This window comes from Streptomyces sp. NPDC059851, from assembly GCF_042732005.1.
Lineage (GTDB): Bacteria > Actinomycetota > Actinomycetes > Streptomycetales > Streptomycetaceae > Streptomyces.
On the sequence record NZ_JBHWJJ010000017.1, the window covers coordinates 1 to 56,299 of the forward strand.

The 56,299-nt window shown below is 72.6% G+C and carries 52 protein-coding genes (1 of these 52 cut by a window edge); 20 read left to right on the forward strand and 32 right to left on the reverse strand.

Translation table 11 applies throughout. The features are described 5' to 3' along the window. Window positions 1-96: 96 nt before the first annotated feature. The 14 genes from ACFV7Q_RS08315 to ACFV7Q_RS08380 form a co-directional block, all read right to left on the reverse strand. A complete protein-coding gene (locus ACFV7Q_RS08315) occupies window positions 97-1,404 on the reverse strand; it encodes a S8 family serine peptidase (protein WP_385425201.1) in 1,308 nt (435 codons plus the stop codon). Between the two features lie 553 nt (window positions 1,405-1,957). Then, entirely contained in the window at window positions 1,958-2,596 is a 639-nt protein-coding gene (locus tag ACFV7Q_RS08320; RefSeq protein ID WP_385425203.1) for an OmpA family protein, read from the reverse strand. Between the two features lie 4 nt (window positions 2,597-2,600). After that, complete coding sequence (locus ACFV7Q_RS08325) at window positions 2,601-2,993, reverse strand: hypothetical protein (protein WP_385425206.1); 393 nt, start codon at window positions 2,991-2,993, stop codon at window positions 2,601-2,603. A gap of 225 nt (window positions 2,994-3,218) precedes the next feature. Further along, window positions 3,219-3,866: a pilus assembly protein TadG-related protein gene (locus tag ACFV7Q_RS08330; protein WP_385425209.1), complete on the reverse strand. Its 648-nt coding sequence runs from the start codon at window positions 3,864-3,866 to the stop codon at window positions 3,219-3,221. A gap of 367 nt (window positions 3,867-4,233) precedes the next feature. Then, a complete protein-coding gene (locus ACFV7Q_RS08335) occupies window positions 4,234-4,920 on the reverse strand; it encodes a response regulator (RefSeq protein ID WP_385425212.1) in 687 nt (228 codons plus the stop codon). Beyond that, window positions 4,920-6,131 carry a sensor histidine kinase gene (locus ACFV7Q_RS08340; protein ID WP_385425215.1) on the reverse strand — a complete coding sequence of 404 codons (1,212 nt, stop codon included), beginning with the start codon at window positions 6,129-6,131 and terminating at the stop codon, window positions 4,920-4,922. The genes ACFV7Q_RS08335 and ACFV7Q_RS08340 overlap by 1 nt, the downstream gene beginning before the upstream one ends. A 222-nt stretch (window positions 6,132-6,353) precedes the next feature. After that, entirely contained in the window at window positions 6,354-7,244 is an 891-nt protein-coding gene (locus ACFV7Q_RS08345) for a DUF5936 domain-containing protein (RefSeq protein ID WP_385425423.1), read from the reverse strand. Between the two features lie 19 nt (window positions 7,245-7,263). Continuing rightward, window positions 7,264-8,202: a type II secretion system F family protein gene (locus tag ACFV7Q_RS08350; RefSeq protein WP_385425218.1), complete on the reverse strand. Its 939-nt coding sequence runs from the start codon at window positions 8,200-8,202 to the stop codon at window positions 7,264-7,266. After that, complete coding sequence (locus ACFV7Q_RS08355) at window positions 8,199-9,545, reverse strand: CpaF family protein (RefSeq protein ID WP_385425221.1); 1,347 nt, start codon at window positions 9,543-9,545, stop codon at window positions 8,199-8,201. The genes ACFV7Q_RS08350 and ACFV7Q_RS08355 overlap by 4 nt, the downstream gene beginning before the upstream one ends. A 2-nt stretch (window positions 9,546-9,547) precedes the next feature. Further along, window positions 9,548-10,177: a TadE/TadG family type IV pilus assembly protein gene (locus tag ACFV7Q_RS08360; protein ID WP_385425223.1), complete on the reverse strand. Its 630-nt coding sequence runs from the start codon at window positions 10,175-10,177 to the stop codon at window positions 9,548-9,550. 1 nt (window position 10,178) lies between these two features. Continuing rightward, entirely contained in the window at window positions 10,179-10,658 is a 480-nt protein-coding gene (locus ACFV7Q_RS08365; protein WP_385425225.1) for a TadE/TadG family type IV pilus assembly protein, read from the reverse strand. A gap of 1 nt (window position 10,659) precedes the next feature. Beyond that, entirely contained in the window at window positions 10,660-12,021 is a 1,362-nt protein-coding gene (locus ACFV7Q_RS08370; RefSeq protein ID WP_385425227.1) for a CpaE family protein, read from the reverse strand. Between the two features lie 7 nt (window positions 12,022-12,028). Then, window positions 12,029-12,730 carry a Flp pilus assembly protein CpaB gene (gene cpaB, locus ACFV7Q_RS08375; protein WP_385425230.1) on the reverse strand — a complete coding sequence of 234 codons (702 nt, stop codon included), beginning with the start codon at window positions 12,728-12,730 and terminating at the stop codon, window positions 12,029-12,031. A gap of 45 nt (window positions 12,731-12,775) precedes the next feature. Then, on the reverse strand, window positions 12,776-13,786 hold the full coding sequence (locus ACFV7Q_RS08380; protein WP_385425233.1) for a hypothetical protein: 1,011 nt from the start codon (window positions 13,784-13,786) through the stop codon (window positions 12,776-12,778). A gap of 395 nt (window positions 13,787-14,181) precedes the next feature. Between ACFV7Q_RS08380 and ACFV7Q_RS08385 the strand changes: the two genes are divergently transcribed. The 5 genes from ACFV7Q_RS08385 to ACFV7Q_RS08405 all read left to right on the forward strand — a co-directional run bounded on the left by ACFV7Q_RS08385 (window position 14,182) and on the right by ACFV7Q_RS08405 (window position 21,486). Beyond that, a complete protein-coding gene (locus ACFV7Q_RS08385; protein WP_385425425.1) occupies window positions 14,182-15,867 on the forward strand; it encodes a chitinase in 1,686 nt (561 codons plus the stop codon). A gap of 125 nt (window positions 15,868-15,992) precedes the next feature. Then, entirely contained in the window at window positions 15,993-17,324 is a 1,332-nt protein-coding gene (locus ACFV7Q_RS08390) for a M14 family metallopeptidase (protein WP_385425236.1), read from the forward strand. Between the two features lie 185 nt (window positions 17,325-17,509). Beyond that, window positions 17,510-18,793 (forward strand): amino acid deaminase, encoded by a 1,284-nt coding sequence (locus ACFV7Q_RS08395; protein ID WP_385425238.1) that lies wholly within the window; start codon window positions 17,510-17,512, stop codon window positions 18,791-18,793. Window positions 18,794-18,826: 33 nt separating this feature from the next. After that, window positions 18,827-20,398, forward strand: a complete 1,572-nt coding sequence (locus tag ACFV7Q_RS08400; RefSeq protein WP_385425241.1) for an amidohydrolase family protein — start codon at window positions 18,827-18,829, stop codon at window positions 20,396-20,398. Between the two features lie 74 nt (window positions 20,399-20,472). After that, window positions 20,473-21,486 carry a YdcF family protein gene (locus ACFV7Q_RS08405; RefSeq protein ID WP_385425243.1) on the forward strand — a complete coding sequence of 338 codons (1,014 nt, stop codon included), beginning with the start codon at window positions 20,473-20,475 and terminating at the stop codon, window positions 21,484-21,486. 39 nt (window positions 21,487-21,525) lie between these two features. Here the strand turns inward: ACFV7Q_RS08405 and ACFV7Q_RS08410 are convergent, their stop codons facing one another. Further along, window positions 21,526-23,199: a PKD domain-containing protein gene (locus ACFV7Q_RS08410; protein WP_385425246.1), complete on the reverse strand. Its 1,674-nt coding sequence runs from the start codon at window positions 23,197-23,199 to the stop codon at window positions 21,526-21,528. A 228-nt stretch (window positions 23,200-23,427) separates the two neighbouring features. Continuing rightward, window positions 23,428-24,780 (reverse strand): carbohydrate-binding protein, encoded by a 1,353-nt coding sequence (locus ACFV7Q_RS08415; protein WP_385425249.1) that lies wholly within the window; start codon window positions 24,778-24,780, stop codon window positions 23,428-23,430. A gap of 196 nt (window positions 24,781-24,976) precedes the next feature. Between ACFV7Q_RS08415 and ACFV7Q_RS08420 the strand changes: the two genes are divergently transcribed. Continuing rightward, the gene (locus ACFV7Q_RS08420) at window positions 24,977-25,171 is read left to right on the forward strand and encodes a hypothetical protein (RefSeq protein ID WP_385425252.1); all 195 of its coding nucleotides are present in this window, start codon (window positions 24,977-24,979) and stop codon (window positions 25,169-25,171) included. Between the two features lie 589 nt (window positions 25,172-25,760). On the opposite strand, the gene ACFV7Q_RS08425 is transcribed toward ACFV7Q_RS08420, so the two are convergent. Beyond that, the gene (locus ACFV7Q_RS08425; protein ID WP_385425255.1) at window positions 25,761-26,807 is read right to left on the reverse strand and encodes a LysR family transcriptional regulator; all 1,047 of its coding nucleotides are present in this window, start codon (window positions 26,805-26,807) and stop codon (window positions 25,761-25,763) included. A gap of 108 nt (window positions 26,808-26,915) precedes the next feature. On the opposite strand from ACFV7Q_RS08425, the gene ACFV7Q_RS08430 reads away from it, so the two are divergent. After that, window positions 26,916-27,377, forward strand: a complete 462-nt coding sequence (locus ACFV7Q_RS08430) for a nitroreductase family deazaflavin-dependent oxidoreductase (protein ID WP_385425257.1) — start codon at window positions 26,916-26,918, stop codon at window positions 27,375-27,377. On the opposite strand, the gene ACFV7Q_RS08435 is transcribed toward ACFV7Q_RS08430, so the two are convergent. Then, window positions 27,343-27,969: a hypothetical protein gene (locus tag ACFV7Q_RS08435; RefSeq protein WP_385425260.1), complete on the reverse strand. Its 627-nt coding sequence runs from the start codon at window positions 27,967-27,969 to the stop codon at window positions 27,343-27,345. The two genes, ACFV7Q_RS08430 and ACFV7Q_RS08435, sit on opposite strands and share 35 nt — an antisense overlap. A gap of 126 nt (window positions 27,970-28,095) precedes the next feature. Then, window positions 28,096-28,710 carry a GNAT family N-acetyltransferase gene (locus tag ACFV7Q_RS08440; protein WP_385425263.1) on the reverse strand — a complete coding sequence of 205 codons (615 nt, stop codon included), beginning with the start codon at window positions 28,708-28,710 and terminating at the stop codon, window positions 28,096-28,098. A gap of 341 nt (window positions 28,711-29,051) precedes the next feature. Here ACFV7Q_RS08440 and ACFV7Q_RS08445 point away from each other — a divergent pair, with 341 nt between their 5' ends. Then, entirely contained in the window at window positions 29,052-29,729 is a 678-nt protein-coding gene (locus ACFV7Q_RS08445; RefSeq protein WP_385425266.1) for a pentapeptide repeat-containing protein, read from the forward strand. Between the two features lie 81 nt (window positions 29,730-29,810). Here the strand turns inward: ACFV7Q_RS08445 and ACFV7Q_RS08450 are convergent, their stop codons facing one another. Then, window positions 29,811-30,185: a protease inhibitor I9 family protein gene (locus ACFV7Q_RS08450; RefSeq protein WP_385425268.1), complete on the reverse strand. Its 375-nt coding sequence runs from the start codon at window positions 30,183-30,185 to the stop codon at window positions 29,811-29,813. A gap of 359 nt (window positions 30,186-30,544) precedes the next feature. Between ACFV7Q_RS08450 and ACFV7Q_RS08455 the strand changes: the two genes are divergently transcribed. After that, a complete protein-coding gene (locus tag ACFV7Q_RS08455) occupies window positions 30,545-31,741 on the forward strand; it encodes a S8 family peptidase (protein ID WP_385425271.1) in 1,197 nt (398 codons plus the stop codon). Here ACFV7Q_RS08455 and ACFV7Q_RS08460 read toward each other — a convergent pair. Continuing rightward, complete coding sequence (locus ACFV7Q_RS08460) at window positions 31,735-32,139, reverse strand: ATP-binding protein (RefSeq protein ID WP_385425274.1); 405 nt, start codon at window positions 32,137-32,139, stop codon at window positions 31,735-31,737. The two genes, ACFV7Q_RS08455 and ACFV7Q_RS08460, sit on opposite strands and share 7 nt — an antisense overlap. Window positions 32,140-32,283: 144 nt before the next feature. Here ACFV7Q_RS08460 and ACFV7Q_RS08465 point away from each other — a divergent pair, with 144 nt between their 5' ends. From ACFV7Q_RS08465 to ACFV7Q_RS08475, 3 genes are all read left to right on the forward strand, one after another. Beyond that, complete coding sequence (locus ACFV7Q_RS08465) at window positions 32,284-33,081, forward strand: hypothetical protein (RefSeq protein WP_385425277.1); 798 nt, start codon at window positions 32,284-32,286, stop codon at window positions 33,079-33,081. Between the two features lie 113 nt (window positions 33,082-33,194). Next, the gene (locus ACFV7Q_RS08470; RefSeq protein WP_385425280.1) at window positions 33,195-33,989 is read left to right on the forward strand and encodes a helix-turn-helix domain-containing protein; all 795 of its coding nucleotides are present in this window, start codon (window positions 33,195-33,197) and stop codon (window positions 33,987-33,989) included. Continuing rightward, window positions 33,986-34,168: a DUF397 domain-containing protein gene (locus ACFV7Q_RS08475; RefSeq protein WP_385425283.1), complete on the forward strand. Its 183-nt coding sequence runs from the start codon at window positions 33,986-33,988 to the stop codon at window positions 34,166-34,168. The genes ACFV7Q_RS08470 and ACFV7Q_RS08475 overlap by 4 nt, the downstream gene beginning before the upstream one ends. On the opposite strand, the gene ACFV7Q_RS08480 is transcribed toward ACFV7Q_RS08475, so the two are convergent. The 3 genes from ACFV7Q_RS08480 to ACFV7Q_RS08490 all read right to left on the reverse strand — a co-directional run bounded on the left by ACFV7Q_RS08480 (window position 34,161) and on the right by ACFV7Q_RS08490 (window position 35,625). Continuing rightward, window positions 34,161-34,508, reverse strand: a complete 348-nt coding sequence (locus ACFV7Q_RS08480) for a hypothetical protein (protein ID WP_385425285.1) — start codon at window positions 34,506-34,508, stop codon at window positions 34,161-34,163. The genes ACFV7Q_RS08475 and ACFV7Q_RS08480 overlap by 8 nt on opposite strands. 123 nt (window positions 34,509-34,631) lie before the next feature. Continuing rightward, window positions 34,632-35,117, reverse strand: coding sequence for a macro domain-containing protein (locus ACFV7Q_RS08485; RefSeq protein ID WP_385425288.1), 486 nt, complete (start codon window positions 35,115-35,117; stop codon window positions 34,632-34,634). A gap of 256 nt (window positions 35,118-35,373) precedes the next feature. After that, window positions 35,374-35,625 carry a hypothetical protein gene (locus tag ACFV7Q_RS08490; RefSeq protein ID WP_385425290.1) on the reverse strand — a complete coding sequence of 84 codons (252 nt, stop codon included), beginning with the start codon at window positions 35,623-35,625 and terminating at the stop codon, window positions 35,374-35,376. 377 nt (window positions 35,626-36,002) lie between these two features. On the opposite strand from ACFV7Q_RS08490, the gene ACFV7Q_RS08495 reads away from it, so the two are divergent. Together ACFV7Q_RS08495 and ACFV7Q_RS08500 are read left to right on the forward strand one after the other, a co-directional pair. Next, window positions 36,003-37,214, forward strand: coding sequence for a pyridoxal phosphate-dependent aminotransferase (locus ACFV7Q_RS08495; RefSeq protein WP_385425292.1), 1,212 nt, complete (start codon window positions 36,003-36,005; stop codon window positions 37,212-37,214). A 149-nt stretch (window positions 37,215-37,363) separates the two neighbouring features. Beyond that, the gene (locus ACFV7Q_RS08500; RefSeq protein ID WP_385425295.1) at window positions 37,364-37,786 is read left to right on the forward strand and encodes a hypothetical protein; all 423 of its coding nucleotides are present in this window, start codon (window positions 37,364-37,366) and stop codon (window positions 37,784-37,786) included. A gap of 119 nt (window positions 37,787-37,905) precedes the next feature. Here the strand turns inward: ACFV7Q_RS08500 and ACFV7Q_RS08505 are convergent, their stop codons facing one another. Then, the gene (locus ACFV7Q_RS08505; RefSeq protein WP_385425297.1) at window positions 37,906-38,343 is read right to left on the reverse strand and encodes a hypothetical protein; all 438 of its coding nucleotides are present in this window, start codon (window positions 38,341-38,343) and stop codon (window positions 37,906-37,908) included. Window positions 38,344-38,480: 137 nt separating this feature from the next. Between ACFV7Q_RS08505 and ACFV7Q_RS08510 the strand changes: the two genes are divergently transcribed. Genes ACFV7Q_RS08510 through ACFV7Q_RS08525 form a run of 4 tightly spaced genes read left to right on the forward strand, consistent with a single transcriptional unit; the run spans window position 38,481 to window position 42,983 of the window. Beyond that, window positions 38,481-39,551, forward strand: coding sequence for a hypothetical protein (locus ACFV7Q_RS08510; RefSeq protein WP_385425300.1), 1,071 nt, complete (start codon window positions 38,481-38,483; stop codon window positions 39,549-39,551). 12 nt (window positions 39,552-39,563) lie between these two features. After that, on the forward strand, window positions 39,564-40,748 hold the full coding sequence (locus ACFV7Q_RS08515) for a toxic anion resistance protein (RefSeq protein WP_385425302.1): 1,185 nt from the start codon (window positions 39,564-39,566) through the stop codon (window positions 40,746-40,748). Next, a complete protein-coding gene (locus tag ACFV7Q_RS08520; protein ID WP_385425305.1) occupies window positions 40,745-42,367 on the forward strand; it encodes a substrate-binding domain-containing protein in 1,623 nt (540 codons plus the stop codon). Before ACFV7Q_RS08515 ends, ACFV7Q_RS08520 begins: the two co-directional genes overlap by 4 nt. Continuing rightward, window positions 42,354-42,983: a hypothetical protein gene (locus ACFV7Q_RS08525; protein WP_385425306.1), complete on the forward strand. Its 630-nt coding sequence runs from the start codon at window positions 42,354-42,356 to the stop codon at window positions 42,981-42,983. The genes ACFV7Q_RS08520 and ACFV7Q_RS08525 overlap by 14 nt, the downstream gene beginning before the upstream one ends. 132 nt (window positions 42,984-43,115) lie before the next feature. Here ACFV7Q_RS08525 and ACFV7Q_RS08530 read toward each other — a convergent pair whose 3' ends face one another. Then, window positions 43,116-44,957: a phosphoenolpyruvate carboxykinase (GTP) gene (locus tag ACFV7Q_RS08530; RefSeq protein WP_385425308.1), complete on the reverse strand. Its 1,842-nt coding sequence runs from the start codon at window positions 44,955-44,957 to the stop codon at window positions 43,116-43,118. A 220-nt stretch (window positions 44,958-45,177) separates the two neighbouring features. On the opposite strand from ACFV7Q_RS08530, the gene ACFV7Q_RS08535 reads away from it, so the two are divergent. Further along, window positions 45,178-45,873 carry a hemolysin III family protein gene (locus tag ACFV7Q_RS08535; protein WP_385425311.1) on the forward strand — a complete coding sequence of 232 codons (696 nt, stop codon included), beginning with the start codon at window positions 45,178-45,180 and terminating at the stop codon, window positions 45,871-45,873. Between the two features lie 120 nt (window positions 45,874-45,993). On the opposite strand, the gene ACFV7Q_RS08540 is transcribed toward ACFV7Q_RS08535, so the two are convergent. From ACFV7Q_RS08540 to ACFV7Q_RS08565, 6 genes are all read right to left on the reverse strand, one after another. Beyond that, on the reverse strand, window positions 45,994-48,414 hold the full coding sequence (locus ACFV7Q_RS08540) for a galactose oxidase-like domain-containing protein (protein WP_385425313.1): 2,421 nt from the start codon (window positions 48,412-48,414) through the stop codon (window positions 45,994-45,996). Between the two features lie 23 nt (window positions 48,415-48,437). Next, window positions 48,438-49,700, reverse strand: a complete 1,263-nt coding sequence (locus ACFV7Q_RS08545; RefSeq protein ID WP_385425315.1) for a glycosyltransferase — start codon at window positions 49,698-49,700, stop codon at window positions 48,438-48,440. Window positions 49,701-49,706: 6 nt separating this feature from the next. Next, entirely contained in the window at window positions 49,707-51,434 is a 1,728-nt protein-coding gene (locus ACFV7Q_RS08550) for an ArnT family glycosyltransferase (RefSeq protein WP_385425318.1), read from the reverse strand. Further along, entirely contained in the window at window positions 51,431-52,765 is a 1,335-nt protein-coding gene (locus ACFV7Q_RS08555; RefSeq protein WP_385425321.1) for a glycosyltransferase, read from the reverse strand. Before ACFV7Q_RS08555 ends, ACFV7Q_RS08550 begins: the two co-directional genes overlap by 4 nt. 266 nt (window positions 52,766-53,031) lie before the next feature. Continuing rightward, window positions 53,032-55,104: a thioredoxin domain-containing protein gene (locus tag ACFV7Q_RS08560; protein WP_385425324.1), complete on the reverse strand. Its 2,073-nt coding sequence runs from the start codon at window positions 55,102-55,104 to the stop codon at window positions 53,032-53,034. 70 nt (window positions 55,105-55,174) lie between these two features. After that, the gene (locus tag ACFV7Q_RS08565) at window positions 55,175-55,846 is read right to left on the reverse strand and encodes a hypothetical protein (RefSeq protein ID WP_385425327.1); all 672 of its coding nucleotides are present in this window, start codon (window positions 55,844-55,846) and stop codon (window positions 55,175-55,177) included. A 196-nt stretch (window positions 55,847-56,042) separates the two neighbouring features. Between ACFV7Q_RS08565 and ACFV7Q_RS08570 the strand changes: the two genes are divergently transcribed. Next, window positions 56,043-56,299, forward strand: the 5' portion of a protein-coding gene (locus ACFV7Q_RS08570) for a superoxide dismutase family protein (protein WP_385425329.1). It continues 301 nt past the right edge of the window; the window shows 257 of its 558 coding nt (coding positions 1-257); the start codon lies at window positions 56,043-56,045; the stop codon falls past the right edge of the window.

The following is a 56,299-nucleotide window of genomic DNA, read 5'->3' on the forward strand; positions in this document are numbered from 1 at the left end:
CCAGTGGCTGCACTCCTACAATCACCACCGCGGACACACCGCGCTCGCAGGCAAACCACCCGCCAGCCGCGTCCCCAACCTCACTGGGCAATACACCTAGGGCGCCTGCACCAGTCCCAGCCCTGCATCCGGTACCGGAAGACCGAGGTTCCGCGTACCTGCGCGGAGAAGCGCAACGATTTGCGCAGCGGTCGCCCCGGGATTCTGTTCCCACAGCAGCGCCGTGATACCGGCGACGTGCGGGGTGGCCATGCTCGTGCCGTCCAGTAGGCGGTAGCCTCCGCCCCGCCACGTGGACAGCACGCCGACGCCCGGCCCCACCATGTCGACGCCGCCCCCGTTCGGGTTGAGGCCGGCACAGGAGAACGGGGCAATGGAGAAGTCCGGCCCGACGGCGCCGACCGCCAGGATCGAAGGACAGTTCGCCGGCTGTCCCACGGGCTCGATCCTCGAAGGCCGGCGGCTCTCGTTGCCGGCTGCTGCAACCATCACGATGCCCCGCTGCATGGCACGGCGGGCTGCCCGCTCGTAGATGCGCGAGTACCCGTCCCCGAAGGCAACCGGAACGCCCAGCGACATGGAGATGACGCGTACGGATCTCTGGGCCATCGCCCAGTTGATCCCCGCCAGGATCTGCCCGTCGGGGCCGCGGCCGCGGTTGTTCAGCACCTTGCCGACGAAGATGCCGGCCTCGCACGCGACGCCGTAGCGCGGACCGGCGGCCGGCCTCTTGGGACCGCAGGCCGTGCCCGCGCAGTGAGTGCCGTGTCCATGACCGTCGTCGACCGTCTCACCGGGCACGAAGGACGCCGACTGCACCACGCGTCCTGCCAGATCCGGGTGGGACACGTCGATGCCGGTGTCCAGGATCGCCACCCCGGTGCCGGCGCCCGTGAAGGTCGACTCCGTCGCCAGCACGGCCTGCAGTCCCCAGGTGGCTTGGCTCTCGTCCCACCGAGGAATTGCTGCCGCTTGCGGCACACCTGCGCGTGGCTGCCCGTCGCCCCGGACGCGGCCGGTGAGGTCGGCCACCCCGTGTGCGTAGCCGTCACAGTAGCCGTCGAAGTACTCATCCGTCCGAGTTGCCGTGCGTTCCGCGTAGACGCGGAGCACCCGCTCCGGCTCGGCACTGATGAGGCTCGGAGTCGAAGCGACGGTGGCAGCCAGAGCCGATCGCTGGTCCGGGGCGGTTTCCACGATGGCGATCCCGAGGTCGTCGAGGACCACGGTCCCGCCCCCCTCCAGTGCGCGGGTCCCGGAGGCCCCACTCGGGATGTGCTGTGCCGAAGCCACACCAGCACCGGAAGTCAGTGCGTCAAGACCGGCCTTCGGGTCGTCTTGATCAAGCAGAACCAGGTACCTACCGGTGTATTCGACCTCCGAATCGACACCGGCGTCCGCCATGGAACTCGCACCGTAGCCGTTGCTCGTCATTCAGGTCTCCTCTGCGAGAGGGGCGGGCAAACCTGCCCATACGGTTCCGACGATAGGAAGGAGTTGCCCCGGGCGCGCCGCGCAGGCGGCCATTCGGACTTCCCGCACGGCGCTCAGGAACCGTTCGTGAAGCACGCACGCTGGTCGACGGAGACGCAGAGTCACTTCCGGATGCGGAGCGGCAGCCAATCCGGTGATGGAGGCGAAGAGCCGGTCGGGCCGGGCGCCCGGAGGGTGAAGTGGGGAAGTGGCGCCGCGCCTTCGAAGCGGCGGGCGGCGGACCCCGCCCGCCGAGCGCGGCGGTGATCCTGTCCCCGATCACGGGGGCGGTGGGCCGACGGGCCGGCTCCCGGCACCGGCGTGACGGCTACCCCGTCCCGCCGAGCAACGGACGGCATCCCAGCTGCGCCGTCACCCCGCACGCCGGCACAGGGACGCCTCCGGCCCGGGACCCGGCCGTGACCCGGCCCGGAGGCCGGGCGCGGCAGCGGGCGGCTGGGGCGGGCGGGGCGAAGGGGGCCGGCTAGTTCCCGGCACCCCGCGGGAAGGTGATCTCAACCCGGCGGTTCTTCTTACGGCCTTCCTCGGTGCTGTTGTCAGCGATCGGGTAGTCCTCGCTGTAACCGCGGACGTCGTAGACCACGCCCGGGACGGTGACCGTCTTGGCGAGCTCCGCCTGCACGGCGTCGGCACGCTGCTTCGACAGCTCCTTGCCGTGCTCGTAACTGCCCTGGTCATCGGTGAAACCGAAGACGCGGATACGGGTCGCCTTTTGGGTGTTGACCTCCTGCGCGATGGCCTGAATGCGGGCGGCGGCCTGGGCGTTGAAGACGGCGCTGTTCTCCGGGAAGAGGACCTCGGACTGCAGCGCCATCATGACCGTCTGGTTGGTCTCCTGGCGGCGCTGCTCACCACCGAGGTCCTCGACGACCTCGGCGATGTCGAGCACCTTGACGGGCGCGAGGGTCCCGCCCTGGGGGATCTTCAGACCGGGGGCCTTGGAGTCGATGGGTACGGGGGCGGCGGCGGAGGGCTCCGTGCCGGGGGGTACGGACGGCTTGACGTCATCGGCGCTCGCCACGCCGACCCCGACGGCTTGGACCCCGGCCATGACCAGGCCGATGACGGCTACTGACGCGGCTGTGCGATGGCGTTTTGTCATGGGGTCACCCAGAGATTTTGATGGTGGCCGTGGCGAAGGTGGGCAGGTTGAACTCAACTTCGGTTGTTGAGGTCGGCGGAGTCGGGAACTGCGCAAAGAAGGGAACCACCTGCCCGGCGTCCACACTTGAGATCCCCGACGTGCACAGGCAGCGCGATTCCGTGTCCCGCAGCACGTAGTAACGCTTCTTTCCGACCTTGTCGACGAGGGTTGCACCGGCCACAGATTCCCCAGTGCCCTTCAGCTCGATACCCCGCCACGCGACAGTGTCCTTATATGACTGACTGCCGGTATTCTTGAGCTGCCCATTGATCGTGAGAAAGCCGCCCGGGTCCCTCTGGGCAGAGTTGATCTCCAGGACCATGCCCTCCTGCCCCTTGAGCGTGGCAATCACCACGGCTGGCGCTGAGCTTGGGCCGGCACCCGGCGTAGCCGCTTGAGAGCTTGCCCCCCGTGGCTGCGACTGTGAGGGGTTCGGCGCTCCCTTGGCTTTACCGTCGTCGCCACCCCCACACCCGGCCACAGTGAGGGCCAAAACCGCCGCAGTCGCAACGGCAGCTCCCCTACGAGCCTTCACCGTCTGCCGAATGATCATTTGGGCTAATTCCTCCGCTTTCCTGCGTCATTCCTTCAAGCGCACGTCGAACAGCTTCCGCGCGAGTGGTTTCCATGGGTCCGGCTTCGCTGGATCAAAGGCAAGCTCCTTGCCGCCCTTGCATCTGATCTTGATCGGCCCGGGCTTGTCGACAACTTCTCCCCCGGGCTTGTCTGCAACTCCTCCAGAGGGCGAAGGCGTCACCTCCGGCGTTGCCGGCTGCCCCAATCGGCAGCGTGGCACGATGGCGGCACGCGCCCCTGCCGTTCCATACACGCCTTCTGTGCCCGGAACCACCGACTTACCCACAGGCTGTTCCGTCTTCACTTCCACACTGAAGCTCAGTCGCGACGGTAGGCACGACACCACCTGAGCACTGTTGCGCGACGCAAACTCACCCGCCGCATCACACCCATCTCCGCCATCAAGCCCAACACCGTTGAGTAACTGCTCCCAACCCTTTCCCTGTAGAGAGGTCAGGTCTACGCCGGGGAGCAAGTTGTCTCGGGCCTCCTGGGCCGCAGCCAACGCAGCTGCATCAGCAGCGCCCTGCGCATCACTGCGTGAAACCGAAGCCTGACCGACAACAAAGAGTGCGAGCGCTACGAACAGGAGGCCGCCCAGGGCGGCGATGTAGATCGGAAAGGCCTGCCCGCGATCTCCCGACCATCTCACCCCCGCCCGCATTATCCGGCTTTGATGTTCGTTACGGCTTCCTTGATTCGCTTGGTAATCTCTGCACCGATACCCGAACCGACGATAGCCCCGACGATTACAAGCACCACGAGGATGATTCCGAGGTATTCGAAAGCCGTTTGCCCCCGATCGGAACGCGCGCAACACTGACGGAATCGAGCCGCCGTAACGTTGGCCCATCCTCGAACGTGGATCTGCGTCCGGACTCCAGCCTTCAGCAGCGTGTCGTGTCGCATGAGGGGTTCCTCCCGGTCCGGTGGCGCTGTTGGTTTGCGGACCGTACGGCGCGTTACGGGTCGTCACCAAGGGTCCCGGGGCCCAATTACGGACCCACCGGTCAGTCCGTCTACTCATGTCCCGTCACCCCCGGGCGGGCGGTTCCCAGCCAGCGGGCTATCGCCTCGCTGCGGCTGGCGCTCTGGAGCTTGGCGAAGATGCGGTTGATGTGGTTCTTCACCGTCTTCTCGCTGATGAAGCAGGTGGCCGCGATCTGCTGGTTGCTCATCCCGGACGCGATCAGATCCATGATCTCCTCCTCCCTCGAACTCAGGCCGAAGAGAACCGAGTTGTGCAGACGCTCCGTCGACTGTGCCACAGTTCGTTGCGGTTGCGAAGAGGTGCGGAGTTCTCCGAGGAGGGCGCTGGCCGCCGTCGTCGTGAAATGGGCGCGGCCCTCGCGGACGTCGTGGACCGCTCTGATCAGGTCGTCCGGTGTGAACTCGCCGTGCACCAGGTAGCCGCCCGCGCCCAGCAGGAGTGCTTCTCGGACGATCTCGGATTCCTGGTTGTACGTCAGCATCAGTACGGGTGCGAGGCGGACGAGGTGGGGCAGGGCGGAGATGCCGTCGACGCCGGGCATCCGTACGTCCAGCAGGATGACGTCCGGGGCGTGGCGGCGGGTCAGGCTGAGCGCCTCGCGGCCGTCGGCGGCCTGGGCGACGACGTCGAGGTCGTCCGCGGTGCCGAGGAGGGCGGCCAGGCCGGCCCGGACGACGGGGTTGTCGTCGGCGATGAGGATGCGCAGCGGGGCCATCACGGGCTCCCTTCGGGTGTGAGGGCCGCGAGCGGGAGGTCCACGCGGATCCGGGTGCCGGGCCGGGCGGCGGAAGCGGGCGCGTCGGCGGGGCCGAGGTGCAGGCGGGCACCGACGGCGGCGGCGCGCTCCGCCATGCCGAGCAGGCCGTAGTGGCCGGCGCCGCGCAGGGCGGCGAGGTCGGGCCCGCCGGCGGGGAGGCCGCGGCCGTCGTCCTCGATGGTGAGGGTGAGGTGCGCGGTGTTAGTGGTGGTGGCGGGGTCGGCGGCGGCGGAGAGGGTGATGCGGGTGGCGTCGGCGTGGCGGCGGGCGTTGTCGAGGGCCTCCGCGGCCACGGCCAGGAGGTGGCGGGCCACCGGGGCGGGGAGCAGGGGGAGGCTTCCGGAGGTGGTCACTTCGGCCCTGACGGCTCCGCCCGGCTGCGCGGCCGCGAGGCGGTGGAGTTCGGGAAGGAGGTGGACGCCCGGGGTGTCGGCCTCCTGGCGGAGGTCGGCGAGGAGGGCGCGGGATTCGGAGGCGGCCTGCCGGGCGGCGGCGGAGAGCAGGCCGGCCTGGCGGCGGACGGCTTCGGGGTCTTCGGTGCGGGCGAGGGCGTCGGCGGCGAGGGCGAGGCCGTGCAGGGTCTTGGCCACGGAGTCGTGCATGTCGCGGGCCAATCGTTCCCGTTCGGTGCGTACGGCCTCGGCCACCGCCAGCCGGGCCCGCGTCTCGGTGAGGGCCCGGCTCGCCGCGCCGAAGCGGAACAGCAGGTCGCGCAGGGAGGAGCCCGCCGCCCCGGCCACGAGGCACAGCACGGGCAGGGTGAGCCCGCCGGAGAGGGCGGCGACGGCGACCGCCTGCAGGGCGGCGTAGACGGCCGCGCCGCGCCAGCCGTGGACGAGGCCGGCCAGCAGCGGGGTGCACAGCGAGACGAAGCCGAGGGGGGACTCCGGGGTCGCGGTGACCAGAAGGAGTCCGCTGAGCGCCGTGTCGCAGGCGAGCAGCCAGCGGTGGCGCAGCAGCAGGGGTCCGAGGCGCTCCCAGTCGCGGAAGAGGGCGTACGAGAGCATGAAGGTGAGCAGGATCGCGCCCGCGACGAGGTACGTCGGGGCGCCGGGGGCCGTACGGCCCAGGGCCACGGGGGCGCCGAGGCCGATGGCGAGCATGCGGAAGGCGAAGACGCGGCGGCACAGGGCCTGCAGGGCGTTCGCCTCCTCGTACGAAGCCCCCACCGAAGCCCCCACCGAAGCCCCCACCGAGGCCCCCACCGAAGCCCCCACCGAAGCCCCCACCGAGGCCGCCATCGAGGCCCCCGCCGTGGCCCCCGCCGGAGCCCCCGACCTGGCTTTCGCCGAAGCCCCCACCGACGCGCCCGCCGAAGCGCGCCCCCGCCTCCCCCGGGGCCACGGCAAGGGCTGCGTCGCCGCGGTGTCCGGCAGCAGTACCATCGCCGCTCACCCGCCGCCGAGCAGCGCGCCGAAGTCGACGTCGGCCCCGTACACGAACCCGCACACCAGCAGGATCAGCGTCCCCGGCAGCATGAACATGGTCACCGCGAAGGTGGCCTTGGGGACGGCGCGGGCGGCGCGACGGCGGGCGTTCTGGGCGTCCGTGCGGCGCATGTCCTCGGCGATGGCGATCAGCGTGTCGACGATCGGGGAGCCGAGTTCTTCGCCCTGCTGGAGCGCGGTGACGAACTGGGCGACCTGCTCGGAGTCGTTGCGCCGGCGCAGCTCGTCGAAGGCCTGCCGGCGGCTGACGCCCATGTCCATCTGCTGCAGGGTGATGCGGATCTCGTCCGACCAGGGGCCGTCGTACTTGCCGGCGACCCGCTCCAGCGCCTGCCGGAAGCCCAGCCCGGCGCTGACCACCACCGCGAGGACGTCCAGGAAGTCGGGCAGGGTCCGCTCGATGTGGTCGCGGCGGATCCGGATCGCCGACCACAACCCGACCTCGATCCAGAAGACCCCGAAGGCGACCATCAGCAGGGCCGGTACGAGCTGCCCGTTGACCAGCATCGCGAAGGCGCCGAGCGCGCCGAGGAAGCCGTACACGGCGCGCCGGGCGGCGTAGCGGTCGATGGTGAGGCCGGCCGGGTTGCCGGCCATGTCGATCTGGCGGCGTTTGCGCGCCACCCGCTCCGGTCCCATCAGCCGCAGCACCAGCGGGGCCCAGCGGATGCCGAGGCGGTCGACGGCGGAGCCGACGGCCGTGGTGCGGGTGGCGCCGACTTCCAGGGCGAGGGCCAGGTCGGAGGGGAGCTTGGTCTCGGCGCGGTAGAGGCGGATGCCGTGGAAGACACCGAGGACGGAAAGGCCGAGGGCCAGGGCCAGCAGGATCGCGATCACGTCGTCGTCCACCCCCTCACACGTCGATCTTCGACAGGCGGCGGATCAGCACGAACCCGAGCGTGAACAGCCCGATCGCGACGAGCACCGCACTCTGGCCGAGGAAGGCTCCGGTCATGCGGTCCAGGGCGCCGGGCATCATCAGGTTCACCAGCAGCAGCGAGCCGAGCCCGATCGCCGGCACCAGGTACGCGGTCACCGTCACCTGGGACAGCTGGGTGCGGATCTCGCGCCGCGTCTCCTTGCGCTGCTCCAGGGTGACGGTGAGGTTGCGCAGGGAGCCGACGAGTGCGCCGCCCGCCCGCGCGGACAGGACGAGGGTGGAGACGAGGACGACGAGTTCGCGGGAGGGGAGCCGTTCGGCGATCTCGCCGAGGGACTCTTCGATGGAGTGGCCGACGGCGAGGCGGTCGGCGACGCGGGAGAGCTCCTCGCCCGCCGGGGCCTCCAGTTCCTCCGCCGCGATGGCGATGGCCGTGCGCAGGGCCAGGCCGGCTTGGGTGGCGTTGGCGAGGATGCGGGCGAGTTCGGGGAGCTGGTTGATGAAGCGCTCGGTGCGGCGCGCCCGCTGCCAGTTGAGGAAGGCGTCCGCGGCCCACAGGCCGATCAGGCCGGCGACGGGGCCGAAGAACGGGGCGAGGAAGCTGGCGGCGACCAGCCATATGCCGGCGACCGACAGGAGCATGTAGACGAAGAATTCGCCGGGGGTGAGGTCGAGGCCGGTCACGGCCAGCTTCACCTCGATCCGCTTGCCGAGCGCGGTCGTGCGCAGCCGCCGGTCGACGGCGGTGAAGCGGCGTCTGCGGCCGGGTGGTTCGGGGGCGCCTTCGGCGGCGAGGCGTTCGATGAGGGCGGCGCGCTGGGCCCGGCCGGCCGTGTACACGTGTACGCCCGCGATGACGAGGACGCAGGCCAGCAGGGTGGCGCCGAGGGTGAGGAGGATGAGTGGGTTCACGGGGCGGTCCGGGTGGTGCGGGTGGCGAGCTGGTCGTCCGACGTGGCGACCCCGAAGGCCTGCGGGATCGGCTGGTTGTTCATGTAGAGGCGCTCGGCGATGCGGCGCGGTAGCGGGTGGTACTCGAACCAGCCGTGGACGCGGCCGTCGGCGCCCATCGGCTGGGCCGCGAAGCGGCAGACGGTGGTGATGCGGAAGGGTTCGCGGCCGTGGGAGTCGAGGATGGCGATCTCGGTGACGCGGCGGGAGCCGTCGCCGAACCGGGTCAGCTGGACGACCACGTTCACCGCGCTGTTGATCTGGTCCTGGAGGGCTTCGAAGGGGACCTCCACCTCGGACATCGAGGCGAGGGTCTGCAGGCGCATCAACGCGTCCTCGGCGCTGTTGGCGTGGACGGTGGCGAGGGAGCCGTCGTGGCCGGTGGACATGGCCTGGAGCATGTCGAGGGTTTCACCACCGCGGACCTCGCCGACGATGATGCGGTCGGGGCGCATGCGGAGGCTGTTGCGTACGAGGTCGCGGATGGTGATCTGGCCCTTGCCCTCCACGTTCGCGGGGCGGGATTCGAGGCGGATGACGTGGGCCTGCTGGAGCTGGAGCTCCGCGGAGTCCTCGATGGTGATGATCCGCTCGCCCTCCGGGATGAGGCCGGAAAGGGCGTTGAGGAGGGTGGTCTTGCCGGTGCCGGTGGCCCCGGAGACGATCACGTTCATCTTGGATTGGACCAGCCCGGACAGCAGCAGGAGCATCTGCTCGTCGAGCGAGCCGAGGGCGATCATCTCGTGGAGGGTGAAGGCGCGCGGGAAGCGGCGGATGGTGAGCGTGGCGCCGGTCAGCGAGAGCGGCGGGATGATGACGTTGACGCGTTCGCCGCTGGGCAGGCGGGCGTCCACCATCGGGTTCGCCTCGTCGACGCGGCGGTTGACGGTGGAGACGATGCGCTCGATGGTCTGCATGAGCTGCTCGTGCGAGGCGAAGCGGAGCGGGAGCTGCTCGACGCGGCCGGCGCGCTCCACGAAGATCTGGTCCGGGCCGTTGACCATGATCTCGGAGATCGACGGGTCTTCGAGGAGCGGTTCGAGCACGCCGAGGCCGAGGGCTTCGTCGACGACGCGGCGGATGAGCTGGGCCCGCTCGGCGGTGGAGAGGACGGGGCCCTCGCGGCTGATGATGTGCCCGAGCACCCGCTCCAGCCGGGACCGCCGCTCGGCGGGGCTGAGCGCGGACATCTCGGCGAGGTCGATCTCCTCCAGCAGCTTGGCGCGGTAGGAGGAGACGAGGAGGCCGTCCTCACGGGGGCCGTGCCGGTCGTCCGGCGTGGCGACCCGGGAACGCAGGCTCATGGTCAGGGTCGTCCCTTCGGGTCGCGGTCAGGGTTGTCGTCGGGCATGACGGCCGTGGCCGTGGCGTCTTCGAGGTCGAGCCCCGGCACGATCACCTTGATCGGGATCCGCACGGTCGCCGTGACCGCATCGCCGCTCGACGCCACGCTGACCTCCGCGGCGAGGCCGGAGCGGACCGCGGCCTGACCGGCCGCCACACCGGCCCCCCGTTCGCGGGCCTCCACGCGGGCGGCGGTCCGCGCCGCCGTGTCGGCCTGCTCGTGGACGTACGCGACCCAGCCGAGCTGGATCCCGCACAGCGCGACGAACAGCAGGACCGGGACGAACCCGATGTACTCCAGTGCCACTTGCCCGCGGTCGCCCCGCGGTGCGGAGCGGCGGGCCGCCGCGCTACGGGCATGCGCGTCCGCCGGCTCCGGGCCCCGGCCGGGAGCCTGGCCCGGCCCGGAGCGGGGGAAGCGGGTCCGCTGACCGGGCCCTCGACCGCCCCGTTCGGCCGCCGCGTCCGGCCGTGGCGTCGCCGTCCCGGCCGGTACGGGCGGGGGGCGCTCGCCGTTGCCGGCCTCGTCGGCCCTGCGGGTGGGGACGGCTCGGGTGCAGCGGTCGGGTCGGGATCCGGGGTGGCCTGTCATGTCAGTCCTCCTCCCTCTCCATGGCCGCACCGGCCTCGCCGGTGATGCGGCCGAAGCTCAGCGACGGGTGCAGCACCGGGATTTCGAGCGTGATGGTGGCCTTGTAGAGCGGGCCCGCCTCACCGCAGTCCGAGGTCATGTTCCAGGCGCTGCCGATGTGCTCTGCGGCAGCCGCCGCGCATGCCCCGCCCCCCTTGACCGCACCCGCGCGCGCCGCCTCGTCCGCCGCGTTGCCAGCCAGGGAGAAGGCGTAGCCGATCAGGACGCACTCCCAGACCGCGGCGACGAGCAGCAGGATCAGCGGGACCATGCCGACGAACTCGACCGCCACCTGTCCGCGGTCACCGCGCTGGCGGCCGCGCCCGCGCGGTGACCCGGCCGGCGCCCGGTCGGCGCGGCGGGCCGGGGCGGCGGGGTCGGCCGGCGGGTGGGGGCGGCTCGGCCGGGGCCGGCGGCTCTGCGGTGGTCTGGGGGTGGGCATGTCAGTGCTCCCGGCCTCGGCGGAGCCAGGGGCCGATGGCGCCGCGGTCGCCCGCGCCGCGGCGCAGGCGGGCCACCGGCCCGGGCCTGCGGACGGCGAGGGCCGATCCGGGGGCGGCCGCGGCAGCCGGGGCGGTGGTGGCGGCCGGGATCGCTCCCGCCGCCACGGCGGTCGCCGGCTCGGGGGCGGTGGGCGCCGCCAGGAGGCCCAGTTCGCCCGCCACCGTCCACAGGGCCTGCTTGACGGTGGAGCGGTTGTCGAGGTCCTGGACGCGGCCCGCGTCCACCACCGCCTGGAGCTCCTTGAAGGCCGCCGGCACAGGCGTCCGCACCACCCTCGTCTTGGTGATCTTCTCGATCAGCGCGGGTTGGATCTCGGTGTGCCTGCTCCAGCGGTTGACCACCATCGTCGTGTCCTCGGCCTTGCGGACCTGGAGTCGCTCCCACATGCGGACCATCCGCTTGGCGGCCCGTACGGAGACCACGTCCGGGGTGGTGACCAGGACCGCCACGTCGGCCCCCTCCACCGCGGCCGCATTGGCGCCGGTCACGTTGGTGCCGCAGTCGACGACCACGAGCTCGTACCGGCTGCGCAGGGCGGTGAGGACGTGCCGGGCGGCCCGGTCGTCGACCTCTTCGCCGCGCTCGCCGTCCGCCGGGGCCAGCAGGAGGGCGAGGCCGGTGCGGTCGTCGTAGACGGCGTCCTGCAGCACCCGCGGGGAGATGTCCTGGATGCCGGCGAGGTCGGCGATGGAGCGCCGGAACTGCACGTCGAGGTAGGAGCCGACGTCCCCGGCCTGGAGGTCCATGTCGACGAGCGCGGTGCGCCGCCCCGCCGCGGCGGCGGCCAGGGCGAACTGCACCGCCGCGAAGGTGGTGCCGACCCCGCCCTTGGCCCCGGCGACGGTGACCACCCGCCCGCCGGGCCCGGTCGGCGCCTCGGCGGGCCGGCCCAGGTGGCGGCGTACGCCGGCGGCCCACTGGGCGGCGGCCTGGACGCGGGCGGCGAGCTCCTCGTAGGAGGGCGGAAGCCCGACCAGGCCGCGGGCGCCGGAGTCCATGGCGGCGGAGAAGAGCGCCGGGCCGGTGTCCGAGGAGAGGAGGACGACCCCCACCGCGGGGAAGCGGAGGGCGACCTCGCGGATGAGGTCGAGGGCGGGCACGGGGCCGATCCGCTCGTGGACGAGGACGACCTCGGGCAGTTCGTCGACGGATTCGGCGGCCAGTCGGCCGAGGGTGTCGAGGAGGGAGGCGGAGTCGGGGACGGGGGCGGCCGGCTCGGCGGCCGGGAGCTGGCTGAGGAGGGTGGAGATGGCGCGGGCGGCGTCCGGGTCGCCGGCCGCGGGGAGGATTCGGGTGGTCATCCGGGCCTCACTTGTCCCCGTCGAGGGTGTACGTGCGGTCGGCCGCGCTGGGCGCGGAGTCGGTGCCGGGGGCCACCAGGGCCAGGCGTACGTGCTCCGCGAAGGACTCGGCGTACGCGACGCGCTGGGTGTCCTTGGTGGTGAGGGCGAAGGTGATGGGGACGGCTTCGGCGGGCCCCTTGCGGTCGCTGTCCTTGTCGAGGGCGGTGAGCTTGCCGACGTTGATGACGCGCGCGTTGGCCACGATGATCACGGAGCGGGAGGGGTCGGACTCCTTGGCGCCCTTGAAGGTGGCGATGATGTTGACCTTCGCCCCCGAGTGGATCTTCCCGGCCACGCCCGTCGCCGCGTCGATCATGATGGCGATCTCCTGCTCGCCGGGCTGGAGCTGCGGCTTGTCGACGTACATGTCCGCCTGGAGCAGGGAACCCTTCTTCAGGGTGGTCAGGGCGATCTTGTCCTTGAGGCCGCCGAGGTCGGTGACGGCCGTCTCGGACAGCCACCGCTTGGGGATGCTGACCTCCTCGAACTGTCCGGCCGACAGCGGGCTGTAGGGAGCGATATCGGCCTTGGCCCGGTACGCGACGACCTCGGCCCCGACCTTGCTGTTGACGTCGCCGATCACCACGAGGACCCCGCCGAACGCCGCGAGGGCGCACAGGACCGACAGGAGCAGCAGGATGACGCCGCGGCGCTGGCGTGAGTTCATGTGCCGTACTACCTCGCCGTTCTTCGTTCGTTCGGGGTGGTCGGGTCAGTGTCTGGACCGGGGGCGGGAGGCGCCTGGGGCCTCGGCGGCCGGCGGCGGTGCGGCCGGTTGCGGGGGGTTCAGGGGGGCGGCGCAGAAGCCGCACCGGTCGCCGATGAGTTCGAGACCGCACCAGCGGCACTCGTCGCGGCGGACGGAGGCGACCAGTTGGTAGAGGACGGGCAGGTCCGGGATGCCGGCGGCGAACTCCACGAGTTTCGGGGTCGCCCACCAGGCGGCGGAGTCGGCGGGCAGCGGGTTCTCCATCACGCCCTGCACCTGCCAGGCGGGGGCGAGTTCGGCGGTCACCCAGTCGGAGGCGAGCTGGCCTCGGGCGAAGGTGAGCTGGGTGGCGTACGCGGGTCCCGGGGGCAGGACGCCGCCGCCCTGCGCCGCCCCGCCCCCTGCTGCGGCACGGCGCCCCCCGCGCGCCCGCCGACCGCGCCCCTCGCGCCCCTCCGCTCCGGACCCCGACCCCCGACTGCCGTGCACCGGCCCCGCCCCCGACGTCCCGAGCCGGGCCAGGTGCGGTGTCGGGTGGGCCAGGACGGCGAACTGGGCGCCGGGCGACCAGGACCGGGCGTGCGCCTTGAGTCCGACCGGGACCCGGTCGAGCCGGGCGACGGAGCCGAGCAGGGCGCCGGCGTGGATGTAGTGGGACAGCAGGCGGGCGGCCGCGGCGATGACGCCGGGGCTGAAGTCGCAGATGCTGAGTTGCCGCAGCTGTCGCACCAGCAGGGCGGTGCCCAGCGGCGGCAGATCGACGTCGACGAGGGCGATCCGGTCGGTTTCGAGGATGGCGCGTACGGTGTGCAGCCGCCGGACGGTGGCGGGCGGCAGCCAGGACGGTACGACGGCCAGTACGTGGCTGTGGCGCTCCAGTAGGGCGCTCACCTCGGCGAGGCTGCCTTCGAGGTCGAGCCGTCCCGGCGGGGCGAGGACGACGGCCGGCGGAGTGTGCCGGTCAGGGGCCGGCAGCACCAGATCGGCACTGGTGACGGCAATGGCGATCGGCACGCGAACCCCCCTGTTCACCCCGTACACGCGCAGCAGTTCGCACGGTCGCCGCGTCGCGCACACCCTGCGCGACCGCAAACGGCCGACGAGCTCTCCCCCTTGCCGCAGAACCATATCCGCGTCACCCCTGGCAGGGCAGGGCCTTGGAAATTCCCGTGCCACGAGCACGTGGCACAGGTGGCGGGAAACCCGGACAACCGGGATCGGGCGGCCGATCAGTTCAAGCCACTTCGCAAAGACCCTTGACACCACGATTGGTCTGGACCAACTTGTCCGGCAGGTCCCCCACTTGGTTCCACGGCCCGTTTCCCCACCCGCTCCCCCGCCTTCCGCACCACCCCTTCCCCACCCCCGTTCACCTCCCTTCCTCCCCCCACGGAGACCACGTGAACCGCATGCGTTCCCTCGCCCTCCTGGGCGCCGCGACCCTCACCGCAGGCGGCCTGACCGCCCTCGCCGCCGGCCCGGCGCAGGCCGCCGACGTCAACGTCGCCCGCAACGGCGGCTTCGAGTCGGGCCTCGCGCACTGGAGCTGCAGCGCCGGCAGCGGGGCCGTCACCTCCTCGCCGGTCCATTCCGGAACGGCCGCGCTGCGGGCCACCCCGTCGGGCCAGGACAACGCGAGGTGCAGCCAGACCGTCACGGTCAAGCCGAACTCGACGTACACGCTCAGCGCGCAGGTCCAGGGCTCGTACGTGTACCTCGGCGCGACCGGCACCGGCACCCAGGACGTGTCCACCTGGACCCCCGGCTCGGGCGGCGGCTGGCAGGTGCTGTCGACGACCTTCACCACCGGGCCCGCCACCACGCAGGTGACCGTGTGGACGCACGGCTGGTACGGCCAGCCGGCCCACACCGTCGACGAGTTCAGCGTCTTCGGCCCGGACGGGGGCGGCCCGACCGATCCCGGCCCGTCGGTGCCGGGCGCTCCGGCCGGGGCCGCCGTTTCCGGCCGGGGCCAGGACGCGCTGACCCTTTCGTGGGACGCCGTCAGCGGGGCGAGCGGCTACCACGTCTACCAGGACGGCGTCCGCATCCGGTCCGTGTCCGCTCCGCCGGCGCGGATCACCGGGCTCGCGCCGTCCACCTCGTACTCCTTCCAGGTGAGCGCGTACAACGCGGCGGGCGAGGGCCCGCGGTCGGCGCCGGTGACCGGCACCACCACCGGGGGCGGCGGCCCGAACCCCGACCCGACGGTCCCGAAGCACGCCCTGACCGGCTACTGGCAGAACTTCGACAACGGCGCGACGGTGCAGCGGATCTCCGACGTCTCCGACCAGTACGACATCATCGCCGTCGCCTTCGCCGACGCCACCGCCACGCCCGGCGCGATCGCCTTCCACCTCGATTCGGCCGGGCTCGGCGGCTACACCGTGGACCGGTTCAAGGCGGACATCGCCGCGAAGAAGGCCGCCGGCAAGTCCGTCATCCTCTCCATCGGCGGCGAGAAGGGCACCATCACCGTGGGTGACGCCGCCTCCGCCACCAACCTGGCGAACTCGGCGTACGCGCTCATGCAGGAGTACGGCTTCAACGGGATCGACATCGACCTGGAGAACGGCCTCGACCCGACCTACATGACGCAGGCTCTGCGCGCCCTGTCCGCCAAGGCCGGCCCCTCGCTCGTCCTGACGATGGCCCCGCAGACCATCGACATGCAGTCCCCGTCCGGCAGCTACTTCCGGACGGCACTGAACGTCAAGGACATCCTCACCGTCGTCAACATGCAGTACTACAACAGCGGCTCGATGAACGGCTGCGACGGCAAGGTCTACTCCCAGGGCTCCGTGGACTTCCTCACCGCGCTCGCCTGCATCCAGCTGGAGGGCGGCCTCGACCCCTCGCAGGTGGGCATCGGAGTGCCGGCCTCGCCGAGCGGGGCGGGCAGCGGGTACGTCTCCCCGACCGTCGTCAACAACGCGCTCGACTGCCTGACCAGGGGCACGAACTGCGGGTCCTTCAAGCCGTCGAAGACCTACCCGGGGCTGCGCGGTGCGATGACCTGGTCGACCAATTGGGACGCCAAGGCGGGTGGTGCTTGGTCGAACGCGGTGGGTCCGAAGGTCCACGGCCTGCCGTAGGCGGTACCTGTGGGGATGGCCTGCACGGGACCTGGCCGAATCCGGGCCCTTGACCTGGACATGCCACAAGAGCACGCTGTGCGCGTCCGCACGGCTACCCCCACACTCCCCACCCAGGAGAACGCATGCGGCTCCACACCCGACGCAGGGCCGCCGTCACGGCGGCCCTGCTCGCTCTCGCGCTCGGCGCACCCGCCTACGGCATGAGCGCCACGGCGGCCCCGCCGCCCGCGCCGTCCACCGCCACCCACGACGAGGCCGTCGTCCAGTACGAGATCCAGGGCCCGTCCACCCCGCAGGAGCGCACCGCACTGCTCCGCACGGGCGTCGCCATCGACGAGGTCGACGCCCGCTCGGTCGTCGTCAGCGCCGACACCGTGCAGGCCAGGGCGCTGCGCGCCCTCGGCTACACCCTCACCCCGCTGCCCGGCCCGCCGGACCGGTCCGAACGGGGCGTGAAGGCGAGCCCGATGGACTTCCCGTCCGCGGACTCCAGGTACCACAACTACGCCGAGATGAGCACCGAGATCGACCAGCGCGTCGCCCAGTACCCCTCGATCATGAGCAAGCGGGTGATCGGGAAGTCGTACCAGGGCCGCGACATCGTCGCCATCAAGATCAGCGACAACGTGGCGACCGACGAGAACGAGCCCGAGGTCCTCTTCACGCACCACCAGCACGCCCGCGAGCACCTGACCGTCGAGATGGCGCTCTACCTGCTCAAGGAGTTCGGCGCCGGCTACGGCACCGACACCCGCGTCACCAACGCGGTCAACTCCCGGGAGATCTGGATCATCCCCGACCTCAACCCGGACGGCGGCGAGTACGACATCGCCACCGGCTCCTACCGCTCCTGGCGCAAGAACCGGCAGCCGAACTCCGGCTCCTCCTACGTCGGCACGGACGAGAACCGCAACTGGAACTACAAGTGGGGCTGCTGCGGCGGCTCCAGCGGCAGCAAGGGCTCCGAGACCTACCGCGGCCCGGCCGCCGAGTCGACGCCCGAGGTCAAGGCCGTGGCGAACTTCGTCCGCAGCCGCGTCGTCGGCGGAAAGCAGCAGATCAAGGCCGCCATCGACTTCCACACCTACAGCGAGCTGGTGCTGTGGCCGTACGGGTGGACGTACAACGACACCGCACCCGGCCTGACCGCGGACGACCTCGCCGTGTTCAAGACCATCGGCACGCGCATGGCCAACAGCAACGGCTACACCCCGGAGCAGTCCAGCGACCTGTACATCACGGACGGCACCATCGACGACTGGCTGTGGGGCGACCAGAAGATCTTCGGGTACACCTTCGAGATGTACCCGGAGTCGGGCGGCGGCGGCTTCTACCCGCCGGACGAGGTGATCGACCGCGAGACGGCGCGCAACAAGGACGCGGTGCTCCAACTGCTGGAGAACGCGGACTGCATGTACCGCTCGATCGGCAAGGAGGCGCAGTACTGCTCGTAGTCCGTCGCGGTGCACTGCGGCCGGCCGTACCAGGGCCCGGCCGGTGATCCGGGGCGCTCCCGCCGACGGGGGCGCCCCGTTCCCCGCACCGGAGCTGCGTTGACCCACGTCATGCGGGCTGTTAGACAGCAGGCGGTACTACCCGTAACAAACGTTGCAGAGCGTGCAACGCGAGGAGGATCCGCATGGGCAGCAGCGACGCAGTCCGGGGGCTCGCCGAAGAGCCGGTCGACCACCGCTTCAAGGGCCTGCCCCCGGACGCCGAACGGGCCGCCCTGACCGTCGGCGGGCTCGCGGAGCAGCAGCGCAACCTGTACACCGGCGGGTTCACCACCCCCGTCCTCACCCTCGACGCCGAGGCCCTGGAGCACAACCTCACCGCGCTCGGCGAGTACGCCGCCCGCCACCACCTGGCCTTCGCCCCGCACGGCAAGACCTGCATGGCCCCGCAGCTGTTCGAGCGCCAGCTGGAGCACGGCGCCTGGGGCATCACCGCGGCCGTCCCCCACCAGGCCCGCGTCTACCGGGCCTTCGGGATCCGCCGGATCTTCCTCGCGAACGAGCTCGTCGACCCGGCCGCCCTTCACTGGGTCGCCGAGGAACTCGCCTCCGACCCCGACTTCCGGTTCGTCTGTTACGTGGACTCCGTGCGCGGCGTCCACCTCATGGACCGGGCCCTGCGCGGCCGGGCGGCCGTCGTCGACGTCGTCGTCGAACTCGGCGCCGGCGAGGGGGCCCGTACCGGCGCGCGGACCGAGGAGGACTGCCGGGCGGTCGCCGACGCCGTCGCCGACGCCGCCTCCCTGCGCCTGGTCGGCGTCGCCGGCTACGAGGCGGAGGTGCCCGACGCGGACCCGGAGTCGGTGCACGCCTGGCTGCGGCGCCTGACCGCCCTCGCCGTCGAGTTCGACAAGGCCGGGCGGTTCGCCGCCGACCTGGAGGAGATCATCGTCAGCGCGGGCGGCTCCTCCTGGTTCGACGCCGTCTCCGACGTCTTCGCCGAACTGCCCGAGCTGTCCCGGCCGGTGCTGCGGCTGCTGCGCTCCGGGGCGTACGTCTCCCACGACCACGGCTGGTACACCCGCCTGACCCCGTTCAACCGGGTCCCGCAGGAGGGCGGCCTGCGGCCCGCATTCCGGCTGTGGACCCAGGTCGTCTCCCGGCCGTCCCCCACGCAGGCGTTCGTCAACGCGGGCAAGCGGGACGTCGCCTACGACCTGGGCCTGCCCGTGGCCGAGCTGGTCCGCGACGCCCTCACCGGCGAGGAGCGGCCGGCCACCGGGGTCCGGGTGGTGAAGCTGTCCGACCAGCACGCCTGGCTGGAGACCGACTCCGCGGACGCCGTCGAGGTGGGTGACTGGGTGGCGCTGGGCATGTCCCACCCGTGCACCATCTTCGAGAAGTGGCCGCTGATCCCGGTCGTCCAGGCGGACGGCACGGTCACGGAGTTCGTGCGCACCTTCTTCTGATCCGGCGGGCCGGGGACCCGGGGGGGGCCGCTGATGGACCTGGTGATCCTGGGGGCCCGCGTCGTCGACGGCACGGGCGGGCCCTCGTACCGCGCCGACGTCGGCGTGCACGAGGGCCGCATCGCCTCCATCGGCCGGATCCGGGCCGGCGGGCGGACGGTCCTCGACGCGCACGGGCTGGCCCTGGCCCCCGGGTTCACCGACATGCACGCCCACAGCGACCTGGCGCTGCTGCGCGACCCGGACCACAGCGCCAAGGCCGCCCAGGGGATCACCCTGGAGGTCCTCGGCCAGGACGGGCTGTCGTACGCGCCCGTCGACGACGGGACCCTCGCCGAGGTGCGGGCCGCCGTCACCGGCTGGAACGGCCCCGGCGAGGACGGCGACTTCACCTGGCGCACGGTCGGCGGCTACCTCGACCGGCTCGACCGCACCGGCACCGCCGTCAACGCCGCCTACCTCGTCCCGCAGGGCACCGTCCGCGCGTACGCCGTCGGCTGGGCCGACCGGCCCGCGACCCCGGCCGAGCTGGACCGGATGCGGGCGCTCGTCGCCGACGGCCTCGCGCAGGGCGCGGTCGGCATGTCCTCCGGGCTCACCTACACCCCGGGCGCGTACGCGTCCGGCGCCGAACTGGCCGTCCTGTGCCGGGTCGTCGCCGCGTACGGGGGGTACTGGTGCCCGCACCACCGCTCGTACGGGCGCGGTGCGCTCGCCGCGTACGCCGAGGTGCTCGCCCTGGCCCGGGAGGCCGGCTGTGCGCTGCACCTGGCGCACGCCACCTTGAACTTCCCCGAGAACACGGGCCGGGCCCCCGAGCTCCTCGCGCTCCTCGACGGGGCCCTGGCGGCGGGCGCCGACATCACCTTGGACAGCTACCCGTACACCCCCGGCTGCACCACCCTCGCCGCGCTGCTGCCCGGCTGGGCCGGCGAGGGCGGCCCCGAGGCGCTGCTCGCCCGGCTGCGGGACGACGCCGCCGCCGAGCGGATCCGGTACGCGCTGGAGGTGACCGGGTCGGACGGCTGCCACGGCGTGCCCGTGGACTGGGCGGCGGTCGAGGTGTCGGGGACCGCGGACCCGGCCCACGGCGGGTGGGTGGGCAGGCGGCTGCGCGGCTGGGAGGAGGCGAGGCGGCTGCTGCTGGCCGACCGGCTGGGACCGACCGTCCTCCAGCACGTCGGGAACGAGGAGAACGTCCGGGCGGTCATGGGGCATCGGGTGCACACCGGCGGCTCCGACGGCATCCTGTGGGGCGCGAAGCCGCACCCGCGGGCGTACGGCACGTTCCCGCACTACCTCGGCCGGTACGTGCGCGAGCTGGGCGTGCTCTCGCTGGAGGAGTGCGTGGCGCACCTGGCGGGCCGGCCGGCGGCCCGGCTGCGGCTGCCGGACCGGGGGCTCGTGAGGGTCGGACACCGCGCGGACCTGGTCCTGTTCGACCCGGAGACGGTCGGGGCCGGGTCGACGTACGACAGCCCGCGGGTCCTGCCGACCGGGATCCCGCACGTGCTGATCGGCGGCCGCTTCGTCATGCGGGACGGCCGCCGCACGGACGTCCTCGCGGGGCGGGCGGTGCGCCGGACGCCGTACCGGGGGCGCTGAGGACGGGCCGTGCCCGGGACGGGTCCTCCTCGGGGCTGATCTGCGCGGGCCGGACGGCCCCTAGGCTGAACGGCATGATCGCTTTTGCGCCGGCCGGTGTCCTGCTGCTGCTGTTCCTGGTGAGCGTCTGGGCGGACCGCCGGCGCTTCCGCAATGCCGTCCTGCTGGGGCTGACCCTCATATGGGCGTCGATCGGGGTGCTGTTCCTGATCCCGTCGCTGCCGCCGGTGCTCGCCCTCACCGCGGTGGTGCTGGTCCTGCTGGTGCCGGCGCTGGGCACCCTCGTGCTCGGCGTGTTCCTCGTGAGCAACGGCATCACCATGCTCCGCAAGGAGGGCCGCAGCCCCGCCAACCTGCTGTCCCTCGGTGCCGGGCTGGGCATCTTCGGGCTGATCGCGCTGGTCGCCTACGTCGCCGACCGGGGCTCGCCGGCGATGGACGCGGCCGTGGGCGGGCTGGTGCTGCTCGTCGGCTACGTCTCGTTCCTCTTCGTGTGCTTCCTCGCGTACGCCTTCTTCTACGGGCGGACCCACGTGCGCAGCGAGGTGGACTACGTGGTGGTGCTGGGCTCCGGCCTGATCGGCGGCCAGCGGGTGCCCCCGCTGCTGGCCTCCCGCCTGGAGAAGGGCCGGCGGATCCAGGCCGCGCAGGCGGCGCGGGGCGAGAAGGTGCCGCTGCTGCTGGCCTCGGGCGGGCAGGGCTCGGACGAGAGGCTGTCGGAGGCGCGGGCGATGGCCGACTGGCTGATCGCGCAGGGCGTGGCGCCCGACCTCGTCCGGCTGGAGGACCGCTCCCGGACTACGGACGAGAACCTCGCCTTCAGCCGGGCGGTGATGGAGGAGGAGACCGGGCCGGACTACCGGTGCGTGGTCGTCACCAACAACTTCCACGCCTTCCGCGCCGCGATGACCGCCCGCAAGGCCGGGGTGAACGGGCAGGTCGTGGGCTCCCCGACGGCCCGCTACTTCTGGCCGAGCGCCACCCTCCGCGAGTTCGTCGCGGTGTTCTGGGAGCACCGGCTGGTGAACCTGGTGATCTGCGGGGCGATCGTCGTGGCGACGGGGGTGGCGGCGCTGGTCGTCGCGTAGCGCCGCTGTCCCCGTTGCCGTCCCCGTCGCCCCCGTGCGTCAGTAGGCGTCGTACCGGCCGAACCAGTCGACGATGTAGTGGACTTCCCGGCTGCTCTGGTTCCAGAAGTCGACCACGCCGTGGGGGCCGGGCTTCGCCTGGACCAGGTTGGGGACGTCCTTGCCGGCGGTCCAGTTCAGGGTGGAGGAGGTGGGCCGCGGCGGCATCGGCGGCCAGCTGCCGTCGTTGTAGTCGTCCATCGAGTACGGGTCCGGGGCGACCGACAGGTGGCCCGCGCCGGTCGTGCTGGTCACGGTGACGTTCAGGACGTGCGCCTCGATGGGCATGTTGGTGTTCCAGTCCCGCAGGTCCATGCGCATGTAGCCGCCGGCGAGGCAGGGCCAGACGTTGGCCGGCGCCCTGCGGGAGTCGTGGAGCCGCCAAGGGCTGCTCGGGATGCCCCTGATGGTGCTGGTGAAGGCGGCCTTGCTGCCGGCGCCGTAGTAGCCGACGACGTCGACGATGACGTCGGTACCGGCCCAGGCACCGTTGCGGACGTTGATCTTCCCGTCGGGGCCGAGGGGCACGATCACCGAGTTCGCGACGGTCTGGCCGGCGGTGAAGTTCAGGTTGGACGTGGTCGGGGCGGCCTGGCCGCTGGGGAAGACGGTCAGGTGGCCGGCCTCCCGCGGGTTGGTGACGGTCACGTTGAGCGCGACGGCGGTCGCCCCGGCCGGGACGCCGCCGCGGCCGGTGATCTGCACGCCGATGGTGCCCTGGCCGGCGACCTGGCCGCGCGGCGCTCCGTTGCCCTCGCGGGTGTCGACGAAGCGGACCGGGTTCAGGGCGGTGTAGCCGTCGGACGCGGACCGGTCGAAGTAGCCGGTGACGTCGGCGATCAGGTCCGCCGCGTTCCAGCCGCCGTTGTACAGCTCGACGTACCCGTCCTGGCCGACCGGGACGATCACCATGTTGGGGACCGTCTGCCCGGCGGTGTAGTTCATGTTCGAGGTCTCGGGGCGCGCCCGGCCCGACGGGTAGACGGAGACGTGCCCGCCGGCGGTGGTGTTGGTGACCGTGACGTTGAGGACCACGGCGGTGACCGTGGCCGGCACCTTCCCGGCGCCCGCGACCTTGACGCGGACGGACGAGTACGGGCCGACCTTGGCCTTGGCGGCGCCGGTGCCGGAGCGGGTGTCGAGCAGGCGGAGCGGGGCGTGCGGCACGAAGAAGGAGCCGGCCGTGGCGAACGGCATGGTGTTGACGGCCTGCACGTTGTGGACGCTGTCGACGACGGTCACGGTGACGGTGTACTCGCCGGGCCGCGGATAGGTGTGCTTGTTGTGGAGCAGCACGGCGGCGCCGGTGGCCGATGCCTTGCCGGTGGTCCCGTCGCCCCAGTCGATGGTCACGTCGAGCGGGGCTTCCGCACTCGCGATGTTGATGCCGAGGCTGAGGCCGCGGGCGGTGGTGATCTCGCCCATCAGGGAGATCGCCAGGTCGGGGTTGCCGGTGGCGTCCTGGCCCCCGCCCCCGGGGAGCACCGTGCGGACCGTGCGCTCGTGCGGGCTGTGGAACGTGCCCGTGTAGTCGGCCCCCGCAGCGGGTGTCGCAGCGGACGCCGCAGCAGGCGCCGCGGGCAGGGCCGGAACGGCGGCCTGCGCCGGGCCCGGTATGAGACCTGCACCGGCCGCGATGGCGGCGGCGGAAACCATGAGTCGGCGACTGCGCACCGGCCCCCCAAGTGTGCTCTGTGGATGACATGATCAGGTCGAAAGCGTGGGTCAGAGTACAGAGCGGCGGGGCGGTGGGTGACGGCGGGTGCGCCGTGGCTCCCCCTTGGCAGCCACGGGGCACCCGCCCACCTCACGCGGGGAGGCGTGTCCGTGGCAGGCGCGCTGTCGCAGGGGCGGCCACGGGCGCGGCCACGAGGGCGGTCACAGGCGCTGCCACGAGGGCGGTCACAGGCGCTGCCAGAGCGCGGGGACGTTCGGGGGCTCCCAACCCGTCTGGGCCTGGTGGCCCTGCAGGCAGCGGTAGCTCGCGCCGCCGTACGTGACGGTGGCGCCGGCCGCGTAGACCGTGCCGGCCTTCCAGGTGCCGCCGGGCTCCGGCTCGCCCGGGCCCGGGCCGGGGCCCGGGTCGCCGCCGGTGGTCCTGAGGGTCAGCCCGTACGCGGAGAGGATCGGGTTCAGCGGCTGGAAGAAGGTGGTGCCGCCGCTGGAGCAGTTGCCGGAGCCGCCGGAGGTGACGCCCTGGGCCTGGCTGCCGGAAACGTAGGAGCCGCCGGAGTCGCCGGGCTCGGCGCAGACCGTCGTGCGGGTCACCCCCGAGATGGTGCCCTCGGGGTAGGTGACGCTGGTGCCGTGCTGCTGGACGGTGCCGCAGTGCCAGCCGGTGGTCGATCCCGAGCGGCAGACGGAGGCCCCGACGGGCTGCAGGACGGAGCCGGTGACCTGCACGAGGGCGCCGCCGCTGCCCTTGACGTACGGGGTTGCCGTCCAGCTGGAGTTCGTCGCGACCCAGGCCATGTCGGTGCCGGGGAAGACCGACGCCTGGAAGGAGCCCTGGGCGGCCTGGTTGTACCCGGTGGTCGTGGTTCCGGCCCGGCCGCAGTGGCCGGCGGTGGCGAAGCCGTGCGTGGTGCCGCGGGTCACCGGGAAACCGACGGAGCAGCGGCCGCTGCCGTTCATGTAGTACGCGTCGCCGCCGCGCAGGTCGTACAGGGGGCGCGGGGCCTCGGCCGTGCGGACCACGGTGACCAGGGAGGCGTCGGTGCCGGTGGCGGCCAGCAGGCGGGCCGCGGCGCCCGGCTCGACCTCCTCCACGACGAGGGTGTTGGTCCGCGGGTCCACGTACCGGACGGGGGTCGCGGCGGTCGCGGAGCGGTCCAGGACGGCCTTGGCGGAGTCGAGCACGGCCAGGCCGTGCGGGACGACGCGGGCCCGGGCCCCGGCGGCGCGTATCGCGGCGGCGTCTTCGGGCCGGGTGGTGGCCACGGTGAGGGTGGTGGCGTCGGCGCCGTCCACCCAGGCCCCGGCGAAGGCGGTGCCGAGGCGGCTCTGCAGCCGGGCGGCGGTGGCTCCCGCCTCGGCCTCGTGGACCAAGCGGGCCGAGGCCTGGGCCGGGGTGAGGCCCAGGTCGCGCTGCATGGCGGCGAGCAGCTCGGGCGGGGCGTCGGCGGTGCGCAGGGCCTGCGCCGCGGTGGGGGCGGGGGCGGCCGGGGCGGCGGCGGTGGTGGGGCCGGCGCCGGCGAACAGCAGGCCGGCGGCGGCCAGGGCGGTACACGCCGCGCGGGCGTGTCGCTTGGGCATGGGGATCTCCTCGGATTCCGTGGGGGGACGCGGCAACCGTAGGAATCCCAACGGGGGCCCGGGTACTGCCAGTTGGCCCCTCCCCCGGCGTTATGCCCGGGCCGCGATCGCGGGCTGCGGCCCGCCGAGGTGCGTTCATGACTCCGCAGCCGGAGGATGGGGGGCAACCAAGCAGGGCACTGCAACGGAGGCACCGATGGGAACTGAATCGGACCAGCAGCCCCAGGCCGCATCCCGGCCGGTCAGGCTCAACACCGGCGGGGAAGGCGCGTACGACCCCGAGGACCTCGTCATGGCGACGGGCGCCGACCCGACTCCGGAGCGGGTCGAAAAGGCCCGGAAGCTGATCGAGAAGGAGGGCAGGGCGGTCATCGAGCGCTTCCTCCCGTAACGGATCCCGTACGAAGGCTGCGGTCGGCCCCGGGCCGGACTAACTCCGCCCCGGGGCCACACCTCGCCCTGGCCCGCGCCGACCGGCCCACCGGTGCCGGCGCCGACCACCCCGCGCTGACGCAGGGCGCGGCCGGGGCGCGGGAAAGCGGCCTGCCCAACGGCACAGCACAGGTAGGCGCACCCGGCCCCCAGGCAAGCGCGTCCACCCCTGGAACCGTCCCGGCCCGGCCCGTACCACCCCGGCCAGACGGCCGCACAGCCGCCGCGGCACCCCGCGGAGGAGCCAGGGGCGCGGGGAACTGCGCGCTCAACCACCACCGACCGACACCCAACCAACGGCGATCCACACCCCGAACCCCGGCGCACCCACGGCCCGGCCCGGTACGGCCGGTCCCCGTAGGCGGCCCCGACGCGGCAGGCCGCAGGGACGACGCCGGGCGCGGGGCCCACGATGCAGCCGTGCGGGGCCCCGCGCCACGGGCCGCCGGGAGACCCCGGCAGCGCGCCCCCGCAGCATCCGCAGGCCCGGCTCCGCCGACGCCGTCGACCGCACCGGCGGACCGGTGCGACACGGCTTGCCGGGGCGGCTAGCCCCGGTCGGCGGCCGGACCGGGGACCCGGGCCGCTGCCGGGGTCGGGGTCCGTGCCGCCGGGCCGGACGCCGCGCGGGTCAGGGCCTCCGCGTGGGCGGACCGGGCGTGGTCCAGGAGGGAGGAGGCGCGGGCCGCGGCCCGCCCGGCGGGGTGCCAGCCGAGCAGGTGCCGCCAGACCAGCGGGGTCCCGGCGAGGGGCCGGGTGACCAGTCCGGGTGTGGCCGGGAAGGTGGCCCGGCACAGCCCGACGGCCCGCCCGACCTGCACGAGGTGCACGCAGGAGGCGGTGTCGGCCTCGTACACGCACGCCGGCGTGAACCCGGCCCGTACGCAGGCGGCGGCGAAGCAGTCCCCGAAGCAGCCGTCCCCGGGTACGTCGGTCCAGGCCTCGGCGGCCAGTTCGGCCAGCTCGATCTCGGCCCGGCGACCCAGGGGGTGGTCCTCGGCCAGCATCACGTGCACGGGGTCGCGCGCCACCTCCGTCCAGGCCAGCACCGCCCGCCGGGCCCCCGGCCCCGGCCCCATCCCCGTACCCGCGCCCGCGCCCGTACCGGCGCCCGTTCCCGGCCCCGGCTCGGGCGGGGCGCTCTCGCCGCAGGCCCCGACCAGCGCGAAGTCCAGCCGCCCGGCGGCGACGGCGCCGGCGATCTCCCGCTCCGACCAGGAGGTGTACGTCGTCACGGGCACCCCGGGCTCCCGGCGCGCGAGCCGGTCCACGAGCCCGCCGAGCAGCGGGCCGTGCGTGCCGCCGAGCCGGTATCCCCCGGCCCCCTCACGGGTGAGGCGGACGGCCTCCTCCTGGAGCTCGCGGACCGCGGGCAGCAGCACCCGGGCCCGGTCGAGCACCAGCTCCCCGAGCGGGGTGCTGCGGACCCCGTCCCGGCCGCGTACGAACAGCTCGCCGCCTAGCCCCCGCTCGATCCGCTTGAGCTGGGCGCTGAGCGCGGGCTGGGCGAGTCCGAGCGCGGTGGCGGCGCGGGTGAGGCTTCCGGCCTCGGCGACGGCCCTGACGATCCTGAGGTGCCTCAACTCCAGATCCATGCGACGAGCTTGGTCCAGACCACCGCATTGCGCCATGGGTGTGACGGACCGTATCCGGTCGAGCTGAAGGATCGTTAAGCCGGCCGGGGGTCGTTACTCGGAGGAAGCATGCAGACGATCACCGTCGACTGGGACCACCCCGCAGACCCCGCGCCGGCATCCGCCCGGGACCACGTACGCGAATACGTGCGCACCGGCGGCGTCGACGGCCATCTCTGGCACGGGGTCCCCACCCTCCTGCTCACCACCCTGGACCGCGCCACCGGCCGCACTTCCCGCACCCCGCTGATCTACACCGAGGACGAGGACCGGCTGGTCGTCGCGGCGGCGGGCTGGGGCGCCCCGCGGCACCCGGCCTGGTTCTGGAACCTGACCGCGCACCCGGAGGTCCGCGTGCAGGTGGGCCCGGTGGTCCGCCCCGCCGTGGCCCGCAGGGCCACGGACGACGAGCGCGAGGCGTACTGGCCGGCCCTGGCCGCCCTGTGGCCCGCCTTCGACGACTACCAGGAGCACACGCTCCGCGTGATCCCCCTGGTCATCCTGGATCCCCCGCCCCGCGCCCGGTACTAGCCGCCCCGGCCGCCCGGGCCCGGTCGCGGGTCCACGCCACCGCGCCCACCAGGACGGCCACCGCCACCGCGTACACCGGCAGCCACAGGGTCGTGGTGGCCGCCAGGCAGTCGGCGACGGCCCGGCGGCCCTGGTCCTGCTGGGCGAAGGCCAGGGCCGCGGGGTCGCTGCCGGCCAGGTTGCCCAGCGTGGCCTCCGCCTGCAGGGCCGCGTACCGGCCCGCCAACGCGCAGTGGCTGCGCGTGCCCGGCATCGGGAACAGCCAGGCCAGGCGTTGCAGCAGGGGGGCGAGCGCGATCGCCACGCACAGGCCGACGACCAGCGCGTACGCGACCAGGCTGCGGGTGTACCCGGAGCGGAGGTCCGGCGACCACGGCTGCCGCTGCTGGAAGGCGAGCATGATCGCGAGGAGCGTCGCCCCGATGAACGTGGCGAACCACTGCCACGAGCCCTGGGCGAGGGCGAACGTGAGCACCGCCGCGAGCCCGATGCCGATGACCCCGGGGACGGGGGCGCCGTGGTCCGCCCCGGCGGGCGCCGGCGCCGGCGCCGTGCGCGTCCGCGGGCTTCCTGGGCGGCTGGGTTCGCTCACGGGCCTCTCCTGCAGCAGCGGGGGAGGCCCCAGCATCCGGCGCGGGTCGCCGCGGCCCCCGGCGCCATGCCGTACGGGCCCGGGCGCCCGCCCGGATGGACCCTGACTACCGGTTGCGGGCGGGGGCTAGCCGGCGGCGGGGCGCGGGGCGCGCCACATCGCCCACACCTTGGGGCCGCCGCCCGGGAGCTCCATCTCGGCGACCACGGCGAAGCCGAAGTGCTCGTAGAACGGGATGTTCTCCGGCTTGGAGGACTCCAGCGCGACCGGCACGCCCTCCGCGTCGGCCTTGGCCAGGCCCGAGCGGAGCAGTGCGGCCCCGTGGCCCTGGCCCTGGGCTGCCGGGTCGGCGCCGACGACGGCCAGGTACCAGTGGGGGTCCTTGGGCGGGGCGGCGGCGGCCGCCTCGACGGCCTCGCGGAAGAGGGAGGCCCGGTCACCGAGGATGCCCTGGAGCTCCTCGACGGTCCCGGCGTCGGGGACGGCCTTGTCGAGGGCGTGCGGCGGCACCCAGAAGGCGGCTGCCGCGTCGGTGAGCTCGCAGACGCCGTGGCGGCCGTACTGCCGGGTGAAGAGGGTGGCGAAGTAGCGGCGCATCCCGTCTTCGCGGGAGGCGTCGTCGGGGAAGAACCAGCGCATCATCGGGTCGTCGCCGAAGGCGCGGGCGAGGGTGCTGCTGACCGTTGACGCGTCGTCGGGCGTAGCCGCCCGCGGGGTGTTCGCATTCGACATACCGGTCATTCTGCACGTGGTGATCTTGCCCCTCGCCGCCGGGTCCCTCGCGACTGCCGGAGCCGGCAACTCCGCTTGACCGGCCGGGAGGGCGGCGGAACTGCCCGCACCGGTAACGGCTTTGTCGCCGGGGTAGGTCACCCGCGACTCAAAGCCCACCAGGGGTACTCGGCTTGCCGGCACCCCGGGCGGGGCGTATAGAGGAAGAAGGGCGCGGTTTTGCCGGTTCACCCTGTTCACGTGTGCTGGGGAGGCTCCCCATGCCCGATGCAGGTCCATGGCAGTGGGCCCTGGTCTCCGTACTTCTCGTCCTCGGCTGCGTCCTGGCTCTTCGCGCCTGGCGGATGGCCGTGAAAGAGCCGGAGTCGGAGCCCAGGATCGAGGTGATGGCCGGAATCGGGGGCGGCCTGGTGTGCGGGATCGCCGTGGGGCTGTCCGCCCTGTTCCTGGGTGAGTCGATCCGTGAATCCCAAGAGAATGCGGCTTGGCGCGCGAGCGTCGAGAGCGCGCACAGCATTCCTGGTCTGACCGTCGCCGGCCACGACATCAAGGGGATCAATTTCAGCGGGAAATCGCTTCACAACGCGGACTTCACCAAGGCAGACCTGCGGGGTGCGAGGTTCCAGGACGCCGACCTGACCGGGGCGAGCTTCAAGGGCGCTGATCTGCGGGAGGCGAACCTCATCGGAGCCAACCTCCAGGACGCGAGCCTTGAGGACGCCGACCTGGGCCGGGCCTCACTGCACAGTGCGAACCTCAGCCACGCGATCGTCACCGGCCCGAAGACCTCCTTGTCCGGAGCGAAGGTGAACCCGCGCACCTGCTGGCCGAAGGCGTTGACACGCGAGCAGCTCGACGAGCTGCTCAACGGGGTGGCAGTGGAGAAGTACGTCGACGAGAAGAGCGGGCGGACCCTCACGGTGCGGGAAGACCTGAAGGAAGACGACGTGTTCGGCGGACAGCAGGCACCGTCGTGCACGCTGTGGAAGCGCGGAGAGCGCAACTTCCCGGAGTGGGAAACCCATTGAGTCGCCCCTGCTCGGGCGCGGTTCTCCGCATCCACGGATGAACTGCCGCGCGGGCGCCGTCGTCGCTGCCGCACCGGGGTGCTACGACACCGCGGGCCCGTCCGCCGAGGCGGTGCCGTCCTCCTCGATGGATTCGACGTCCGGCATCGACGCCAGGGATGCCAGCTGGTCCGGGTCCAGGCGGGCGGAGAAGCCGTTCAGGGTGTCGCGGTAGACGTGGAGCGGGTGGACGCCCTCGACGCGGCCCGCGACGTCGACCGGGTCGAGGGCCCGGTCGACGGTGACGATGTACGTGGGCCAGTCGGCCGGGTCCGCCACCGAGCGGACCGCACGGACCCCCGGGGCTCCGGGGTCCGCGGCGGTGGCGGCGGCATGGGCGGTGGCGGACAGGGCGACTACGGCGGCCAGGGCGGCGGCGAACGCCGCCGGGAGGGCACGCCCGGGGCTGGTGCGCATGGTGCGAGGCGACCACGCCCGGCCGGTGCGGGTCAACGACGTCCGTCGGCGCGGCGGCGGCTTCCGGGAGCACGCCCCGGAGTGCGCCCCGGGCGGCAGCACCGGCCGTACGGATGGATCCGACGGACGTACCGGAACGCCGGGGGCCGGTCGGGAAGGCCGCCACGGCCCAGGGGAATCGTTTCGCCAGCCCGTACGCACCCGCTCCCCCGTCTCCGGGCGCCGCCCTCGGCCGAACGGAGCGGGCCGTTCAAGTCGGGCCCACGCGGTCACCGATGCAGGGAAGGGCCGCGCCCGACGCCGGATGGGGCGGGCGGCGGCCCGCCCGTGACGGCCTTCCACCCCCTGGAGCCCCGCCCATGCGCCTGCTCGCGCCTTTGACGACCGCCGCTGCCGCCCTGCTCGCCCTGGCCCCGGCCGCACTCGGCCCCGCCGTCGCCGCCGCCGACACCCCCGAGCCCACCCCGGCACCGCTGCACACGTCCGCGAACGCGATCCCCGGCCAGTACATCGTCACCCTCGACCAGACCGCCGACCCGATCGCGGTCGCCGCGGTGGCGGGCGTGAAGCCGTCGTTCACTTACTCCAGGGCCATGCGCGGGTTCGCCGCGCCGCTCACCGCCTCCCAGCTCAAGGCGATCCGGGTGCTGCCGGGCGTGACGTCCGTGGAGGAGGACGCGGCCCTGACCGCCCCGCCCGTCCCGGCCGCCGCCGTGCCCGCACCGCGGGTGGCGTCCACCTCCTGGGGGCTGGACCGCATCGACCAGGAGCAACTGCCGCTGGACAACGCGTTCACCGTCCAGGGCAACGGCGCCGGCGTGACCGCGTACATCCTCGACACCGGCATCGACTTCGCACACACCGAGTTCGGCGGCCGCGCGAAGGCCGGTTTCGACGCCGTCGGCGACGGCCGGGGCGGCCTGGACTGCCACGGCCACGGCACACACGTCGCGGGCACGGTCGGCGGTCGTACGTACGGGGTGGCGACCAAGGTGAACCTGGTCAGCGTCCGCGTCCTGGGCTGCGACGGCAAGGGCACCTACTCCGGGATCATCGCCGCCCTCGACTGGGTCGCGGAGAACGCCAGGCAACCCGCCGTCCTCAACGGCTCCCTGGGCGGCGCACGCTCCAGCGCCGTCAACGCCGCCGCGGACGCGCTCCACGACGCGGGCGTCCTCCCCGTCTTCGCGGCCGGCAACGAGGCGCAGGACGCCTGCAACGTGTCCCCCGCCTCGGCGTCGCGCGTGGTGACGGTCGCGGCCACCGACCGCTACGACCGGGAGACGGACTTCTCCAACTTCGGCCAGTGCGTCTCCCTCTACGCCCCCGGCCAGGAGATCGTCTCCGCCCGCCTGTCCGGCGGCACCGCGGCCCTGGACGGCACCTCGATGGCCGCCCCGCACGTCACGGGCGTCGCCGCCCTGTACAAGGCGGCGCACCCCGACGAGACCGCCGACCAGGTGGCCGGCTTCCTGGAGCAGCGGTCGACGAAGGACATCCTGACCCGCCTCAGCTACAACACCCCCAACCGGCTGCTCAACACGGCCGGCTACTGACCTTCGCCGGTGTGCAGCTCGAACCACACCACCTTGCCGACGCCGCAGGCCCGCGGGTAAGCACCCCACTGCGCGGCCAGCGCGGCGACGATCGCCAAACCGCGCCCGGCTTCGTCCCCGGGCGCGGGCGTACGCGGCGCGGGCAGGGACCGGTTCGCGTCGAGGAACTCCACCCTCAGCCGGTCGCCGCACCAGCCGCCCCGCATCCACACCTCTCGCCCGACGGGCACCCGGGCGTGCTGGCAGGCATTCGTCATCAGCTCGCTGACGAGCAGTACGGCGGTCTCCACGGTGTCCTCGGGCAGCTTCCACGCCCGGACCTGCTGGGCGAACAGGGTCCGGGCCAGGCGGACGCTGCGGGGGCTCCGGACGAAGCGGTACTCAAACGTGTGGTCCATGATCCGCACCCTCCCGCCCCGCCCGCCCCACGACGAGACACGCCCCAGGAGGCGGGGGCCCTGTACCCGCGCGGTACCCGGCCGCCGTACGGGCGCCCGCGCCCCCGGATGGCCCCTCGGACGGCGGACGCGCACGCTGGAGGGATGGGAACCGAGGCATCCGACACGGCCACCGGCGCGCTCTCCGGGCTCCTGGAGAACCCCGTCGTCGGGATGTCGCCGTGGATCACCTTCTCCCTGCTCGTCGGGCCGGGACGGTTCGAGTTCGCGGTCGGGATCTCCCTGGCAGCGGCCGTCGCCCTCGTCGTCCTGGGCCGCGTGGTCAACCGGGGCAGCTCCTGGAAGCTGCTGGAGCTGGCCGACGTCGTGTTCTTCGGCGCGATGACCGCCATCGGCGCCCTGGCGAGCGAGGGCACGCGCACCTGGCTGGAGACGTACGCGGGCGAGGTCGCGAACTTCACCCTCGCCACGATCGCCTTCGGCTCGATGGCCGTGCGGATGCCGTTCACCCTCCAGTACGCCCGCGAACAGGCCGACCCGTCCCTCTGGCACACCCGCGGCTTCATCCGGACCAACTACATGATCACCGGGGTATGGGGGCTCGCCTTCCTGGTGGCCGCCCTGGCCGGCCTCTACGGCGACCTGATCCTGCGCAGCCCGGACAACATGTGGACCAACTGGATCATCCAGATCCTGGCGATCGTCGCCGCCCTCCGGTTCACCGCCTGGTACCCGGACGTCGTACGGGCCCGCGCCGCCCGCGAGGCCGAGGGGCTGGGCCGCGAGCCGCCGAACGTGGCCTCGCTGATGCTTCCGGTGGCCGGCCTGCTGGTGCCGATCGGGATCGCCGTCCTCGTCTTCGACGGCGACCTCTGGTGGCTGGGCGTGGCCCTGGTCGTCATCGGTGGCGTCCTGACGAAGACCCTGCACGCACGGAGTTGAAGCCCCCGCAGCACTTCGGCCAAACCGCCACTCGATCGTGTGATCGATGATCCTGGGCGCCCCAGGCCGGGTATGGGCCGGGCGAGCAAGAGCAGGCCGAGGGGCGGGGCGCGATGAGCGAGGCATGGCGGTACGGCGGCAACCAGATCAAGCTGTGGCGCACGGAGGCGGGCAAGTCCCGCGAAGAACTGGCCGAGGAAGCCGGCTACGCCGCCGAGTACGTGAAGTCGATGGAACAGGGCCGCCGCCGCCCCACCCTGCACCTGCTCCGGGTCGCGGACTCGATGTTCGGCGCAAGCGGCAAATTGGCGGCCGCCGCCGACTACATGAAGCCGGAGCCGTTTCCGAAGCGGTCCGAGGAGTACATGGAGGCCGAGGCAGACGCCTTCGGCATCAATTGGTATGAGCCGCTGTTCATTCCTGGCCTGCTACAGACTGAGCCGTACATGCGCGTGCTGATGCAGGAGAGCTATCCGCCACCAGACGAAGAAACTGTTGAGGAACGAGTCCGCGCACGGCTTGCGCGACAGGCCACGATGGTTCGCCGCACCGGCAACATGTACAGCTTCATCGTCTACGAAGCTGCTCTTCGCACAAAGACGGGTGGGCCAGACGTAATGCGCCAGCAGCTTCACCACATGCTGGAGCTGTCAACGCTGCGCCATGTCGGTGTCCAAGTGCTGCCGATGGGCCGTATTTCGGGCGTCGCCCTCAGCGGCCCACTGATCCTGCTCGAAACCCCGGAGCACCAGCTCTGGGCATGGTGTGACGGCCAAGAAACCAGTGCCGCGTACTCGGACCCCGACAAGGTCAGCGCCATCGCGCAAGCACATGGCATGATCCGTTTGAACGCCCTCGGTGCAGCGGAATCAGCCGGGTCCATCAAACAGGTCGCGGAGGAACTATGAGCAGCAACCGTCTGACGTGGTTCAAATCCAGCTACAGCGATGGCCAGGGCGGCGCGTGTGTCGAGGTCGCGGCCTGCGCCCACACCGTCCACGTCCGTGACTCCAAGCTCGGCGAGGACGGCCCGACCTTCGCCGTCCCCGCCGAGGCCTGGCGGACCTTCCTGAGCCGGATCAGCTGAACACCACGGACCGCAGCTTCAGCCGCTCGGAGCCGTAGCCGGTGAAGGGCCGCAGGGTGAAGTAGTCGCCCTCGCAGTCGGGTTCGGTGAAGACCGTCGCCGTGGAGCTGGTGCGGTTGCGCGGCGAGTGGGCGGGGCTGCTGGAACCCGGGTCGGCGACTTCGGGCAGGGTGAAGCACTCACGGCTCACCGGGTTCTCCAGGATGCCGACCTGCGGGCTGCCGTCGAGGCCGGAGTACACGTACGTGAACTCACCGTAGGCGGCGACCGCGGACGTGGGGATCGTCAGGACAAGGATCAGCGCACCGAACGCGGCGGCGGCGGCATTACGAAGACGCATGGATGGGGTTCCCCTCACAAGGAGCAACTACGTGCGGGAACCACCTTTCCGGCGCGGCACACCGGAGGTCACTGCCGGACGGCGCCGAATCGATCCTCCGTCGCCCGAACGGCCCAGTAGCCGTCAACTCCGGTCATACACCGTCACCGCCACGCCGCGCGCGGAGAGCGCCTGCGTGACCATCGGCTCGACGCGGGACCACTTGCCGCCCGCCAACCCGCAGCCGATCCGCGGCATGTGGACCGAGGCGCCCAGCTCGACGGCATGGTCCGCGACGGCGGCCAGGCAGCGCTCCAGGGCGTCGTACCGGATCGGAACGCCCGCGCTGCCGGTGCGTATGCCGCGCTGGCCCACCATGTTGGCGACCCAGGTGTCGTCCTCGACCCGGACCAGCCGGACCGCGCCCAGCCCGAAGTCGTTCCCCGCGCGGCCGCGGTGCCAAGCCCGGAAGTCGGCCTCGGGCTCCGGCCAGCGCTTCGACAGCGCCACGACGAAGCCCTTGCCCCAGCCGCCGATGTCGTTGCAGACGTGCGCGATGATCTTCGGCCCCTTGGCCTGCGGGCTCGTCGCATCCCCGGCAATGATCCTCAGCGGTGTCAGCAGCGTCATGCCCCCACCGTAAGAGGGGCCACTGACAACGCCTCCCCTACCGGAACCGCTTCGACGCCGCGGCCGGGCCGCGATGTACTGGACGTGGCCATCGCGTCGCAGACCTCGATCACCGTCGCGCTGACCCAACCAGTCACCTTCGTGAGCCCGTTGGGGCGGCGCACGGAGGTCCACACGGTCCGCTGTCACGCCGACGAACCACAGGCGCCGTCGCAGCGATCAGGAAACTGCTGCCGGTAGACCGCTGACGGGATCGTCAGAGGTACTCGCGGGCGAACTCCACCGCCCACTCCACGGCCGCTATCGGGACGCTGCCGGACGCCGGGTCGATGGCGAGGCGGGCGTCCTCCCAGCCGCGGCCGTGCTCGCGGTAGATCGCGAAGCGTCCGTCCACGAAGGTCCCGGGCCCGCGGCCCAGCCGGTGCGGCCGTACCAGGAACTCGATCGCCCGGTCGTCGCCGTCCGTGCCCACCGTCGTGATCGTCATGTCGCCGACTGCGAAATCCACCGCTCCGCCCCTCCGCTTCTCCCGCCCCGGAAGACCAGCCTCCGCCGGGTCACCGTCGGCCCGCATGAGCCCCCGTACTCAAGTCGCGTACTCAGCTCGCGTACTCAGCCCCCACCCTCAGCCCCCGCCCTCACACGGCGCCGCCCCCGTACGCCACGCCCGAGCGGCCCCTACTCGGCGGTAAGTGACGAGTGCAACACCCCGCCCCGGTTACCCGCACGGACCCGCGGATTCCGTAGGCGGAGCTCCCTCCCGGCCCGTGTTTCCAAGGGTGGAACGCGCAGCCACCCACCCATCACGGAAAACCGACATTTCGACCATCATCCTGGGGGATGAAATCCGCCGCCGCGCACCCCCGTGCCCCGTAAGCTCCAGATATGCAGGTGATCCAGTCAACGAAGCTCGCCAATGTCTGCTACGAGATCCGCGGCCCCGTCCTCGAAGAGGCGATGCGGCTCGAAGCAGCAGGTCATCGCATCCTCAAGCTCAACACCGGCAACCCCGCGGCCTTCGGCTTCGAGTGCCCGCCGGAGATCCTTGAGGACATGCTCCGCAACCTGGGCGACGCCCACGGCTACGGGGACGCGAAGGGGCTGCTCTCCGCGCGCCGCGCGGTCATGCAGCACTACCAGACCAAGGGCATCGAGCTGGACGTCGAGGACATCTACCTCGGCAACGGCGTCTCCGAGCTGATCCAGATGGCGATGCAGGCGCTGCTCGACGACGGCGACGAGGTGCTCGTCCCGGCCCCGGACTACCCGCTGTGGACGGCCGCCGTGTCGCTGGCCGGCGGCACCGCCGTGCACTACCGCTGCGACGAGCAGTCCGACTGGATGCCGGACCTGGCCGACATCGAGCGCAAGGTCACCGACCGCACCCGCGCGCTCGTCATCATCAACCCGAACAACCCGACCGGCGCCGTCTACGACGACGAGATGCTGCGGGGCCTCACCGACATCGCGCGCCGCCACGACCTGATCGTCTGCTCCGACGAGATCTACGACCGGATCCTGTACGACGGCGCCACCCACACCAACACCGCCGCGATCGCCCCGGACCTGCTGACCCTCACCTTCAACGGGCTCTCCAAGAACTACCGCGTCGCCGGCTTCCGGTCCGGCTGGATGGCGGTCTGCGGCCCGAAGAAGCACGCCGCGTCCTACATCGAGGGCCTGACGATCCTGGCCAACATGCGCCTGTGCGCGAACATGCCCTCGCAGCACGCCGTGGCCACCGCGTTGGGCGGCCGGCAGTCCATCGAGGACCTGGTGCTGCCCGGCGGGCGGCTGCTGGAGCAGCGGGACACCGCGTACGACCTGCTGACCCAGATCCCGGGCATCACCTGCGTGAAGCCCAAGGGCGCGCTGTACCTGTTCCCGAGGCTCGACCCGGCCGTCTACAAGATCAAGGACGACCGGCAGATGGTCCTCGACCTCCTGCGGGCCGAGAAGATCATGGTCGTGCACGGCACGGGCTTCAACTGGAGCGAGCCGGACCACTTCCGCATCGTCACCCTGCCGAACGCGACGGACCTCGCGGACGCGGTGACGCGGATCGGCAACTTCCTGGACGGCTACGGCCAGCCGTAACCGCCGCCCGCACCACGCACCGACGGGTGCGGGGCGGGTCCGACCCTCCGGCCGGACCCGCCCCGCACCCGTCCGCATTTCAGGATCGAGCCGAACTTTAGAATGAATCCAATGTAGGATGGTCTCCTGACCCCGCAGGAGGCCACCTCATGTACGAGCCGATCCGGACCAAACCGGCCGTCCACCGTGCAGGTGCGGGCGGCCACGCCGGCAGCCACGACAGCCGTGGCAGCTACCCGCACAGCACCCGGGCCGAAGCGCTGGACCACCAGCTCGCCGGCCACCTCTCCGCCCTGCTCACCGTCACCGACCAGCTGGGCCTCGACCGCGCGGGCGCCCGTATTGCCGCCCAGGTCACGCGCCTGCGCGGCAGCGAGCCCGCCCGTGCACCCATAGCGCAGGAAGCGGACCCCGCCGCCCTGCACCGGCGCGCCCACGACCTCGCCGGCCGGGCGCTCGTCGTGGCCGCGTCCCGCGCCGACACCACCGTCGCGATCCTCGCCGCCGAGCGGATGGACGCGCACGCCGCCGCCCTGGGCCCGGTCTCCCGGGACCTGGCCGGCCGCCCCTGACCGGCCCCGGTCCGGGGCCGTGCAGGCTCCGGGCCGGGTGCCTCGGCGTACCGGCGATGCTCGCCGTACCCCGCGCACGCACGCCACCCCCAGCTCCACACCGCCAGCGCCGCGCCGCCTCAAGGCACCGGCGTGAACTCCGCCGCCGCCACCCCGCACCACGGCACCGCCGCCGCCTGCCACACCGGGCCCACGGCCTCCCCGCGCTCCACCGCGCCGGGGGCCACTCCGGGCACCTTCACCAGCGCCTGGGCCGCACGCCCGCCCGGCACCGGCTCGGCCTGCTCGCGGAACTCGACCGTGACGACGTACGCGCCGACGCCCTCGGACCGGCCCGCCGCCTCCACGGCCGCCACCACCCTCCGGCTCGCCCCGTCGACCCGGCACCCGGTGACCCGTACGTCAGCCACCGCGGCCCGCGGCGGCCCGCCGTCCGAGCCGTCACCGGCCCACACGTACAGGCCCAGCGGGGCGAACACCAGCAGGGCGGCCAGGGACGACAGGCCGACGACCCAGCCCTGCCATTTCAACGCGCTCACGTTCACGCTCACGGCCATGCCCCGATCCTGACGGCCCGCCGCCCCCGCTGCCAGCACCCGCGGATTCATACGGCATTTCGAAGTGGGACCGCCTGGTCACCCGGCGTTCACCCAACTCCTCGCGGAATGTGGGTTTCCGTGAGCAGGCTGCACCCGTGAGACGCATCCTGGCAATCGTGCTGGGTGTCCTCCTGCTGGGCGGCGTCGCAGCCGTCATCCTCCGGGGAGGCACCGAGCCCACGGCAACGAAGACCGTGGAAGGCGTCATCGGGTCGGAGAAGGCCGAGTTCTTCCGTGACCCCGATGTCGTCAAGGCCCTCAAAGCCAAGGGCTACACCGTGAAGACCGAAACGTCCGGATCCTGGGCGATGGACCGGCTCCCGTTGAAGAAGTACGACTTCGCGTTCCCCTCCAGCAGCGAGCCCGCGCCGGAGATCGAGGCCGCGGCCGGCATCAAGGGGGCCCAGACCACCCGTCCCTTCTTCTCCCCGCTCGTCGTCATCGCCCGGTCCAACGCTGCCAAGGTCCTCGCCGACAACGGCCTGGCCAAGATGACCGGCAGGAACTCCGGCACCCTCCTGATGGGCCCGTACCTCAAGGCCGCCGGGGAGGACCGGACCTGGCAGCAGCTGCCGGGCTCTGCCGCCCACCCCGAACTCACCGGCGCCGTGTTCATCAAGACCACCGACCCGGCCTCCTCCAGCTCCGGCGCCCTGTTCCTCGCCGCCACCTCCAACGTCGCCAACGACAACAAGGTCGTCGCCGACGACGCGGCGATCGGGCGGACCGCCCCGCTGATGCGGAAGCTGGTCTCGGTGCAGGGCGCCCTGGAGCAGAGCACCGACGACCCGTTCCGCTCCTTCATCAGCGGCAGCGGCGAGCCGCTGATCCTCGCCTACGAGGCCCAGGTCGCCGCGCTGGTCCAGCAGAAGCAGGCCCCCGCCGACATGGTCGTCCTCTACCCGGACACCACCGTCAACTCCCCGCACACCTTCGTCCCGATCAGCGAGGACGCCCGCGGACTCGGCACCCTCCTGGCCACCGACCCCGAGCTGCGCAAGCTGGCCGTCCGGCACGGCTTCCGGCCGCAGGACGGCGTGCCCGAGTTCACCGCCGCGACCGCCGCGCACGGCGCGTACCTCAACCCGGAGCTGGCCGGCATCCGACAGGTCGGCGCACCCACCGTCAAGATCCTCATGGCGCTGGCCGAACGCGCCAAGGGCTAGGGGGACCCGCACATGACACTCACACCTCCCGAGGACGGCCCGCTCGTCCTCACCGCACCCGAGCCCGTGCCCGCCGTCCGGCGGGAGCAGGCCTCCGGCCTCGTCCCGCTCGACGACGCCGTCCGCGCCGAGGTCGCCCGCCGGGCCGCCGAGTACGCCGGCTCGCTCACCGGGATCGACCCGCGCTCCCCCGGGTTCGCCGCCCGGATCGGCGAGGTCACCGGGCTCGGCGCGGCCGACATGCGCACCGCCGACCGGCAGTCCAACCGGATGCTGGAGCGGGCCGTACGCGCCCTGGGCTCCGAGGGCGGCGACGTCCAGGGCCGGGTCGCGGGCTCGCTGGTCGAACTGCGCCGCACCGTCGAGGACCTCGACCCGCGGGACGCCCCTGGCCGGGGCGCGCGCCGACTGCTGGCCAAACTGCCGGGCGGCAACCGGTTCCGTGACCACGTCGCGAAGTACGCCTCCGCGCAGGCCACCCTCAACCGGATCGTCGGCGCGCTGCGCAGCGGCCAGGACGAACTGCGCCGCGACAACGCCGCCCTGCACACCGAGCGGGCCCGGCTGTGGGAGACCATGGGCCGGCTCCAGGAGTACGCGCTGCTGACCGAGGCCCTGGACGAGGCCGTCGAGCAGCGGATCGCCGAGGCCTCGTACGCCGACCCGGAGGCGGCGGACGCGCTCCGCGCCGACGTGCTGTTCCCCGTCCGGCAGAAGCACCAGGACCTGCTGACGCAGCTGGCCGTGTGCGCGCAGGGCTACCTGGCGATGGACGTGGTCCGGCGCAGCAACGAGGAGCTGATCAAGGGCGTGGACCGGGCGGCGACGACCACCGTGTCGGCGCTGCGGATCGCGGTGATGCTCGCGTCGGCCCTCGACAACCAGCGCAAGGTGATCGAGCAGGTCGGCGCCCTGCGCTCCACGACGGAGGACCTGATCCGCGGCAACGCCGAAATGCTGGCCACCCGGAGCGGGGAGATCCAGCGGATCGCCGCCGACCCGGCCGTGGGCGCGGAGACGCTGCGGGCCGCGTTCGCGCAGATCTACACGACGCTCGACGCGATCGACACGTTCAAGGTGCAGGCCGCCGAGAACATGGCCGCCACCGTGGACGCCCTCAGCGGGGAGCTGCAGACGGCCTCCGCCTACCTGGCGCGGACGCGGGCGGCCGATGCCGCCGAGGGGGGTGCGGTGTGAAGAACGGGACGAGGGACCGCCGGCGGGCCCGGCGTTGGCTGGGCCCCTGCCTGGCGCTCGCGGTCCTGGCGGGTGCGACCGGATGCACCGCCGACGGACCAGCCGGGCCCGAGGAGAGCGCGAGCGCTTACAAGGACGGGACGCTTCGGGTGCTGGCCTCCAGTGAACTCGCCGACATGGAGCCGGTGCTGAAGGCCGCGAAGAAGGCCACCGGCGTCAACGTCGAGCTGACCTGGTCGGGCACCCTGGACGCGGCCGAGCAGGTCGCCTCCGGCAAGGCCGACGGCAGGTACGACGCGATCTGGCTGTCGTCCAACGACTACCTGCGGCTGCGCCCCGAGACGGCCGGGAAGATCGGCGGTGAGACGCCGGTGATGTCCTCGCCGGTCGCGGTCGGCGTGAAGCCGGACGCGCTGGCCCGGCTGGGCTGGAAGCCCGAGGAGGTCACCTGGTCCGCGGTGCACGAGGCGGTGGCCGCGGGGAAGCTGACGTACGGGATGACCGACCCGGTGCGCTCCAACTCGGGGTTCTCGGCGTTGGTTTCGGTGGCCTCCGGGCTGTCGGGGGCGCAGGCTGCGCTGACCGACGCCGACGTGACGGCGGCCCGGCCGAAGCTGAAGCAGTTCTTCGCCGGGCAGAAGCTGACCTCGGGCTCCTCGGGCTGGCTGGCGACCGCGTACGCCAAGCGCGGGGACGTGGACGCCCTCGTCAACTACGAGTCCGTGCTGCTGGCGATGAACCGGGACGCGAAGACGGACCTGACCGTGGTCCGGCCGCGGGACGGGGTCGTCACCGCCCACTACCCGCTGACCCTGCTGACCTCGGCGCCTGCCGGGGCCCGCGAGTCCGGGCGGGTCCTGACCGACTGGCTGCGCGGCACCGAGGCACAGAAGCTGATCACGGAGAGGACGTTCCGGCGGCCGGTGGCGGCCGGGGTGGCCCCGGCGGCCGGGCTGAACCCCGACAAGCGGCGCGAGCTGCCGTTCCCGGGGAGCCGGCAGGTCGCGGACGGGCTGCTGGCCTCGTACGAGAACGAGCTGCGCCGGCCCTCGCGGACGGTGTACGTGCTGGACACCTCCGGCTCGATGGCGGAGGAGAACCGCATCGGCCGGCTCCGGGACGCCCTCACCGAGCTGACGGGCACCGGGGACTCGGGGCCCGGGCGGCGGTTCCGGGACCGCGAGGAGGTGACCTTGCTGCCCTTCGGCGACAAGGTGAAGCAGGTCCTCACCCACGTGGTGGAGCCGGGCAACCCGGGTCCGGCGCTGGACGGGATCCGCAAGGACGCGGGCGCGCTGCGGCCCGAGGGGGGCACGGCGGTGTACGCGAGCCTGCGGGCGGCCTACGAGCACCTCGGCAAGGGCAACGCGGACGCGTTCACCTCGATCGTGCTGATGACCGACGGGCAGAGCGGGGACAGGGCGAAGGACTTCGAGTCCTTCCACGCGGCCCTGCCGGAGGCGCAGAAGCACACCCCGGTCTTCGCGGTGCTGTTCGGGGACTCCGACCGCAAGGAGCTCACCCGGATCACCGAGGTGACCGGCGGTCGCCTGTTCGACGCCACGAGCGGCAACGCCTCGCTCCGCGGGGCCTTCGAGGAGATCCGTGGCTACCAATAGGGCCTCCGGCAGTGCTGCTGCAAGGGCGCTGCGCTACCTGGAGTCGAAGAAGAACCTGGCCGGCTCCGCCTGCGGGGTGGCCGGGGTGGTGCTCACCCTCACGGGCGCGGCCGGCACCTACTGGCCGCTGGTGGTGGCCGGGCTGTACGGGGCGGGGGCGCTGGTCGCCCCGCCCGAGCGGCCGGCCCCGCCCCCGCCCGCGGGGCTCACCGAGCAGCTGAACGGGGTGCGCGAGCAGTTCGGGCGGCTGCGGGAGTACCTGGCCGAAGTGGAGTTGCCGGAGCCGGCCGGGGGTCGGCTGGCGGAGCTCGTCGAGCTGTACGCGGCGCTGCTGGAGCCGGGCTGGGTGGCGGACGTGCTGGCCGGGGAGCCGGAGCTGGTGCACGCGCTGTCGCGGGCGATCGAGGTGGACGTCCCGGAGTGCGTGGACACCTTCAACCGGACCCGGTGGTGGACCCGGCTGACGCCGGGCGGCGAGTCACCGGAGCGCCACCTGGAGCGGCAGCTGGAGCTGCTGCACGAGGAGGCGGAGCGGGTGGCGGCGGACCTGCGGGAGACGGAGGCCCGGCGCCAGCAAACGCACACGGCCTACCTGGAGGAGCGCGGACGCTCCTGACAGGTAGGCCGTGGCTGCGGTGGGAACCGCTTGGTCGGGGGCTCCCACTACGGTGGGAAACCGCTTGGTCGGGGGCTCCCACGTCTTCGGGCCCTGGCAGGCAGGGCGGCCCTGTCGGACAGGGCGGTTACATCAGCCCAGGCGCTCGACCAGGGCGTGGTACTGGTCCCACAGTTCCTTCGGCGTGTGCGTGCCGTAGGTGTTGAGGTGCTCGGGGACCAGGGCGGCCTCCTCGCGCCAGACCTTCTTGTCGACGGTCAGGAGGAAGTCGAGGTCCTCGTCGGAGATGTCGAGGCCGTCGAGGTCGAGGGCGGCCTTGGTCGGCAGGATGCCGATCGGGGTCTCGACGCCCTCGGCGGTGCCGTCGAGGCGACCGACGATCCACTTGAGGACACGGCTGTTCTCGCCGAAGCCGGGCCACACGAACTTGCCCGCGTCGTTCTTGCGGAACCAGTTCACGTAGTAGATCTTCGGGAGCTTCGCGGCGTCCGCGGAGGCTCCGACCTTGATCCAGTGGGCCATGTAGTCGCCCATGTTGTAGCCGCAGAACGGCAGCATGGCGAACGGGTCGCGGCGCAGCTCGCCGACCTTGCCCTCGGCGGCGGCGGTCTTCTCGGAGGCGATGTTCGAGCCGATGAAGACGCCGTGGTTCCAGTCGAAGGACTCGGTGACCAGGGGGACGGCGGAGGCGCGGCGGCCACCGAAGAGGATCGCGGAGATCGGGACGCCCTTGGGGTCCTCCCACTCGGGGGCGATCGTCGGGCACTGGGCGGCCGGGACGGCGAAGCGGGCGTTCGGGTGGGCCGCCGGGGTCTCGGACTCCGGGGTCCAGGGGTTGCCCTTCCAGTCGATCAGCTCGGCCGGGGTCTCCTCGGTCATGCCCTCCCACCAGACGTCGCCGCCGTCGGGGGTGAGCGCGACGTTGGTGAAGACGGTGTTGGCGTACATCGTCTTCATGGCGTTGGCGTTGGTGTGCGCGCCGGTGCCGGGGGCGACGCCGAAGAAGCCGGCCTCGGGGTTGATGGCGTAGAGGCGGCCGTCCTCGCCGAAGCGCATCCAGGCGATGTCGTCGCCGATGGTCTCGACCGTCCAGCCGGGGATCGTGGGCTCCAGCATGGCCAGGTTGGTCTTGCCGCAGGCGGACGGGAAGGCGGCGGCGATGTACGTCGGCTCGGCGGTCTCGCCCTCGCCGGCCGGCGGGGTGAGCTTGAGGATCAGCATGTGCTCGGCCAGCCAGCCCTCGTCGCGGGCCATGACGGACGCGATGCGCAGGGCGTAGCACTTCTTGCCGAGGAGGGCGTTGCCGCCGTAGCCCGAGCCGAAGGACCAGATCTCGCGGGTCTCCGGGAAGTGCGAGATGTACTTGGTGGTGTTGCAGGGCCACGGCACGTCGGCCTGGCCCTCGGCGAGCGGAGCGCCGAGGGTGTGGACGGCCTTGACGAAGAACCCGTCGGTACCGAGCTCGTCGAGGACGGCCTTGCCCATGCGGGTCATGGTGCGCATGGCGACCGCGACGTAGGCCGAGTCGGTGATCTCGACGCCGATCGCGGACAGCTCGGAGCCCAGGGGGCCCATGCAGAACGGGACGACGTACATCGTCCGGCCCTTCATGGAGCCGCGGAAGATGCCCTTCTCACCCGCGAAGACGTCCTTCATCTCCGCCGGGGCCATCCAGTGGTTGGTCGGGCCGGCGTCCTCTTCCTTCTCGGAGCAGATGAAGGTCCGGTCCTCGACGCGCGCGACGTCGGACGGGTCGGAGGCGGCGTAGTAGGAGTTCGGGCGCTTCGACTCGTCGAGCTTCTTGAAGGTGCCCTTCGCCACGAGCTCCCCGCACAGGCGCTCGTACTCGGCCTCGGAACCGTCGCACCAGACGACCCTGTCGGGCTCTGTGATCGCCGCGATCTCGTCGACCCAGGCGATCAGGTCCTTGTGGTTCGTCGGGACGGACAGGGGAGCCGCGTTGTCGCGCGCCACGATTGCTCCTTGTTGAGGGGTTTGTTTGGTGTATGCCCCGTGGGGGCTGCGACCCGGACGCTTCGCGCTCTGCTCATCCGGTGCCGACCGCACTCATCTGATCATCCGGTGCATGTGCGCATATGTCCAGGGGGCCTCTCACGTGAGCATCGCCACTCCCGTCAATCTTCCGTAAAGCAGACCACCAGAAACCTACGGACCCGTAGGTAGCATGACGCCCATGACTTCTGACGCCGCAGTCGCGCCGGAGGCCGCCGCCGGGCCGGCCGCCACAGCAGCACCGGAGGCCAAGCCGCTCATGCGCGGCTGGCTGCACGCCGGGATGTTCCCCGCCGTCGTCGTCGCGGGCGTGGCGCTCATGGCCTTCACGGAATCGGCCGAGGCGCGGATCGCCTGCGGGGTCTACGTCCTCACGGCCTGCCTGCTGTTCGGCATCAGCGCCGTGTACCACCGCGGCACCTGGGGCCCCCGGGGCGAGGCCGTCCTGCGGCGCCTCGACCACGCCAATATTTTTCTGATCATCGCTGGGACGTATACCCCGCTGACCGTGATCCTCCTCCCGCCCTCCACCGGACGGACGCTGCTGTGGGCGGTGTGGCTCGCCGCCGCCGCCGGGATCGCCTTCCGGGTCTTCTGGGTCGGCGCCCCGCGCTGGCTCTACACGCCCTGCTACATCGCGATGGGTTGGGCCGCGGTCTTCTTCCTGCCCGACTTCCTGCGCACGGGCGGCATCGCCGTCCTCGTGCTGGTCGTCGTCGGTGGACTCCTGTACAGCGCGGGAGGGGTGATCTACGGGATCAAGCGCCCCAACCCCTCCCCGCGCTTCTTCGGCTTCCACGAGGTCTTCCACTCGCTGACGCTCGCCGCGTTCGTCGCGCACTACGTCGGCATCTCACTCGCCGCGTACCGGCACTGAGCGGATGGCACCCCTCGGGGGCGGGAGCCACCGCCCCACGAGGGGTGCCGGGAACTGCGCGACCGGCCGCGACGGGCCGGCGGACGGGCCCGGCCCGTCGCGGCACTTCCCGCGGAGCGCTCAGCAGGCCCGGCCGTCACGGTCGGGGTCCAGCCGCAGCGGGTCGCTGCCGTGGACCTTCATCCGCTTCGGGTACTGGTGGGAGGCCAGCCAGTCGCAGCGGGCCTGCGTGGTCTCCGGCACCTCCGCCGGGAACCGCGTCGGGACGCACTGGTTGACGGTGCCGTAGTGCCGGTCGCAGCCCGCCACGCTCGGCGGGACCGGGACGGAGTCCCGCCGGCCCGGGTTCTGCTTCGGCGCGGCCTGCGGTGCGTCCGCGAAGTCGTGGACGTGCGGCGACGGGCTCTCGTCGGCGGCCGCGAGGGCCGACGGACCACCCAGGTGCACCCAGGTCGCCACCGACGGGACGCCGTTGGCGTCGACCCCGAAGAGCATGTACCAGCCGGGCGGCGCCAGGTTCGGGTTGCTGGTGACGTTGAGGTCGACGGTGGTGTCGTTGACCACGCTCAGCGGCAGGTCCACGAACCGCTGGTTGGGGTCGGAGGAGTGGGTGACCGCTGCCGGGCGGATCAGCTCCGCCTTGGCGATCGGCCGGTCGACGGTGATCCGCTGCACGTCCCCGTACGTCCACTGCCGGTCGATGACCGACGTGAGCCGCGGGCGCGGGCCCTTGAACAGGTACGGCGGGCTGTAGACCGACACGTTGTGGTTGTAGGTGCCGTTGCCCGGGTTGTCGCCGACCGCCATCACCCGGCCGTCGGGCATCAGGAACGCCGCCGAGTGGTACGTCCGCGGCACCGGGTCGGCCGGCAGCCCCGCCTGGTAGGTGTTGGTCACGGGGTCGAAGAACGAGGCCTCGTACACGGGGTCGGCCCGGTCGTGCAGCCCGCCACCGGTCTCCAACACCTTGCCGTCCGGCAGCAGCACGGCCGAGACGTACATCTTGCCCTCGGCCCCCGTCTGCGGACGCTTCCCCTGGCCGGTGTCCACCAGGCCCTGCGGCAGGTCCGGCCCCGGCGTGTACGCGGGGTTCGGCACCTTGAGGTCGATCAGGTCGGTCAGCCGGTTCGCCGCCGGGTTCCGCTCGTTGTTGCCGCCCCCGACGGTCAGCACCCGCTGGTCCTGGGCGGGCGGCAGCAGCACGCTGGCGGACTCGTCGCGCTCGTCCTTGTTGCGCAGGCCGGGCACGTCCGTGATCGTGTTGGCGTCGTAGTCGTAGATCGAGGCGCCGGTGCCCGGGGTGCCGTTGCCGAAGGTGTGGCTGCCCGAGTAGAACAGCCGCCCGTCCTGCATGAGGATCATCGACGGGTACAGGCCCCAGTACGACCAGGTCTGGTTGACCTCGTTCATCGGCAGCCACTTGTTCTGCGCCGCCGAGAACTTCTCGGCGGTCACGTTGCCCGTCGAATCCTCCTTCAGGCCGCCGAAGGAGATCACGTCGCCGTTGCCGAGGATCGTCGCCGACGGGTACCAGTGCCCGCCGTTCATGTCGTTGGTGCGGGTGTACGACTCGGTCGCCGGGTCGAAGACGTAACTGTCCCTCAACCCCTGGTAGCCGATCTTGCCGTCGGCGGACGGGTAGCCCTTGTTGCCGCTCATCACGAGCACCCGCCCGTCCGACAGTTGCACGTGGCCCGCGCAGAACATGTCGACGGGCGTCGGGACCGTCTTGAAGCTTCCGTTCGCCGGGTCGTAGACGGCCGAGGTGAAGGTGCCCGCGTTGAACTGGGAGATGTCGTTGCCGGAGCCCGCGATCAGCAGCACCTTGCCGTTGTTGAGCACGACGGCGTGCATCGAGCGGACCGGGTTCTTCGCCGGGATCACCTCCCACTTGCCCTTCGCGCACTCCTCCGGGGTGCCGGAGCAGGAGGGCTGCGGCGGCGGCGCGCCGACCTCCTCCATGGCGTAGTCGTCGCTGGTGACGGAGCCCGTCCCGTAGACCGACAACCCCCAGCTGATCTTGTCGGTGTTCGGCGGGACGGCCGGGGTGCGCACCTCCGTACGCGACCACCCGGCGCTCACCGGCGGGTTCTGCAGGTCGGTCCAGTACTGCCAGCCGGTGGCGGTGTCGTGGCGGAAGACGGTCACCGACACGTCCGGAGTGTCCGACTTGTACCAGGCGGAGAGGTCGTACTGCCGGCCCGGGACGACGGTCGGGGCGCAGGTGGCGTTCTCGGTGACCAGGGCCTTGCGGTCGCCGGTCACCCGGCGGGTCAGCGAGACCCGCATCGCCTTGGTGCCGCTGTGGGCGTCGGCGACGGTGGCGAAGGTGAAGTCGTTGTCGCCCCAGCCGGACTTCTCCCAGCAGGACGGCATGTCGGCGCCGGGCGGGCCGGCGGTCTCGAATCCGGGGTTGGTGAGCAGATTGGGCGGTCCGGCCGTGGCCTGCTGCGGTGCGGTGAGCAGCAGGCCCGCGGTCATCGCCCCGACGGCGGCCAGGGCGGCCCGCCGCCCGGCCCGCCGTCGGATGTTCGCTGGCATGGACGAGTTCCCTTCTGTGCGGCTCAGCTCCTGGTGGTGCGCGCGGTGCGCGGCGTACGGGCCCTGCGCGGCCGGCGGCGCGGTCTGCGCGGCAGGTAGACGAGGGCCTCGGTGGCCGCGAACCGCAGGACGAAGGTGGTGACCAGGGCGAGGGCGGTGGCCGGCAGCACCGGCATGCCGAACCGGGCGACGAGCAACCCGATCAGGGGCAGCCGCAGCAGCAGGTCCGCGTTGGCCAGCAGGGCGAACCGGCCGAGGCGGTCCGCCCAGTGGCGGTGCCGGCGGCGGTCGCGGAAGAGCAGCCCCTCGATGAGGGCGAAGTTCCACAGCACCCCCGCCTGGTTGGCGGCGATCTCGGCCGGCAGGTAGTGCATCCCGGCCCGGGTGAGCAGCCACAGCGCGAGGAGGTTCGGGACGAAACCGGAGAGTCCGACCAGCCCGAAGCCGATCATCCGGGCCAGTGGGGTCGCGGACCGCAGGACGGCGAGGTGGGCGAGGAAGCGCATCCCCTCGCGGGCGGTGGACTTGGACTCTCCCGCGTGGCGGTCCTGGAAGACGAACGGCACCTCGGCGATCCGGGCGGCGCGGCCGGGGGCCCCTCGGCGCGGTGGCCGGAGGCGTACCGCCAGCTCCAGCAGGATCTTGTAGCCGAGCGGGCGGAGGGCCTCTGCGGCCACGGCCGAGCGGCGCACGGCGAAGAAGCCGCTCATCGGGTCGCTGATGCCGCGCAGGGCGCGCGGGAAGAGCCCCTTGGCCAGCCAGGTCGCCCCGCGCGAGACGGCGACCCGGTAGCCCCCGGCGAGCCCGGCACGGCTACCGCCGGGGAGGTAGCGGGAGGCGACGACGAGGTCGGCGCCGGTCCGCTCGCCCTCGCCGACCAGCTCGGGCACCAGGTGGGGCGGGTGCTGGAGGTCGGCGTCCATGACCACGACCCAGTCCCCGGCCGCCCGCTTGATCCCCTCCACCACGGCCCCGCCGAGACCGCCGTCCGCGGTCTCCCGGTGCAGGACGGACACGGGGAACGGGCAGCCCGGGGCGGCCTTCTCGATGACCTCCGGGGTGTCGTCCGTGGAGTCGTCCACGAACAGCACCGTGCAGGGCAGGCCGGCGGGCAGGGAGGCGGCGAGCCGGTCCAGCAGCTCGGTGATGTTCGCGGCCTCGTTGAAGGTCGGGATGACCAGGGTGACGCCGCCCCGGGCCGGGGCCCCGGCCGGCTCCAACAGGACCGGGGCGTGCGGGGCCTGCGGGACGCGCGGGGCCTGTGCGGTGCGCAGCTCTTCGCTCATGCCGGCTCAGCTCCCGTCCGGTCGGCCGGCGGACTCCGTCCGGCGGATCTCGATCCGGTCCTCGCCGGAGCCGAAGACGGCCACCACCGTCGAATGCTCCAGCGCCTCCCTGACCCGGGGCAGGTCCCTGGCGTCCCGGCGGACGGTGGGCGAGGAGACGACGTAGTCGACGTCCCGCCAGCCCCGCGGCATGGTCTCGGTGACGGCCGGGTCGAGGTCGGCCTTGTAGAACCAGATGGCGCCGAGCCCCGGCTCGAAGCCGTGGTGGACGGCGTCCAGCCAGAGCGCGTCGTCGAGCAGGACCCTGGTGCGCGCCGGGTCGGCGACCTCGCGGCCCAGCCAGGCGGCCGCCTGCCGGTAGGGGGCGTTGGCGTCGGCCGTGAGCGCGGTGCGGTTGCCCTCGTACCAGCGCGGCAGGACGTACACGGCGGCCGCGACGGCGAGCACCCCGACCAGCACCCGGCGCCCGTACGTCAGCGTCCGGCGCTCCCCGGCCGCGCGGCGGCGGCGCAGCACCGCGTGGGTGACGCTGGCCGCGCCCCCGGCGAGGACGAGCGCGAAGAACGGCAGCGCCTGGATGACGTACATCGCGGGCAGGTAGCCGTCGGGACGCAGCGCGACGGCCGCGAGGATGCCGGCGGCCAGTGCCGGGCCCGCCAGCGCCCGGGCGGTGACGGACCGGCTGGTGGTGACGAGCAGCAGGAGCGCGCCGGCCAGCCCGCCGAGCGGCAGGACGGTGTCGTAGTAGAGCCAGGAGCGCAGGACCCCGTTCGATCCGGAGCCGGGGGTCAGGAGGAAGCCGGAGCCGGGGCGGCTCATCTGGTAGGTGATGCCGTCGATGAGCGAGACGTGGCCGGGGCCGGGCAGCAGCTCGTCGTTGAGGAGCGCGTACAGCGGGTACGAGAGGCCGATCAGGGCGCAGGCGGTGACGGCGCCGGTGACGGCGAACTTGCGGGTGTCACGGTGACTGTGCCGCCACATCGTCACCAGCAGCGCCGGCAGGACCACCAGCATCGTCTCCTTGGTCAGGACGGCGGTCGCGGCCGCCAGCCCGGAGGCGAAGTGGTGCCACAGGTGCCGCCGAGGGGACGCGGCCAGGCAGAAGGCCAGCAGCATCCACGTCACGGCGAGGTTGTCGAGGAAGATCTCCCGCTGGAGCACGACGGAGAGCGGCGAGAGCCCGAACAGGGCCGTCGCCAAGCCGGCAGCCCAACGCGGCAGCCCCAGGCGGCGTGCGAGGACGTAGAGGAGCACGGAGCTCGCGGCGGAGACGGCGACCATCGACAGGCGCATCGGCGCCACCGTCATCCACTCGGGCACGAGGAGGGACGGCAGCCAGGTCAGGGCGGCGATCTGGATCCAGCCGAGCGGCGGATGGTCGTACCAGTACGTGTAGTGGGCGAGGCCCTCGCCCTGCTGGACGGCCCACGCCTGGGCCAGGTACGTGCCCTCGTCGTCGCTCAGGGCGGGGAAGTTGGTGATGTTCCAGCCCTGGACGAGGACGATCACGAGGAGCAGGGCCCCGCAGAGCAGCAGGTCGGGGCGGGAGGAACGGAACCGGACCATGGGCCTGGCCGGGGTGCCCGCGGCGGCCGGCCGGGCCCCGGAGCCGCCCGCGCCGTCACGGCGCGACCCGGGAGCCGGGTGCGGTTCGGCGGGGGCCGGGGCGGTCCCGGTGGCGGCGGTGGCGGCCTCGGGCTGGGGATCAGTGGCCGTGGGCAGGGTGGCGGTCACCGGTGGCTGTCCTCTCGGATCGCGGCGGACGAGGCGGAGGCGGCGGAGGCGGTGGAGCCGATGGAGGCGGTGGAGGCGGTTGAGGCGGCGGAGGCGGTGAGGTGGGCGCCGGTGTGGCGGGTCAGCTCCCACTCGGTGCGGCCGCGCTGCTCGCGCCAGACCGCGCGGATCGCGGCGCCCGCCAGCATGACCTGGTAGAAGGGGCCGCCCGCGATCAGCTTGAGGTAGTGCACGAAGCGCACGCGCAGTCCGTACTGGCGGCCGAAGTCGTGCAGGCCGACGATCTCGAAGACGAAGGTCACGAGCGCGGTGATCAGCGGCAGGAAGGTGATGATCGCGACGCCGACCGGGACGTCCAGGAAGAGGGCGACGGCGGTGTTGACGGGGATGATCACCCCGGAGGCCGCCTGCATGAACGGGGTCATCAGCGTGTAGCGGGCCAGCCAGCGCTGGCCCCGACCGGGCAGCCGGCGCCAGTCCCGCTTCCGGTAGACCTGGAGGAAGCCCTGGTTCCAGCGGGTGCGCTGCTTGAGGAGGCTGACCAGCGAGTCCGGGGTCTCCTCGCGGGTGACCATGTCGGAGTCGTAGGCGACGACCACCTTCTTGCCGGCCGACGACAGCCGTACGCCCAGGTCGCAGTCCTCGGCCAGGCAGTTCTGGTCCCAGCCGCCGGCCTCGCGCAGCACGTCGGTGCGGACGAAGACGGTGTTCCCGCCGAGCGGGATGAAGCCCTTCTCGGCGTGCAGGTGCAGCCGGGAGCGGAACCAGAAGAAGTACTCCAGGCAGTTGCGCAGGCTGTACCAGCTGGAGTGGAAGTTGATCAGCTGGACGCCGCCCTGGACCACGTCGGCGCCGGTGGTGCGGAAGGCGTGGTCGACGTGGGCGAGGAGCTCCGGGTGGACCTGGTCCTCGGCGTCGAAGACCCCGACGATGTCACCCCGGCAGTGCGGGAGGGCGGTGTTGAGGGCCTTGGGCTTGTTCTTGACCTCGTGGTGGTCGACGACGACGCGGACGCGGTCGGGCGCCAGGGCGGCGGCCTCCTCGGCGACCGCGGTGGTCCCGGGGTCGTCGTGGCCGACGATGACGATGATCTCGTAGTCGGTGTGGCTCGATTCGAGCAGCCGCTCGACGGTGTGCCGGAGGACCGCCTGCTCGTGGCGGGCCGGCAGCAGGAGCGAGAAGGCGAGCCGGCCCTCGCCGTCGGGCCGGTCGAAGCGGGTGGAGGCCAGCGTCTCGGGCGTGCGCCACGCGTGCATCTGCCACCACAGCGTGAACGCGGCCATCCAGAACAGGGCAAAGGAAATCGCCGATATGAATACAGAGGTGTACAAACTGTCCCCCCACAGACATGCCGCACCCCGAGCGGCATCGAAAAACCCCCGAGGGCCTCGGGTCGGGCCCCCCGGCCCGCCCGGCCCCGCTGTCCCCCTAGCCCCTCCGGCACACCCCCCAGTGCCCCAGTGCGGTACCGGCCCCGCTACCCCCGGTCACGTCCGAAGCCATGAGAGTAGGCAGTGAACATGACATTCAGCCGCTCGCCCGGTGAAAAGCGGTCCGGCGACCCGGCGCGCCAGGAAATGGAGTTGACGGTACTCCGTCAGATTCGCGGACGAACCGTACCCAACTGCTCGCCCAGCTCGACCGGATCCGTCGTAGGCCGCGCGCAGACGAAATGACGGCAGACGTAGGCCGTGGGGCGGTCGTGCACGAGAGTGCGCTCCGCCAAAAGGGGGAACTCGTCTCCGCTCCCGTCCGCGCCGTCCGGCAGCCCGACCGCCACCACGGCCCCGGGAGCCGTCCCCAGCAACGCGGTCCGGTGCAGCTCGGCCCGCGCCGGATCGTCCGGGTGGCCCACCACGGCCACCTCGCGCGGACCGTCCAGCAGCGCCTCGGAGACCGCCAGCCCGTGCCCGATGAAGCGCGGGACGCGCGGACCCAGCGCGCGCACCACGCCGAGCGCCCGCTCCGCGGCCGTGCGGTGCGCCTCCGAACCGGTGTGCGCGGCGTACGACAGCAGCGCTCCGGCAGCGGCCGTCCAGCCGGAGGGGGCCGCCGTGTCGGTCGGGTCCTGGGGGCGCCGGATCAGCTGCTCGGCGTCGTGCGCGGTGTCGTAGAGGCTGCCGTCCTCGGCGGTGAACCGGTCCAGCACCAGGTCGAGGAGGACCCCGGCGAACTCCAGCCACACCCCCTCCCCGGTCACGGCCGCCAGGGCGAGGAAGCCCTCGGCGACGTCCCCGTAGTCCTCCAGGACCCCCGCGTTGCCGCCGGCCCGCCCGTCCTTGCTGGTGCGGCCGAGCCGCGGCGCCCGGCCGGCCGACGCCTCGAAGTGGACCCGCACCAGCAGGTCGGCCGCCTCGGTGGCCCGCTCGACCAGATCCGGCCGGTCGAAGTACGCCCCGCACTCGGCGAGGGCGGCGACGGCCAGTCCGTTCCACGCCGCGACGACCTTGTCGTCCCGGCCGGGCGCGGGCCGCCCGGCGCGCGCCGCGAGCAGCCGCTCCCGGATGCCGGCGATCCGCCCGGCGTCCACGACGGGACCGTCCTGCGGCAGTTGCAGCACCGACGTGCCGTGCTCGAAGGTCCCCTCCTCCGTCACTCCGAAGTACGCCGCCGCCAGCGCCCCGTCCTCCGCCCCGAGCACGCCCGCCAACTGGGCGGGCGTCCAGGCGTAGTACGCCCCCTCCGTGGGCTTCCCCGTGTCCGGGTCCTCGCTGTCGGCGTCGAGCGCGGAGGCGAACCCGCCCTCGGGGGTCCGCAGTTCCCGGACCATGAAGTCGGCGGTCTCCAGCGCGACCCGCCGCGCCAGGTCCGAGCCGGTGGCCCGCCACAGATGCGCGTAGACCCGGCAGAGCAGCGCGTTGTCGTAGAGCATCTTCTCGAAGTGCGGCACCGTCCAGTCCCGGTCCACTGAGTAGCGTGCGAAGCCGCCGCCGAGCTGGTCGTAGATGCCGCCGCGGGCCATCGCCTCGCAGGTGTCGGCGGCCATCTGCAGCGCACCCTCGGCCCCGGTGCGGGCATGGTGGCGCAGCAGGAACTCCAGCACCATCGACGGCGGGAACTTCGGGGCGCCGCCGAACCCGCCGCGCACGGCGTCGTACTCGCGGGTCAGGGCGAGCAGCGCCTGCGCCTGCTCCTCAGGGCCGGGGGCGCCGGCCCCGCCGTAGTCCAGCTGCCGGCCGGCCAGGTCCCGCACGATCCGCTGCGCGACGTCCGAGACCTCCTCGCGCCGCCCGGCCCAGGCCGACCGCACCCCCTCCAGCACCTGCATGAAGGAGGGCATGCCGTGCCGGGCCTCGGGCGGGAAGTAGGTGCCGAAGTAGAAGGGCTCGGCGTCGGGGGTGAGGAACACGGTCATCGGCCAGCCGCCCTGCCCGGTGGCGGCCTGTACGGCCTCCATGTAGACGGCGTCGACGTCGGGCCGCTCCTCGCGGTCCACCTTGATGTTGACGAAGTGCTCGTTCATGTAGGCGGCGGCGAGCTCGTCCTCGAAGGATTCGTGCGCCATCACATGGCACCAGTGGCAGCTGCTGTACCCGACGCTGAGCAGCACCGGCAGGTCGCGCTCGCGCGCCTCGGCGAAGGCCTCCGGCGACCAGGGCCACCAGTCGACGGGATTGTCGGCGTGCTGGAGGAGGTACGGCGAGGTCTCGTTCGCGAGGCGGTTCGGCATGGTGCCATCCTTGCGCACCGGGCGCGGCCGCGCTCCGCGGACGGGGTCCGGTCGGCGCAGGCGTCGGCGGTCAGGCGCGGTGGCACATGTGGATGGACATGGCGCCGGACATGTCGAAATGGCGGATCCGCAGGTCGGTGCCGTTGTACGCGACCTCCAGGCGGCCGAAGACGTCCTGGGCGCCCATCGGGTACCAGGGGAGCATGATGCCCAGGTTGTCCTTCACCGTCTCGGGGACCTTCTCCGCGACCGAGGTGGAGATGTCGGGGGCCGTGAGCTCCTTCGGGCCGGTGAGGACCTGGAGGTCCAGCCGGCCGCCGCGCAGGGACCAGCGGCCGGTCCAGGTGCCGGCGATGCCGGACCAGACGATCGTCCAGGTGCCGTCCTCGCGGACCGAGGCGCGGCCGGTGTCCTTGCGGCCGCCGATGCCGCCGCCGGGCAGGGTCGACCTGATCGTCCAGGCGCCCTTGACGAACTCGGCGAAGGCCCGGCCCACCACCCCCGTGGCGGCGGGCGTGGGCGAGGCCGCGGCCGACGACGGGGCCGGGGTCGGGGCCGACGGGGACCCCGGGGCGGAGGGCGGGGCGGGAGAGGCCGGAGAGCTGGGGGAGGCGGAGGCGGCGGGCTCGTCCTTGCCGGTGCAGGCGGACAGCAGCGCCGCGCCGGCGCCGAGCGCCAGGTAGCGCAGGGTGGTGCGGCGGCCGACGAGCCGGGCCACCGCGCGTATCTCTCGTACCGTCACCAGGTCTCCCGTAACGTGCAGTTGGATCTTGCCGGAGTGTACGGGCTCGCCGCCGCGCCGCCCCGGTCCGCGGGCGGGCGCGGGCGGGCCGCGCGGCCGGGGGTGCACGATCGGCTGCGCGGGAGTCGTGTCGCGGCAGATCGTGGGTCAGCATGGGGTACGGCCTGACACCCGACCCGACCGAGGAGGGGCCGAGATGGCCTTGATGACGACGGTGCTCGCCGCGTCGCTGGCCCTGACGCCCGGCGTGAGCACCCTGCACCCCGCGCAGGGCGTGGTGAGCGTGGCCGCGTCCTTCCGGGAGGCCGGCGACGCCGGGTACGGGGCGGTCACCTACGCCCCCGGGTCCGTGCCGCCGGGCAGCCGGATCCGGGTGACGGAGCGGACCGGCGACCACGGCACCTGGATCGAGCTGCGGCTGGAGGGCGTCGAGGCCGACCGGACCTTCGGCGC

Coding starts and splice junctions, on each gene's coding strand:
- ACFV7Q_RS08405 (WP_385425243.1), top strand. CDS start 20,473: ATGATCGCTTTTGCGCCGGCCGGTGTCCTGCTGCTGCTGTTCCTGGTG.
- ACFV7Q_RS08365 (WP_385425225.1), bottom strand. CDS start 10,658: ATGCCCACCCCCAGACCACCGCAGAGCCGCCGGCCCCGGCCGAGCCGC.
- ACFV7Q_RS08420 (WP_385425252.1), top strand. CDS start 24,977: ATGGGAACTGAATCGGACCAGCAGCCCCAGGCCGCATCCCGGCCGGTC.
- ACFV7Q_RS08560 (WP_385425324.1), bottom strand. CDS start 55,104: ATGCCGAACCGCCTCGCGAACGAGACCTCGCCGTACCTCCTCCAGCAC.
- ACFV7Q_RS08355 (WP_385425221.1), bottom strand. CDS start 9,545: ATGAGCCTGCGTTCCCGGGTCGCCACGCCGGACGACCGGCACGGCCCC.
- ACFV7Q_RS08455 (WP_385425271.1), top strand. CDS start 30,545: ATGCGCCTGCTCGCGCCTTTGACGACCGCCGCTGCCGCCCTGCTCGCC.
- ACFV7Q_RS08425 (WP_385425255.1), bottom strand. CDS start 26,807: ATGGATCTGGAGTTGAGGCACCTCAGGATCGTCAGGGCCGTCGCCGAG.
- ACFV7Q_RS08460 (WP_385425274.1), bottom strand. CDS start 32,139: ATGGACCACACGTTTGAGTACCGCTTCGTCCGGAGCCCCCGCAGCGTC.
- ACFV7Q_RS08540 (WP_385425313.1), bottom strand. CDS start 48,414: ATGCCAGCGAACATCCGACGGCGGGCCGGGCGGCGGGCCGCCCTGGCC.
- ACFV7Q_RS08465 (WP_385425277.1), top strand. CDS start 32,284: ATGGGAACCGAGGCATCCGACACGGCCACCGGCGCGCTCTCCGGGCTC.
- ACFV7Q_RS08385 (WP_385425425.1), top strand. CDS start 14,182: ATGCGTTCCCTCGCCCTCCTGGGCGCCGCGACCCTCACCGCAGGCGGC.
- ACFV7Q_RS08390 (WP_385425236.1), top strand. CDS start 15,993: ATGCGGCTCCACACCCGACGCAGGGCCGCCGTCACGGCGGCCCTGCTC.
- ACFV7Q_RS08400 (WP_385425241.1), top strand. CDS start 18,827: ATGGACCTGGTGATCCTGGGGGCCCGCGTCGTCGACGGCACGGGCGGG.
- ACFV7Q_RS08430 (WP_385425257.1), top strand. CDS start 26,916: ATGCAGACGATCACCGTCGACTGGGACCACCCCGCAGACCCCGCGCCG.
- ACFV7Q_RS08395 (WP_385425238.1), top strand. CDS start 17,510: ATGGGCAGCAGCGACGCAGTCCGGGGGCTCGCCGAAGAGCCGGTCGAC.
- ACFV7Q_RS08495 (WP_385425292.1), top strand. CDS start 36,003: ATGCAGGTGATCCAGTCAACGAAGCTCGCCAATGTCTGCTACGAGATC.
- ACFV7Q_RS08505 (WP_385425297.1), bottom strand. CDS start 38,343: ATGGCCGTGAGCGTGAACGTGAGCGCGTTGAAATGGCAGGGCTGGGTC.
- ACFV7Q_RS08450 (WP_385425268.1), bottom strand. CDS start 30,185: ATGCGCACCAGCCCCGGGCGTGCCCTCCCGGCGGCGTTCGCCGCCGCC.
- ACFV7Q_RS08545 (WP_385425315.1), bottom strand. CDS start 49,700: ATGAGCGAAGAGCTGCGCACCGCACAGGCCCCGCGCGTCCCGCAGGCC.
- ACFV7Q_RS08470 (WP_385425280.1), top strand. CDS start 33,195: ATGAGCGAGGCATGGCGGTACGGCGGCAACCAGATCAAGCTGTGGCGC.
- ACFV7Q_RS08480 (WP_385425285.1), bottom strand. CDS start 34,508: ATGCGTCTTCGTAATGCCGCCGCCGCCGCGTTCGGTGCGCTGATCCTT.
- ACFV7Q_RS08415 (WP_385425249.1), bottom strand. CDS start 24,780: ATGCCCAAGCGACACGCCCGCGCGGCGTGTACCGCCCTGGCCGCCGCC.
- ACFV7Q_RS08440 (WP_385425263.1), bottom strand. CDS start 28,710: ATGACCGGTATGTCGAATGCGAACACCCCGCGGGCGGCTACGCCCGAC.
- ACFV7Q_RS08515 (WP_385425302.1), top strand. CDS start 39,564: ATGACACTCACACCTCCCGAGGACGGCCCGCTCGTCCTCACCGCACCC.
- ACFV7Q_RS08535 (WP_385425311.1), top strand. CDS start 45,178: ATGACTTCTGACGCCGCAGTCGCGCCGGAGGCCGCCGCCGGGCCGGCC.
- ACFV7Q_RS08320 (WP_385425203.1), bottom strand. CDS start 2,596: ATGACAAAACGCCATCGCACAGCCGCGTCAGTAGCCGTCATCGGCCTG.
- ACFV7Q_RS08335 (WP_385425212.1), bottom strand. CDS start 4,920: ATGGCCCCGCTGCGCATCCTCATCGCCGACGACAACCCCGTCGTCCGG.
- ACFV7Q_RS08370 (WP_385425227.1), bottom strand. CDS start 12,021: ATGACCACCCGAATCCTCCCCGCGGCCGGCGACCCGGACGCCGCCCGC.
- ACFV7Q_RS08315 (WP_385425201.1), bottom strand. CDS start 1,404: ATGGCGGACGCCGGTGTCGATTCGGAGGTCGAATACACCGGTAGGTAC.
- ACFV7Q_RS08475 (WP_385425283.1), top strand. CDS start 33,986: ATGAGCAGCAACCGTCTGACGTGGTTCAAATCCAGCTACAGCGATGGC.
- ACFV7Q_RS08485 (WP_385425288.1), bottom strand. CDS start 35,117: ATGACGCTGCTGACACCGCTGAGGATCATTGCCGGGGATGCGACGAGC.
- ACFV7Q_RS08500 (WP_385425295.1), top strand. CDS start 37,364: ATGTACGAGCCGATCCGGACCAAACCGGCCGTCCACCGTGCAGGTGCG.
- cpaB (WP_385425230.1), bottom strand. CDS start 12,730: ATGAACTCACGCCAGCGCCGCGGCGTCATCCTGCTGCTCCTGTCGGTC.
- ACFV7Q_RS08360 (WP_385425223.1), bottom strand. CDS start 10,177: ATGACAGGCCACCCCGGATCCCGACCCGACCGCTGCACCCGAGCCGTC.